General features: G+C 62.8%; 38 protein-coding genes (1 of these 38 cut by a window edge). 18 read left to right on the top strand and 20 right to left on the bottom strand.

Features of this window, described 5'->3' with window-relative positions:
- Positions 1–1,230: 1,230 nt before the first annotated feature.
- Both ACV7NL_RS01555 and ACV7NL_RS01550 read left to right on the top strand, forming a co-directional pair.
- Positions 1,231–4,329: a hypothetical protein gene (locus tag ACV7NL_RS01555; protein ID WP_463354739.1), complete on the top strand. Its 3,099-nt coding sequence runs from the start codon at positions 1,231–1,233 to the stop codon at positions 4,327–4,329.
- Between the two features lie 5 nt (positions 4,330–4,334).
- Entirely contained in the window at positions 4,335–6,902 is a 2,568-nt protein-coding gene (locus tag ACV7NL_RS01550; RefSeq protein WP_463354738.1) for a hypothetical protein, read from the top strand.
- Between the two features lie 434 nt (positions 6,903–7,336).
- On the opposite strand, the gene ACV7NL_RS01545 is transcribed toward ACV7NL_RS01550, so the two are convergent.
- From ACV7NL_RS01545 to ACV7NL_RS01535, 3 genes are all read right to left on the bottom strand, one after another.
- Positions 7,337–8,023, bottom strand: a complete 687-nt coding sequence (locus tag ACV7NL_RS01545; RefSeq protein ID WP_463354737.1) for a recombinase family protein — start codon at positions 8,021–8,023, stop codon at positions 7,337–7,339.
- Between the two features lie 381 nt (positions 8,024–8,404).
- The gene (locus ACV7NL_RS01540; protein ID WP_463354736.1) at positions 8,405–9,913 is read right to left on the bottom strand and encodes an ATP-binding protein; all 1,509 of its coding nucleotides are present in this window, start codon (positions 9,911–9,913) and stop codon (positions 8,405–8,407) included.
- A gap of 1 nt (position 9,914) precedes the next feature.
- Complete coding sequence (locus ACV7NL_RS01535) at positions 9,915–11,207, bottom strand: DNA cytosine methyltransferase (RefSeq protein WP_463354735.1); 1,293 nt, start codon at positions 11,205–11,207, stop codon at positions 9,915–9,917.
- Positions 11,208–11,393: 186 nt separating this feature from the next.
- Between ACV7NL_RS01535 and ACV7NL_RS01530 the strand changes: the two genes are divergently transcribed.
- The 4 genes from ACV7NL_RS01530 to ACV7NL_RS01515 are packed head-to-tail and all read left to right on the top strand — an operon-like array spanning position 11,394 to position 19,024.
- Positions 11,394–13,178, top strand: a complete 1,785-nt coding sequence (locus ACV7NL_RS01530) for a DUF262 domain-containing protein (RefSeq protein WP_463354734.1) — start codon at positions 11,394–11,396, stop codon at positions 13,176–13,178.
- The gene (locus ACV7NL_RS01525; protein WP_463354733.1) at positions 13,159–15,984 is read left to right on the top strand and encodes a Z1 domain-containing protein; all 2,826 of its coding nucleotides are present in this window, start codon (positions 13,159–13,161) and stop codon (positions 15,982–15,984) included. Before ACV7NL_RS01530 ends, ACV7NL_RS01525 begins: the two co-directional genes overlap by 20 nt.
- A gap of 2 nt (positions 15,985–15,986) precedes the next feature.
- The gene (locus ACV7NL_RS01520) at positions 15,987–17,033 is read left to right on the top strand and encodes a PD-(D/E)XK motif protein (protein ID WP_463354732.1); all 1,047 of its coding nucleotides are present in this window, start codon (positions 15,987–15,989) and stop codon (positions 17,031–17,033) included.
- A gap of 50 nt (positions 17,034–17,083) precedes the next feature.
- Positions 17,084–19,024: a DNA/RNA helicase domain-containing protein gene (locus ACV7NL_RS01515; RefSeq protein ID WP_463354731.1), complete on the top strand. Its 1,941-nt coding sequence runs from the start codon at positions 17,084–17,086 to the stop codon at positions 19,022–19,024.
- Positions 19,025–19,225: 201 nt separating this feature from the next.
- Here ACV7NL_RS01515 and ACV7NL_RS01510 read toward each other — a convergent pair whose 3' ends face one another.
- From ACV7NL_RS01510 to ACV7NL_RS01470, 9 genes are all read right to left on the bottom strand, one after another.
- Positions 19,226–20,407, bottom strand: coding sequence for an RNA-directed DNA polymerase (locus ACV7NL_RS01510; protein WP_463354730.1), 1,182 nt, complete (start codon positions 20,405–20,407; stop codon positions 19,226–19,228).
- An 890-nt stretch (positions 20,408–21,297) separates the two neighbouring features.
- Positions 21,298–22,521: a tyrosine-type recombinase/integrase gene (locus tag ACV7NL_RS01505; RefSeq protein ID WP_463354729.1), complete on the bottom strand. Its 1,224-nt coding sequence runs from the start codon at positions 22,519–22,521 to the stop codon at positions 21,298–21,300.
- A gap of 552 nt (positions 22,522–23,073) precedes the next feature.
- Positions 23,074–25,629: a family 16 glycosylhydrolase gene (locus ACV7NL_RS01500; RefSeq protein WP_463354728.1), complete on the bottom strand. Its 2,556-nt coding sequence runs from the start codon at positions 25,627–25,629 to the stop codon at positions 23,074–23,076.
- 673 nt (positions 25,630–26,302) lie between these two features.
- On the bottom strand, positions 26,303–28,264 hold the full coding sequence (locus tag ACV7NL_RS01495) for a glycoside hydrolase family 16 protein (protein WP_463354727.1): 1,962 nt from the start codon (positions 28,262–28,264) through the stop codon (positions 26,303–26,305).
- An 885-nt stretch (positions 28,265–29,149) separates the two neighbouring features.
- The gene (locus tag ACV7NL_RS01490) at positions 29,150–30,541 is read right to left on the bottom strand and encodes an Ig-like domain-containing protein (RefSeq protein WP_463354726.1); all 1,392 of its coding nucleotides are present in this window, start codon (positions 30,539–30,541) and stop codon (positions 29,150–29,152) included.
- A gap of 357 nt (positions 30,542–30,898) precedes the next feature.
- Positions 30,899–31,513 (bottom strand): sugar transferase, encoded by a 615-nt coding sequence (locus ACV7NL_RS01485; RefSeq protein WP_244478340.1) that lies wholly within the window; start codon positions 31,511–31,513, stop codon positions 30,899–30,901.
- Between the two features lie 394 nt (positions 31,514–31,907).
- A complete protein-coding gene (locus ACV7NL_RS01480; protein ID WP_463354725.1) occupies positions 31,908–32,597 on the bottom strand; it encodes an alpha/beta hydrolase in 690 nt (229 codons plus the stop codon).
- 43 nt (positions 32,598–32,640) lie between these two features.
- Positions 32,641–33,054, bottom strand: coding sequence for a YybH family protein (locus ACV7NL_RS01475; RefSeq protein ID WP_463354724.1), 414 nt, complete (start codon positions 33,052–33,054; stop codon positions 32,641–32,643).
- Between the two features lie 33 nt (positions 33,055–33,087).
- Positions 33,088–33,531: an OsmC family protein gene (locus ACV7NL_RS01470; RefSeq protein WP_463354723.1), complete on the bottom strand. Its 444-nt coding sequence runs from the start codon at positions 33,529–33,531 to the stop codon at positions 33,088–33,090.
- 346 nt (positions 33,532–33,877) lie between these two features.
- Here ACV7NL_RS01470 and ACV7NL_RS01465 point away from each other — a divergent pair, with 346 nt between their 5' ends.
- Entirely contained in the window at positions 33,878–34,306 is a 429-nt protein-coding gene (locus ACV7NL_RS01465) for a PAS domain-containing protein (RefSeq protein ID WP_443136734.1), read from the top strand.
- 150 nt (positions 34,307–34,456) lie between these two features.
- Positions 34,457–35,707 carry a formyl-CoA transferase gene (gene frc / locus ACV7NL_RS01460; RefSeq protein ID WP_056182032.1) on the top strand — a complete coding sequence of 417 codons (1,251 nt, stop codon included), beginning with the start codon at positions 34,457–34,459 and terminating at the stop codon, positions 35,705–35,707.
- Positions 35,708–35,907: 200 nt separating this feature from the next.
- Here frc (ACV7NL_RS01460) and ACV7NL_RS01455 read toward each other — a convergent pair whose 3' ends face one another.
- The 3 genes from ACV7NL_RS01455 to oxlT all read right to left on the bottom strand — a co-directional run bounded on the left by ACV7NL_RS01455 (position 35,908) and on the right by oxlT (position 38,358).
- Entirely contained in the window at positions 35,908–36,402 is a 495-nt protein-coding gene (locus ACV7NL_RS01455) for a DUF2867 domain-containing protein (RefSeq protein WP_463354722.1), read from the bottom strand.
- Positions 36,403–36,589: 187 nt separating this feature from the next.
- On the bottom strand, positions 36,590–36,913 hold the full coding sequence (locus ACV7NL_RS01450; protein WP_463354721.1) for a hypothetical protein: 324 nt from the start codon (positions 36,911–36,913) through the stop codon (positions 36,590–36,592).
- Between the two features lie 128 nt (positions 36,914–37,041).
- On the bottom strand, positions 37,042–38,358 hold the full coding sequence (oxlT, locus tag ACV7NL_RS01445) for an oxalate/formate MFS antiporter (RefSeq protein ID WP_056182039.1): 1,317 nt from the start codon (positions 38,356–38,358) through the stop codon (positions 37,042–37,044).
- Between the two features lie 684 nt (positions 38,359–39,042).
- Between oxlT and ACV7NL_RS01440 the strand changes: the two genes are divergently transcribed.
- The 3 genes from ACV7NL_RS01440 (at position 39,043) to ACV7NL_RS01430 (ending at position 41,993) form a co-directional block, all read left to right on the top strand.
- On the top strand, positions 39,043–39,480 hold the full coding sequence (locus ACV7NL_RS01440) for a CBS domain-containing protein (RefSeq protein ID WP_463354720.1): 438 nt from the start codon (positions 39,043–39,045) through the stop codon (positions 39,478–39,480).
- A gap of 316 nt (positions 39,481–39,796) precedes the next feature.
- Positions 39,797–40,078 (top strand): hypothetical protein, encoded by a 282-nt coding sequence (locus ACV7NL_RS01435; RefSeq protein WP_056182045.1) that lies wholly within the window; start codon positions 39,797–39,799, stop codon positions 40,076–40,078.
- Between the two features lie 268 nt (positions 40,079–40,346).
- Positions 40,347–41,993, top strand: a complete 1,647-nt coding sequence (locus ACV7NL_RS01430) for a hypothetical protein (RefSeq protein ID WP_463354719.1) — start codon at positions 40,347–40,349, stop codon at positions 41,991–41,993.
- A gap of 164 nt (positions 41,994–42,157) precedes the next feature.
- On the opposite strand, the gene frc (ACV7NL_RS01425) is transcribed toward ACV7NL_RS01430, so the two are convergent.
- Together frc (ACV7NL_RS01425) and oxc are read right to left on the bottom strand one after the other, a co-directional pair.
- On the bottom strand, positions 42,158–43,432 hold the full coding sequence (frc, locus tag ACV7NL_RS01425) for a formyl-CoA transferase (RefSeq protein WP_247634788.1): 1,275 nt from the start codon (positions 43,430–43,432) through the stop codon (positions 42,158–42,160).
- Between the two features lie 214 nt (positions 43,433–43,646).
- Positions 43,647–45,428, bottom strand: a complete 1,782-nt coding sequence (gene oxc / locus ACV7NL_RS01420; RefSeq protein ID WP_244478342.1) for an oxalyl-CoA decarboxylase — start codon at positions 45,426–45,428, stop codon at positions 43,647–43,649.
- 657 nt (positions 45,429–46,085) lie between these two features.
- Here oxc and ACV7NL_RS01415 point away from each other — a divergent pair.
- Positions 46,086–46,778: a GntR family transcriptional regulator gene (locus tag ACV7NL_RS01415; RefSeq protein WP_056182051.1), complete on the top strand. Its 693-nt coding sequence runs from the start codon at positions 46,086–46,088 to the stop codon at positions 46,776–46,778.
- Between the two features lie 15 nt (positions 46,779–46,793).
- On the opposite strand, the gene ACV7NL_RS01410 is transcribed toward ACV7NL_RS01415, so the two are convergent.
- On the bottom strand, positions 46,794–47,834 hold the full coding sequence (locus tag ACV7NL_RS01410; RefSeq protein ID WP_463354718.1) for a sensor histidine kinase: 1,041 nt from the start codon (positions 47,832–47,834) through the stop codon (positions 46,794–46,796).
- Positions 47,821–49,422, bottom strand: a complete 1,602-nt coding sequence (locus ACV7NL_RS01405) for an ATPase domain-containing protein (protein ID WP_463354717.1) — start codon at positions 49,420–49,422, stop codon at positions 47,821–47,823. The genes ACV7NL_RS01410 and ACV7NL_RS01405 overlap by 14 nt, the downstream gene beginning before the upstream one ends.
- Positions 49,423–49,743: 321 nt before the next feature.
- Here ACV7NL_RS01405 and ACV7NL_RS01400 point away from each other — a divergent pair, with 321 nt between their 5' ends.
- From ACV7NL_RS01400 to ACV7NL_RS01380, 5 genes are all read left to right on the top strand, one after another.
- Positions 49,744–50,838: an OpgC family protein gene (locus tag ACV7NL_RS01400; protein ID WP_463354716.1), complete on the top strand. Its 1,095-nt coding sequence runs from the start codon at positions 49,744–49,746 to the stop codon at positions 50,836–50,838.
- Positions 50,802–51,797, top strand: coding sequence for an SGNH/GDSL hydrolase family protein (locus ACV7NL_RS01395; RefSeq protein ID WP_463354715.1), 996 nt, complete (start codon positions 50,802–50,804; stop codon positions 51,795–51,797). The genes ACV7NL_RS01400 and ACV7NL_RS01395 overlap by 37 nt, the downstream gene beginning before the upstream one ends.
- 82 nt (positions 51,798–51,879) lie before the next feature.
- Complete coding sequence (locus tag ACV7NL_RS01390) at positions 51,880–53,238, top strand: lipopolysaccharide biosynthesis protein (protein WP_463354714.1); 1,359 nt, start codon at positions 51,880–51,882, stop codon at positions 53,236–53,238.
- Complete coding sequence (locus ACV7NL_RS01385) at positions 53,235–54,404, top strand: GNAT family N-acetyltransferase (RefSeq protein ID WP_463354713.1); 1,170 nt, start codon at positions 53,235–53,237, stop codon at positions 54,402–54,404. Before ACV7NL_RS01390 ends, ACV7NL_RS01385 begins: the two co-directional genes overlap by 4 nt.
- A gap of 87 nt (positions 54,405–54,491) precedes the next feature.
- Complete coding sequence (locus ACV7NL_RS01380) at positions 54,492–54,911, top strand: FKBP-type peptidyl-prolyl cis-trans isomerase (protein WP_056182064.1); 420 nt, start codon at positions 54,492–54,494, stop codon at positions 54,909–54,911.
- Positions 54,912–54,976: 65 nt separating this feature from the next.
- On the opposite strand, the gene ACV7NL_RS01375 is transcribed toward ACV7NL_RS01380, so the two are convergent.
- Positions 54,977–55,972, bottom strand: coding sequence for a PAS domain-containing protein (locus ACV7NL_RS01375; protein ID WP_056182071.1), 996 nt, complete (start codon positions 55,970–55,972; stop codon positions 54,977–54,979).
- A gap of 1,146 nt (positions 55,973–57,118) precedes the next feature.
- Between ACV7NL_RS01375 and ACV7NL_RS01370 the strand changes: the two genes are divergently transcribed.
- Positions 57,119–57,671, top strand: the 5' end (the start) of a protein-coding gene (locus ACV7NL_RS01370; RefSeq protein WP_463354712.1) for an NAD-glutamate dehydrogenase. 4,313 nt of this gene lie beyond the right edge of the window; 553 of the gene's 4,866 nt are visible here — the first part of the coding sequence; its start codon is at positions 57,119–57,121; its stop codon lies beyond the right edge, outside the window.

The raw sequence follows: 57,671 nt of genomic DNA, 5'->3' as shown, positions 1-57,671 counted from the left end.
CGCGGAAAGCTGAGCGGCGTATCGCGCTCGATACTCCTCCGTCCCAGCCGTTCGGAACCACGATCTCCCCGGCGCCAAGGCCATGATTTTCGGAACCGCATGCTGGCCCCGTGGGGTTCCAACCGAGATCCCAATCCTCACATGGCCGGGCGGCATGAGATCGAACCATGATCCTGTGTAGCAAGTAGCAGCCATGTTTTCCTCTCAAGAAAAGTGATTGAGAGAAGACTTTCATCTATTCGTTTGGCTGTCACTACCAGTTGTTTCCTCGCGTGCGCGTACGCGCGGGCACGGGAATCGTATTTTGGCGTGTGCAGGTGTTATACATCAAGGGGTTGGCTCACATTACCTACCACGATAAGGCCCTGCGCTTGATTTGATGGACGGATATTCGGGGACGGTTTTCCGCAGTGAGATTCTATGTTGCGAAGACCCCAATCAGAGCAGGGGTCTTGGCTGGTGAGGCCCGCTCCATCTAATGCTCTTGCCGCGATATGGATGAGTTCGAGACCGAGTACATGCCGCCAAGGCGAATGTTCAAGGCGAAGTTACGATCAAGTATTTTCGATTTCATCAGTTGCTGTGCCTGCGGCAACGGAACGAGCGAAACTGATCTAGTCGCGGGGTTCATCGCGCTGCTGAGCCCTCGATACGATCAAAAGGATCAAACTAGCGGTGAAGGCACAGAGCTGACAGAGCATACAAGATGTGAAGGCTCCCGGCTTATCCAGCGAGTTCTTCGATCCCTTGCGTTCCCAACTCTCCTAGGGCCGGAGCAGCCGGGATCCTGAAGCGTATGGCTGTCATGAAGGCCGATGAGTCGATGCTAAAATCCTCTCTCGACATCTTCGCGGCAAAACTCGTCATGGCGCTATCGGGAGCACTGCGGCCCCCCCATTCCTCACGGCGGCCGTGTGATAATGCCACGTTCCTGAGTTCGGGACTCATGCAGCAGAGCGATGCGTTCATGCTTTCGATTATGCCGCTCGGGAGAGGGCTAACAGAGGGTTCGAGGAACACGGCTCATGATCAGTTTTTCTACCGGTTCAGCGCCGATGATTGGAGTGTGGTAGCCGACCTCGATGGATTTCATGACTGTCTCTACGTCCGCACGATCGCATTTGGGTATCCTCTGCAAACCTAGAAGTTTGTGGAACAACCTTGACGGTCGACATCCCCCCAACGGCGACCTACCGTCTTGAACGGAGAGTTCGGACGTAAGAGGGACCGGTGGGTAAGATTGAGATCGATCTGGATTGGGCGGGATCTGTCGACGGAAAGTCGAACGGCGTCAACGTAGAGATCGGTATCCGACAGGATGCTATGCGACAGGTCATGCGTAAGCTCGCGGCGATGCCGGGCTGGGAGGAGCCCGAACAGGACGACCGCTTCCAGTCCCGGCCCCGCGCGCTCGATGTTATGCCCAACCGCCGCCACGAGGCCATCCTAGTGAGCGCACGGCGAGGGGACGGCAAGACGACCTTCCTGATCGATATCCTGCGTCTCATCGAAAAAGGCGCATCGGCCTACAAACCGTTTGTGGCCGAAGGCAGGGCGGACGAAAAGCTCGCGGCCCTCTACAGCCTCGGGATCGTTGACCCGACCCTCATCGAGACGAAGCAGAATATCGTCGTCATTGTCATCGAGAAAATCAAGGTCGCGGTGGATCATGTGCACCGCCGCAACGAGGCCGCGAAGAAGGGCGCGTACGATGATTTCAAGACGGCACTGCGCGAGTTGGCCGCCGGCCTTACTCTTCTTGACGGCATCGGAAACGACGCGCTTTACGGCAAGGACTGGGCGGACGCCGACTACGTGCTCGATCGCGGGTTGGACAAAGCGCGCAGTGCCGGAGGATTCGAGCGGGCGTTCCACCACTTCGTCAGGGAAGCCTGCTCGTTCATCGGGGTGGACGCCTTCGTCCTTGCTATCGACGACGTGGACACATCCTTCGATAAAGGCTGGCCGGTCCTCGAGGCGCTCCGAAAGTACTTCGCGACGCCGCACCTAAAGGTGATCCTCGCTGGCGACCTCAGGCTCTACAATTTGCTAGTGCGCCAGCAGCAATGGAAGCAGATTACGAAGGATTTCTTGGACGTCGAGCAGAAGGTTTTCGGAATCGAGCAGGAGGTGGGCGGATCAGGCTCGTACGCCGATCAACTCGTGAAGATGGTAGACGTACTGCAGGACCAGTACCTCGTAAAAATCGTACGCCCGGAGAACCGGATAGAACTTGCTCCACTGCTGCATCTGGCGAACCAGAGCAGTGAAATGGAATTTCATGCCTCGCGGTCGGTGACGCAGGGGCCGGCGAGAGAGCGCGATACCTCCAGACGCTTCGCAGAGCGGCTCCTCGGTATTCGATCGAGCGCCGATCAGGAACTGATCCGCGCGACCGTGCTCCGACTTCCGATACGGAGCGGTCTGCAAGTAATGGCAGGCGCCTGGGACCTAGTCTCCACGAAGGAGACGCCTTCTGGTGGCGAGTTTGAACGAGCCAGAGCCGCCGCATTGGACATGCTGAGACAGGTTGCGTCGACGTCCCTAATGAGCCTCGATCTGGACGAGTACGGTCTTATGGATCCGAACTCGGGCCGGGTGCTGGGAGCATTGAGCGAGTGGATGGCCTCAAAGGCTGATCTCTGGCTAGCGATGTCACGCTGCCATCCAGGCGGCGTCGATGAGAAAATCGATTTCGTTAGCATTCGGATCGCGGCTCAGTTCGTCGAACTGTTTCTCCACCAGCCTCACGCTATGGTCGATTACTGGCTTCGGATCTCGACGATCCGCGAGAAGCTGGATCGAGGTGAAGTCGTTTGGAGCCGTCAGAAAGCATCGGATCGGTCTCCCGAAAGCGGGACGCGAGACCTTCACGCTTTGCTAGAGCACGTCAATGCCGGGATGGCGGAACGGGCAACCCAGTTCGTCAGCCGGCTGGCTGCCTGGGAAGCCGGCCGGGGCCGTCAGGTTGATCGCCGCATACGGCTGAGTAGCGCCATCGTATTCGCTAAAAACACGATGCCCGGCGATGCTGCAGCTCTACAACTGTACGGAGTGGCGAAAGCGGAGGTCATCAGAGCTGTTTTGAAGAAGGCTTTTCGCGCAGGTGCGACAGACCAAGAGAGTCGGCTCTTGAATGCGCTTCCGCCCCCGCTGGTAGGCTTTCACCAAGCTCTGAAAAAAGCCAAAGGAGGCTATCCGACGCAACTCCTTTCTGAAACTGGATCCAAATCGATCCTCGCCAACTCTCTTGAAAGCCTCGAGGCCGGCCTCACCGAGGATGCACGCTTCGTCGCCATGCTGCCGGCTTTTCATATCGTCAGTGGCCAAGGAGCAGAGAATGGAGCCTTCTCTGTCCTCCGTCTCATCGCTTTCATTTCCGAGATGATCGGTTCAAGACAGCCGAGTATCTCTGAGGATACCGTCAAGAGCATCATGAACACGCTCGTGAGCCGTGGAGGCTATCCTACGACGACGTTCTCCGGAGGTGATAGTTCGATTGATGAGCAAACGTCCGACGAGGGTGCCTTGTCTGAGACGGCCGCGAAACCTGCCTCTTCCCCTGGCGGCAAACCTGACGCAAGCTCGATCCCGCTCGCCCAGTTGCTCGCAGAATGGCTTAGAAGCCTTGAGATCGAGCAGAGGCCCATAACGGTCGCTCCCGTCACGCTCTCTCGCATGTGGACGAGGTTTACCTATGCGTTCGACGCGATTTCGAACGACCTCAAGCTTGGCGAAACACGCTATTTGGGAGTGCTGACTCACCGATCCATCACGGCCTTTCTACATGCCGTGGGGCTGGAGGCGGTGCGCGCTTCGGGCCTCTCGCCGGAAGCTCAGGCGATGAATAACCCAGTTAAGAACAGCGCACCGCTTCTTGAGGTATTGAAGACGCTTAAAAACAATCCGAGCGTGAAGGATGACCAGAACGTCCGCCTCTTTGAGGCACTTTTTTCGTGCCCGTTGTGGGGGTATTACCTTGCTAGCAGCGAAGATGAATTCGCCAAACGCGGTGCGCGCCGGAGTGCAGATAAGGAGGTATTTGAGCTCTACAGATTGGCCGTTTTGGCGGCGACGAAACAGATCCCCAATTTCGAAATTGAGTTTCTAATTGGAGGCAGTAAGGTAAGGCTAGAAGGCCTGCAATTGCTTCTAAACTCAGTCCCTATTCAGGCTTCGTCGGTTAGCCCAAGATCGTCCCAGTCAAAAGTTTCAGAAGCTGGGGAAAGAATGATGTCTCTATCTGAGGATTTTCAGGCTGAAAGAAGGCCTTTAAGGGTAACAACAAGGAAAAGTACTGTCACCCTCAGCCCCAAAAAGTCCACTTAATCCGCATGGCAGCTCTCATCTACCGCCGCGGTTTCAGCGACAGCTACGGTTTAACCATGCTTGGCCGCGGGCGGGTTCCGTCTATTCAGGAGACGCGGCGGCGGATCTTCATCGCCGAACGGCGGTCCGATGTTGGGCGGCCAGACCACTTCTACAAGGGCTACCTCGAGCATCGCCTCGGCGATGCCCAACACGTCGGCGACCTACCCTGGATCGTGCTCGGAAGCCTCGCCGAGCGTTATTTAGAGCGGCGAGGTGGGCACGTGGCCGTGCGCTACGAACTTTTCGGGGAGTGGCACGAACTTCTGCCGTTCCTCTCTCCGCTAGCCGTCATCGTCGCATTCCTTGTGAACGAGGAGCGCGGGCCCACCCCGGGCGTGGACCCGCGCCTGTTCCTTGCAAGAGAGATTGGTGAAACGGCCCTCATCGGGGCCGCGGATCCCGGCCTCGACGACCTTGTCAGCCGCGAGGGCCTGAACGAGTTGCACATGCACCTCAACGGCTCCACGGAACTCGACGTGCTTTGGCCGGAAGCCTGCAGCGCGCCGGTCGCGTTCTACGCCGAGCTTAAGGAGGCCCAAGGCAAGAGCCCAGAGCCGTCTCTAGAACTTTACGAGCAACTGGAGCCAGGGCTGGGGCCCTATGGCGTCTACCAACGGCTTCGCGCCGCCCGGCGCGTGCGCAGGCACCTCGTCGCGGAGCTTGCCCCCGACCTCGGAGGAAAGGCGGAGAAGAACCCACTAGCGACAGGGCTCGAAGCCTTGCTGCGAGCGGCAGAGTTCGGCCTCTCGGACGGCGACTGGCCCCACCCGCTGGGCAGTCCGCTGAGCATGCATCCGGCCCAAGTACTGTTCGGCGGGCCGCCGCACCGGCAGATCATCGAAGAAGCGGCCTTCCTCTACGTCTGCCTCACCGCCCTTCGGCGCGACCCAGGGCACCAGGCGATCGGGGTAGGGCTCTACTTTAACCTCCTCGTGCTCACCCAACTGGCGCGACTTGCGGTCCAGCAGGTCGACGAAATCGGCTTCGATCAATTTCAGAAGTACACGATGCTCGGCACTCGGGAACGGATCGAGCGCCGCTACCTTGCCCGTTTCCGCCAGTTGAATGGCCGGGAGCCGTTCGACACGCTTCGGCACCTGGAAGGCCGTTTTGCGCCCAAAGCAACCGTAACCAAGACCCAGGCCCTCATCGCCGATATCGTAGATGGCTATCTTGAATTCCGGGGCTGCCGGTTCGATCGGCAGGAGCGCGACCTGCGAGGCCCGCCGCCGCCCTGCCTCTTCGGCCGTCCTTGCGGGACCACCCCATGCGGCGCGTCGGGGCGTGCGAATGCAGAGTTCGCCCTCGTCGCCCACTTCATCAAGCGTCGTCCGATCGATGCCAACGACCGCAGCCGGCGCTGCCGCGATAGCGACCTGCGAATCGGGCTCAACGAGCAGGCCCGCGTTCTGGAGATGCTCCGGAAGGGCAGTGCTACGGTGAGAGCTCTGCTCCAGGGGATCGACGGAGCTTCCAACGAGTTGCACGCTCCGCCCGAACCGTTCGCGCCCGCCTTCCGCCTCGCACGTCGCTCGGGCATCCCCCATGCTACCTTCCACGTCGGAGAGGACTTTCGGCACCTGTTGTCTGGCATCAGATCGGTTATGGAGGCGCTCGTTTTTCTGGACCTTCGCTCCGGTGATCGTATCGGCCACGCGACGGCTCTTGGCATCGATCCAGCTCTCTGGCTGTCTAGGACAGCCCCGCGCGCGGTTCTGAGCCGTATTGACGTTCTGGACGACGCAGTCTTCGCCTTCCGCTCGCTAGCCGCGGTTGGGGGGTATGCCCAGGATATGCTCCGTCTTGAGCGCCTGATCGCTGAGCACTCTGAGTTCCTCTACGGGCAGGAGCAAAGCCCAGATCTTCTTCATCGGGCCTGGGAGCTGCGCCGCCTAGATGTGATCGAAGTGCGGACGGTGGAACGAAGCCTGTTGAGAAGCGGCCAGGTGCTTACGAGTGAGGCCGTTGCTCGAGAAGCACGGTTCCTGTCTGAAACTGCCGTGGACGAGCAGCGCTCATCCGAGCTTCACCTGATCGCGGACATGGTCGCCCGGTCTGGGACCGCCTACGAAATCTTCAGCCGGCGGCACGCCCTCGATCCAAAGCTGGCGAACGAGCGCGTCGACGTTGAGGCGGCGCAGATCTCGCAAAAAGCTCTTACAGCCTTGCAGGACTACGCTCTCGGTTTCATCAACGAACGCGGGGTGGTCCTAGAGACGCTGCCGACAAGCAACCTGCGGATCAGCTTCTATGACAGCATGGCCGAGCATCACCTTTACCGCTGGCTGGGCTTGTGCGAGCCGACGATCACGAACCGGCCCACCGTTTGCGTCGGGAGCGACGACCCCGGAATCTTCGCAACAAACCTCCGCAACGAGTACGCGGTGATTGGGAGCGTCCTGCGCCAAAGGTTCAAGCTGACTGCGTCCGAGGCAGCGAGTCGATTGGAGCAACTGAACGCGAATGGCCGCGTTCACCGCTTTCCTCCTAGCGATCGGCTGCTGGTGCGGAGCAGACGCATTGAAGATTAAGGCTCGGGACTCGACGAGGACGTTCTCGCCCCCGACTGAGTACGCCATAGCTAGCTATCCACGCCCCTCCGCTGCTCCATTCGCAGCTTGTTGCGGCAGGACCTGTAGGCGACGCGTAAGTGGCCGCACATTGCAGCCCTAGACAGGGCCGCCGCAGGTAGTCGTGCGACACTGCGCGATCGCCGCCATCACGTTCGGCGCAGCGAGCTTCAGGTGAACTGCGCAATAGGCGGGAGCGGCAGCACGAAAGATGTTGGCTAGCGACGTGGCGCAAGTTGTTGCATGGAAGGTCAAGGTATTTGGGTTCAGACGCTCATTCGTCCGGCAACCTTGCGCATTGACGTCTTCAAAACGTACACGACTCAGTGCGAATTGCCTCACGTTTGCAATCGCTTGGCAACCGGCCCCCTGATGCGTTCGCCCGTGTCAGTGTATTAACACGATTCTGGCCGCGGCGTGGGTGTACTGCGTGCCATTAGGTTCTTCACTGTCGAGGCATGCCAGTCCCCGCCGCGCGCCGTTCGCACTCCCCGGTCATTAAGGGCTCCAGCGATGGCCTGGAGAGTAATCCGACCGCTCGCAATGATCTCGCGAACAACAGGCGTCACGTTGGCCGCAAAGCTGTCCGCAGTTCGGGCATTAGTGGCGGCTCCGCGCTTATAAGCTTCAGCGAGGTTCATGACGTTGCCTAGAACAGCGCCAGCCGCTTTCTTCCGCTGGAGTGCGTCGCGCGTCCGGCTGGCGATCAGTGAGCGCTCCTTCTGCGCAAGAGCGGCGTAAATGTGAAGCAGGAAGGGGTCCGTATCGACCCCGAGTTCCGTTACTATGAAGGGCACCCGTTGGGCCATGAGCCCAGAAATAAAGGCTACGTCCCTCGAAATCCTATCAAGTTTACTCACCAGGACGGGGCAGCGCAGCCGCTTCGCCTTGGATAGCGCTGCTGCAAGTTGAGGACGCCGATCGAGGGCGTCGAAACCCTTCCCGCTTTCCTGCTCGCTGTACCATGTCACGACATCGTAGCTTAAGGCAGCTGCGAACTGCTGAATGGCAGCACGCTGTGCATCGAGCCCAAGGTTTTGCTTTTTGGTGGAGGTCCGCAGGTACCCAACTGCTGCCATCATGGCCGCCGCCTGCCTTTTACAAAGAGTGGAGGGTGGTAGAGAGTTTGTAAATTTGAACCTGGGTGCAAAATGCCTGCTCGGCAATCCCAGAAATCCTTCAACTCATCAGATCGCGAATGTGCGTGCCAAGGATCTGCGGCTCGAATGAATGTGCGATCCGAGTATTCTGCATCTGAGATTGAACTACGACCTCGAGCCTTTTATTGGACCCTCAGGTTTCCTCAGCGAGGAGGCCAAATTTGATAGTAGAAAGATGGATCGCAAGTGACTGGGCGCAATTACTCACAGCGGAGGAGCGACGTGCTGTTGCTACGATAAGACGAAGTGACATCTTTTCTGCATGAAGGGCGGTAAAATTTGTAAGGGACGCGCTAACATGCATCAGCGGTCAGCCAGGCCCATGAGGAGCAATTCGTTGAGTGAGCTGCGAATTCTGCCGGAATAGCGCACGCCGTCGTCCTGTGCGATCGCCTCAGCAATAGCGAGGCCGACAGCGAGCCTGATCACGCCCTCATTTATTGTACCGGTTTCCTCGAGGAAGTTGCTCGAGAAGGGATGCCGCATGGACAGGCGGACCACCAGGTGGCGCTTGCCTGGAACTGAGCCAGATGCTGCGGCCACTTCGAGCCAGTTCTCTTCGCTGCCGCCCTGATCGAGCGAGACATCAACCTCCCATTGGTCACCGCCCAAGGTCATCGTCAAGCGGCGTGAGCTTTCATCGCCGGCCGGAGCAGCTTGAACGCCGATCCGCGCCTCGTTGCGCGGCCGTGCCAGACGCGCAAGACTTGTTGGCTCTGTCTTCAGGAGCAGCGGCCCACCTTCCGCGGCAGCGCGGTCTTGCTCGCCCGAACGCCAGTTCTGAGCCTGATCAAGGAACGGAACGGCATCGCTCGCGAGTTGAGCTTTGACCTTTTCGATCAGTTCTTCCTCGCTCTCGTCCCAACGAATGCCATCCTTGGTGTGGCTGACTGAGAAGCCGATAAGCGTGAGTTCCCCGAACAGCCGCTGGAAGACGAACGAATTGGACGAGCCGAATAGTTCGCGGGGCCGATAGGGCTCATCTGCGCTGCCCTCAATCACACGACCACGACGCAGCAGTGCGAACCCCGCGCGCGTGGTAGAACCTTTAGACCGAAGTGCGACCCAGCCTTCGACACGCTTGCCGCCGGTGAGGCTCAATTTGATCGGCGTCCGCCATTCGCGGGGTTGCCCGGCGGGGTCCCGCCAGTACGGCGCAACCAGAACCTCAGGCTGTTCAAAGCTTAAGGGCTCACCATTGAGCGTGATTACCACGTCACCTCGTGCGATAAAGCTGCGATAGAGGCTCGACAAATGATCCCTGATTTTGCTCATCGTCCGGCTCTTCGGCGCGCGCCGTATGCTGGACAGAACGAGCTCGGTGAAATGGCTGTCTCGGGGCGCCGCTGTGCTTACCACCACCAACTCTTCGATTGTGTTGGCCACGATCGAGGCAATGTCGAATGATACAGTACGCTCGACCGTCTCGCCGAGCCCTGAAGTCCGCACTACCCAGCGGGGCGCCAGCCAGGCCGCCGCGCTCTTCATCCCCATCCCGAATTCAGACAGGCCGCTGGCGTCAGGGGGGGCTTCTGCGGGTCGGAACGCCCGGCCATAAGCCTCGCGTGAGATTCCGGCTGCGTTGTCGCGCACGACAATCACTCCGCGTTCGGTATCGATGTCGATGTCGATCGAGAGTTTCCAGCCCTTACCCTCTAACTTACGCAACGCGGTCCGATTGCCCTCATAAGATTGGATAGCGTTGTCGACGAACTCGGCGAGCGCGTACCACGGTTTGTAGTTCAGGTGAGGCAGCACCGTCAGCAGGCTGACGCCGGGGCGAATACTCACCCGCTGAAGGTCATCAATCATTTTAGCCATTCACAACAAGGGAGAGACGGGGCGCCTCGCCCACTAATTGGCGGGCTACGAGCTCGACGACACGAGCGTTGACTGCGTTGCCAAGCGCGCGGGTCGTGGCGGTAAAGGTACGTGGCAGCGTTCCGAGGCTGCCCATGTCTTGCAGCCGAGCGCATTCATGTGCAGTCATGTAGCGACGTTCCCAGCCTATGATCGGTACCTGCGATGTGCTCGAGGCGATTAGCGCAGGCGCGGTACGCGGCGACTTGGCACGGATCCCCGACCCTCGCATCTGGATCACACTTTCCCAGACATTCTCCACGTCGGCGTCAAAGTTCCACTCGAACTTTTGATAGCTATGATCATATCCCGCGAGTCGTTTCACCCACGGATCGATCCAACTCCTATGCTCGGAATAGAGTTGACGATTGAGGTCGATGAACACCTTCTTCCAGCCGGGGAAGGCGCTCGTGCCCCGCGCATAAGGCGGAAGCGCCGCCTCAAGCGCATCGTCAGCCAAACCTACAAGCGACGCACCAAAGCTTCCGCGGCCGCGCCGAGCGACGTCCGCGGCCGCCATAGGCGGCGTGGTCAGATAGGGATAGGTTGCACCGAACTCCGCCGCCCAGATAGGGAAATATGGTTTCTTAGCGCCTTTAGGATACATGCGGACGAAGTCGGCCCACACCTCAATCGCTTGCTCGATCTTAGTTGATATCCGCGAGCCCGGCTCGGCGGCGCGCAACACCGACCGGATGCTGGTGAGCTCGTTTGATGGTTCGGGCCAACTGAATGCTACTCCTGGATCACGCGCAGCGACGATAAAGAGCCTCTCGCGCATCTGGGGGATGCCAAAGCGGTGCGGCGAAAGAACCATCTTCTGCACCAGCGGATACCCTGCGTGGCGCAACTCCTGGTCAAGCCAGCGCCAAGTTCGTCCGTCGTCATGACGTTCAAAATTGGCAACATTCTCGAGAATTACATAACTTGGACGGCAAGTCCGTAACCACTCGATAACTACGCTTGCAAGATCGCCATTGCGCTCACAGGCCAGGCCTGTCTGCGGTCCGGCCTTTGAGAAAGGCTGACAAGGGAAACCACCGCAAAGAATGTCGAATTTCGGTAGGCTTTTTGGATCGATCGCGCGGATGTCGCCATGCGGCTCGATTCCGAAATTCGCCTTGTATATATCACGCAACTCCGGATTGACTTCAGAGGCGAGCACGCATTCGTGCCCGAGCCTCTTTAGGCCCAGGTGAAACCCGCCAAGCCCAGCAAATAGGTCCACAAACCTGAGCTTGCGCAATCACCTTTTCCTTCCTGTACGCGACACGGACACTCTGAGCCGCTCGCTAGCATCTTCTCCGATCCACGTCAGCCAAGCTAGGGACATTTTCGTCCGCCTGCAGGCGAAAAGAGGTTGCACTCAGATATCGCGCGCGGCACCTGTAGCCCCGTGCCATCACGCTGAAGTCGGGGAACGGGGGAATTTTTGGACGAGATTGAATATGGCGACATCGCGCGGTTGCTGAGCAACCTCTCGCAACGCCCCCAATTGCCCACGACAGTCACGGCGCAACCGCCGAGCGAGTTCGCCCCCGAGGATGTGGCGTTCGACGACAATAGCTGGCTCGCGAGAGTCGTTGACGTTCAGGGTTGGCTAAAGCTTGAGGACATGCTCATCTCCAGCGATGATGAGTCGAGGGTAGCCGAGACGCTCTTCAGCCAGTTGGCGCCGAACGCTGATCAAGCGCTTTACCTTATCGTTGATAGCGTCATCCGGATCACCGAAATTGGCGTCCAGGCGCTAGAGGAACGACTCTCAAAGGCCGACGAGCGCAGCCTTCACCTGGCGGAAGCCATGGAGGAGGGGGCGACCTTAGTGGCTGCAACCGCGACCTGGGAAGAGGAGTGGGAGGAACCCGAGGCGAGCGAGCCGCGCAACATCAACGCGGCCGTCGACACTTGGCCAATCAGCGAATTTGTGGGGCATGCAGAGATTGATGAACTCGACCTCGATCCACCCTACCAGCGCGAATATATTTGGTCGAACCCCGACGCGCAGAAGCTTATCGAGTCTGTTCTGTGTGGGATCCCGTTGCCCTCAATCATCCTGGCCAGCATAGCTGAGAGTGATAAGCTGCAGATTGTTGACGGAAAGCAGAGGCTCACCTCTCTACTGCGCTTCGTCGGTGCGCATCCCAAAGCAATAGCTTTCGCTAAAGCAAAGAAAGACCGCGAGCTTTTGCGGACTAATTTCCGCAAGTTCGCGAAGAAACATGCGCTTACTCCTGAAGACATCCGCAAGCATTATTTACCTTTTAAGGCTCGAACTTATAATAGCTCTGATCCGCTGCGGCCGGTTTCGGGAAAATACTACGATGAGATTAAAGATGTCGAGATCCGTATCGGCGGGAAAAGATCCACGGTGCGTAAACTGTTCGAGTCCAGCGCTTCCCCTTATCGCATACCAATTCTAAAATACGAAAATACAGATATTAGGGATATTCATAAGGTATTTACTATATACAATAGGCAGGGGATAAAGCTCAATGCCGAAGAGCTTCGCAATGCGGTATATAATCACCTGAAGATTGTTCAGCTGTTGCTATTCATTGGTGGTGATCGTGACGACCCGATGATGGCGCCGTATGCGGTTAACGCCGGCGTCAACCCGAAATTCGCACATCGTGTCATCAACGACATGGGCTTCAGCATCGCTCGTTTCAGGCGAACTAAAGTACTGCTTTGGATGATCGCGACGCTGCTACATCCAACCGGCGCGGCTGGACAACTGCGTGCTCCCTCAACCGCAGCGCACATCGATGGCTTCCTCGACTCGATCGAGAGCCGACCACGGCTCAAATCGGTACACGTACTCACCGGGCTAGCCACGGCGCTCGTCGCCGCAATAGAATTGCACACTCGCGCGGGCAAAGCATGGCATCCGCAATTTCGGAGCAAAAAGGAGAAGGATAATTGGGAGGAACTTGGCGCCGTTGCAAGCATCGGAGCATGCTTGATGCTGGTAATTCTCGAGAAACAGCAATTACTTCTCGACAATCAGGTTGCGGTCCGCAAGCTCACCAGTGAGCGCAAGCCGCCAACCAGCACGCAAAACAAGACCCAGTGGAAGCATATTGCGGGCTCGCTGCTCGCGATCCTCGAAACCCTCGGGGTAACACAGCAGGAGGCTGATAAGGCGCTTACCGAGAAGTTCGGAACGTCTGCGATCGGGATCCTCGCCGAACTGCGAGATGTTCCAACTGATGGCTAAAACCTTACCTTCCGGCTCTGTCACTGTTGTGCCAATTCGCGCTGTTGCGCCGGCTTCCGCCGCTCAGATCGATGGCTGGTGGGAGGGGTACCGTTCACAGGCATCCCGCCAGTTCTCCGAGGCTGCACTGGCGGTCCTTGAGGCTGACGCGCGGTACATTGTTGACCGCGCTTTGCCGCAAGAAGGCGACGGCGCGGCTTGGCCTGATGATGGCGTTCGTACAGGAATAGTGATTGGCTCAGTTCAGTCCGGCAAGACCGCGAGCATGCTTGGAGTGGCAAGCATGGCGCTCGACCGCGGTGTCGACATCATCATCCTACTCGCCGGCACTCGGGTCGGATTGTGGCTGCAGACTTATCAGCGCGTGCTCGACCAACTTGATGGTACCTCCCTCGACACCGCTTATGAGCGCGACGACTTTCGCCTGCTGCTACCGCAGCCGGAGGCCGTTCTGAAGGCTGAGCGTCTTGGGCCAACCAACTACCTGAAATCTTCTAAGGCAATCCTAGCAGTCAATGACGGCCTGCCCATCATTATTGTGGTCCCTAAACTCGACGAACACCTCAATCATCTGGCACGCATGTTGAACTCGGTGCTGCCGGATGACACACTCGATAGCCGCGACCGTCCAACAACGATGCTGGTCCTCGACGACGAGGCCGACGATGCATCGGTGCTCGACAGCGCCACCTCGGAAAAGATCACGCCACGCTTCATCGCGGCGCTCTGGAGCGGTAGCCATCGTCAATCGGCGAGCCGTCACACTAAGTTGCTGGCTAGCTATGTCGCCTACACTGCAACGCCTCAAGCTAACTATCTTCAGGAATCGCACAATCCGCTCGCACCACGGCACTTCAGCGCTGCGCTGCGCGTCCCCGGAGCGACAGGCGCGCTCGAGCCACGCCAACTGACCTACCAAGAGCCAAAGGGGCTACCTGGGTTCTATTGCGGCGGCGATCTCTACTATGAGGCACTTGCGGCCTTGCCAGGCACGCTCGCGGTCACGACGCCTTTTCCTATACAGGCCTTACAAGAGCCGGCATCTGACTTTGCTGAGCGGGTCGCCCGGACGCGTTGGGACATGATCTCGGATGCGATGCGGCACTATCTTGTCGCCGGTGCTGCACGCTTGCTGCTCGATGGTCGGCGCTTCTCGAGCGTGCCTGACGCGGTCTTCGATGACCTTGAGACTCTCAAGGCTGCGATGCCGCACCCACACACGATGATGTTCCATCCTTCCGCCCGTAAGGACCAACATTTTCTTGCGGCAGAGGATATCGTTCGGTGGTCACTTAGCCTGCCAGGTCAGGAAGCGACAGCTGAAATTCTTGAGGATGAAAGCGGTAAGCCGATCTTGCAGCTCAATCCCGAAGGCTTGGCTCGGCGTTTAGTCATAGAACAGGACATGTGGCGCGCTTGCCTCGCCAGCTTTGAGCAGACACGTCTTGTGCTGGCGGGCCTTCCGCATGGTGTCTTCCCACAACTGGGTGAGAGTCGGTGGCCTGAGATACAGCAGATTCTTGAGGAAGAGGTCTTTCCCCATGTTAAACTGCGTGTCATCAACAGCGATCCGAACGCTGACGACCGACCGAATTTCGAGGCGACCCGCGACAATACTGGCTGGCGCGCGCCGAATGACGTCTTCACGATCTTCGTTGCCGGTAACATCCTCTCACGCGGTCTGACCGTAGAGGGGCTCACGACCAGCTTATTCCTGCGCAGCAGCAATGAGCCCGCGGCCGACACCCAGATGCAGATGCAACGATGGTTCGGCTATCGCGGGACGCACCTACCCTTCTGTCGTGTCTTCCTCCACAGCGATCAGCTTGCGCTGTTCAAACAGTATAATGAGCATGACAAGACGTTAAAATCTATCGTGCTGAGCCGCATGGCGATGCCCGATGGAGGTGCTGACGCGAGCACGCTAGTGCTCGAGGGCGAGAGTTTTGTTGCAACAGGTAAGGTCGAGACGCGCAAGGTCCCGCTCAGTCCAGGGCCCAGCCCGCAAATCCGGCTCGTCGAGCGCGCTGATCCCAAGTTTGCGGATAACAATATCAACATCGTCCGCGAGTTACTTGGAAGCGGCTCCTGGATCGGAATTGATCCTACGCGCAATCTCGGTCTTATCCGCGAGGACACGGTTGGCCCCCTTGAACTGGCCGATCTGCTCGATCGGCTGCGCTACACGCGCCATGATCCGACCCTCGATGACGAAATGAGCCGGCGATGGGTGAGCCTCCAGCACGCGCTTGGCTTATCCGAGCCTTTGTTTCGGCCACCAGGCATCGCAGCCAAACCTTATGCGATCCGGCCGCAAGGCTGCCCCTATGCGATAGCTGCATATCTGCGCTTATGGAGTTCCTTGTCCGATGGGCTTCATGCGCCGGGCTTCCATGCCACCGACAAGCCGGATGTGCGCTGGTCTCAAATCGACGCTCGGGTTAAGCCGCGTTTCTATTTGGCAATCCGGTCGGGGCCAGGCTCGGCCACAGACAAGGTCCTGCGCGAGGCCGGTATCGGCTCTATGGAGCGCGGCATCGGCGCTCTCGATCAGCTCAACACCCTATGGGGCAGTCGCGGTTATGGAGCGGGCAGCTATCTGGGAGATCAACTTATCGACTATCATTACCATGAGAACACTCCGGTTCCCCGGCTGCAGGGCGGACAGAGTTGGCGGCCGCGGGGCCATCCCGGGCTCGTGCTCATCCATGTGATTCAGGATGATCAGGGTGGCGAGGATATGGTGACGCTGGGTCTCGGGCTGCCACATGGTGGGCCGGATCACATTGCGGCGCTCAGGCGCTAACAATGCGAAGCTTCGAGGCTCTTCGGGACGAACTTTCCACGCTCGCGGTGCCGGCCGGTGAGGCTCGCCAACTCGTTTGGGTCGTGCCGGGGCAATTAGGCGCGGCAATGACCGCCACCGGCGCGTTCGAGATCTTTCTGCTGGGACCGCCGCTGCAGGCTGCGTTGCCGCTCGTCGCGAACAACCTACTTCACGATCGCTGGGAGCCGCGGAATGGCGGGACGCCATTCGAGGCAAGCCGAGTGCTGCTTGGGCCCGCAGCGCATTTCGCGGCCATGGCGGCGCTCATTGCCACCGAACTCGGTCGGCTGGACCTATCGAGCAGCGATGCACTCCAGCGCTCCTTTAACGAGGTGGAGCCAATCATCGAACTCGCAATCCGTCGGGGCGCGCTGTCGAGCGAGACGATCCTCGGACTGATTGCGGAACTCCACACCCTGCGAGCGGTGCTAATCGCCGTGGATCCAGGTCAGCGCGGTAGGGCCTTGCTCGGTTGGCGTGGGTGGGCGCCTGGCCGCGACTTCGTGCTGGGCAGGCACGGTATTGAGGTCAAGGCGACTGTTGGCGCTGCCTCGCGCCACGCGTTCAGTGGACTCCATCAACTCGAGCCGCAGCCGTTGGGCGATGGCAGCCTCGAGACGGTACATCTGCTCAGCTTTGGCCTCCAGATCGTACTGACCGGGGGGCTTAGCCTGCCGGAGTTGATTGACGACTTACTATCACTTCTTGGGGACGGCAGCGGTGTGCGGACTGCCGAGCAGACCCAATTTCTAAGCCTGGTCGCGCTATATGGTGGTGCAAGCGCGCCGAGTTATGATCATGACATGATGTGCGGGCTGAACACATATCAGCAGCGGTACGCCATCACCTTCGCTCGGCTCTACGACGTCTCTGATCCGAGGATGCTTCTACTCCGTCGTGATGATGTCGCGCAGACCTTTGTGGTCCCTAACAGCCTGTCCTTCGAGTTGACGATTCCCGCGATCGTCTCCGCATATAATCCGGCCGAAGATTGGCAGACGGAGATCGCAGCGCTGGCGCGCGCATGAACGGGCCTGTCGAGCCTGATATGCCCTCTCGTGCCTTTTGGCGTGGCACGGTGGCCGAACTGCTGAGAGCCGACCCGATAGCGGTCATCGGTAAACTGGCGATACGTCATGTCGGCTTTCACGCCGCGGCCGAGGCCGAGCAGATGCGCGCCTGGGAGCGCGAGTTGGATATATTACGCGACGCTCTTAGTGGGCGCGGCGAGAAAGCCGAGCAGTGGGGTGTGCTGCTCGAGGCGCCGCTCCTCCGGCTCGGCAAGCGCCTTGACGCGGTGCTGCTAATACCCGGCGTCGCTGCAATCATCGAGTTCAAGATTGGCGCGTCGCGGCACAATATCGTCGACCGTGAGCAGGTGGAGCGATACGCGCTTCTGCTGCGGGATTTTCACCTGGTCAGCCAGTCCCTGCTTATCGCGCCTATCCTCTGTGCAGAGCGCGCGAGCGACACGCCTGGCGCTTCGATCTTGTGCGACGGTGTCATGCGCACACTGTTAACCGGCGCGCATGGCCTGCGCGGCGTGATCGACGAATTAGCGTCGCTTGTGCCCTCCGCTCAAGTCATCGACGTTGCCGCTTTTGACATGTCGCCTTACCGTCCGACGCCGACCATTATCGAAGCTGCGCGCGCGCTGTACGCCGGGCATCAGATCGCCGAGGTTGGGCGGGGCGACGCGGAAGATGCGATACTTCAGTCAGCTGCATCCACGCTTCAAGCGCTGGCGCGCGAGGCCGAGCGCGACCGCTTGCATCTCATCTGCTTCGTGACCGGCGCGCCAGGCGCGGGCAAGACGCTGCTTGGCCTCGACGCTGCGCTTCGCAGCCGCGATTCCGGCCAGCTAGCGGCGCTGCTGTCAGGCAACCGGCCACTCGTCCATGTCCTCACGGAGGCGCTCGCCGCCGACCACGCAATGCGTCATGGCGGGCGCATGACAAATGCGCGCCATAAGGCAGGCGCTGCCATCCAAGGACTGCTCGGCTTCCTAAAGGAGCATACCGATGGGCCGCCGCCGCCCGAGCATGTCATTATATTTGATGAGGCGCAGCGCGCTTGGGACGAGAAGGTCGGCCAGGAGTTAATGGGCCGGCCACGGTCAGAGCCGGCCTTGTTCCTCGACATCCTCCGCCGGCTCGACTGGAGTTGCCTGATCTGCCTAGTCGGGCCCGGTCAGGAGATCAATCGCGGTGAGGGCGGCTTGGCGCTTTGGGGCAAGGCGCTCGACGATGCCCATCAAAGGGGCGATGGTTGGTCGATTGTCGCCGCGCCTCAGGCGCTCGCTGGTGGCGCTGACATCGCGGGCCCGGGCCTACGCGCGGATGCACGGCTCAACTCGGCGCGCCCCGAGCCTAGGCTTCATCTATCCAACGCGCTCAGAAGCTATCGCAGTCCGCTCCAAGGGCGGTGGGTCGCGGCGCTGCTCGCGAATGACATTGATGCTGCTGCCGCAATCGCCGAAAGAATGGACATGCCGCCGGCCTTCCTATGTCGTGACCTTGCGACCGCGAAGGCCTGGCTGCGCGAGCGCCGCCGAGGTGGCCGCTCAGTTGGTCTGCTGGCCAGTTCAGGCGCGGTGCGACTGCTCGGCGACGGTTTGCCTCCAACCCCACGCTCTAACGAACTAGCGCCGATCGCCCACTGGTTCCTCAAGCCCTGGTGGGACTTTCGCAGTTCCGGCGCACTCGAAGTGCCAATGAGCGAGTTTGGTTGCCAAGGCCTCGAGCTTGACTATGCCAGCCTCTCCTGGGGCGGTGACTTGATCTGGCGGAATGAGGGATGGACGCCGAGACGCATGAGTGCGCCACGCTGGGTCTTGGTCAAGGATGAAGAGCGTCGCCGCTTCCGGTTGAATGCCTATCGCGTACTTCTTACCCGCGCCCGGGCAGGGATGATTCTCCATGTCCCACTTGGGAGCGCAGACGATCCGACCCGTGATCGTGGCGAGATGGATCAGGTTGCCATGTCGCTGCTGCGTGCTGGAGCATCGGAGAGATTCTAGTTTGAACGCTCACCCTGTTTTATCGCGCTAGAGAATTGGCGACCGCCGCCATCTAGTCATGCAATTCCACGGCGGCTACTGACACAATTTGAAGGACACATCCAGCGTGATTGAGCGACATATGGACGAGTTATCCTTCGATCTCGTCGAGGTGCCAAGTATCAAAATTTTTTAGCGGAGCGGTCCTTACTCACTGGAATCTCAATGTCTGTTGCTCGCGCTGTTGACATATGCGTAGTCAATGATTTTCTGCGCAACCATGATTAGCCGTTCGGCCTCCGCTGGTCCATGGATCCAGTTCGGGAATGAGCAGTTTCGTCGCCGCAGCGTAGCCTCGACTTCTAACGGTTGAAGCCTATCTGCCTGAAGATCACTTAGTAGCGCATTTTGAAAAGCGGAAAAGTACCTCTCTCTGTTTGCTTGAGAGAGCACCGCGGTGGGCTTACCCCCGAGCGTGATCAACTTATAACCCAGAAACTCGAAGCCTTGATCAAGGTTTGCTCGCTCATATTTTCCCAGCCCGAGGCTGCCAGCCCGATGGTTTAATAAAGCCTGTCGCAAGGCTTTTGCGCTCTCGTCAACTTCCAACTCAGTGCGGCCAAGGACGACGAAGTCGTCCCTGAACCCGATCAAGTGGCACCCTGGAGTGATTACTTGACCCAGATCCGAAAGAAGAATGCTGGCCACCAAGTTGGAGACGACGGAACCCTGCGGCAGGCCGGTTGGCTGCTCGGACCGGGAAATATGATGAGCATTACTCATACGGTAAGCGAAACGTCTATGATCCGCTAACTCGAGACCACTGGCCAGAATTACGTGACGAGTGACCTCCCTCGGCAGGGGAAGAATTTCTTCAACTCTCCCGTCTACGAAGCTCTCAAAACAGTTTTTGATATCCAGGCATGCGGCATGACAGAAGCCTTCTCGGCTAAGCCTGAGTATCTCGCCGACCGCTCGATCTCCACCCCGACCTCGGTGCTCGTACTGCCAGCTTGGCGGACTAAAAGTAGACCGTAGCACGGCGTCAGTGATGATCTGTCTTGCGGTCTGCTCAACACCAAAGTCGAAGATGGTACGCATGGCTCCCGACGGCTTCGGCTGTTGCCGATATGCAGTGGGCTCGCCTGATGCGACGCGGCAATCAATACGATCGGCAATGGCAAGAATAGCTGCCGGGCGGTGTTTTCTGGCCATGCGATGCCAGGCGCGGCTTGCGGCCACGAGCTTCGCGTCTTTGGAACGGAAATAGGTATTCTGGATATTCCGCGCTGTCCGAATGCGTCCGGCATCAGAGGCGTCGCGAAGAGCTTTGAGCATACTCTTTACAGCCCGCTCCGCACGACGAACGCTCTTATTAACTTCGTTAATTTCGAAGGCCGCCATTGCATCACCCAATCATTTTGCACCTGGGTGCAAATCACTTCCTATTCAAATCGCGGCAAGCCACGCCACTTTGCTCGTTAGATCGTAGCCACGCTCTCACAGCATCTGCGCGATAGACGATGCGGCGACCAAGCAATGTTCTGGGTGGGCCGACACGCTCTAAGTGCCATCGATCGAGGGTTCGGACGTGTATGCCGAGTTCCGCAGCGAGAGCCTCGCGGCCAACGTAATCGGAGAAAATATCCGAAGCACGTTCATGCATTTTGGTACTCCCGCTGAGCAATCAGGTCTTCCCGAGGACATGCCAGAGCTTAGGAGAGCAATGATGTTATCTGAAGTAAATTGGTGAGAGATTTAAGCCTCTTCGTCTCCTAAATTGCGGTACCCACGGCGGATGGATTCCTGCTTGGCATTGTACTCAATCGCTGGATTGCTCTCATCCTCACCCGAACGGATTTTCGGCATCTGTCGATTATAGAGATCAGTTAGGCGTCGGATTGTGTTCTCAAGTTCTTGCTGCGTTAGATCGGCGACCGGGAGCAGCTTGAGAAGCGCGGCTCGGACAGAGTTCGACGTCGCCCCGTCTTCCTGAGAAGAGCCGCTTCGTAGTTGCGCGATCTGCAAGAGAAGCCGCAGGTCCTTCCGTGAAGGCTTTGGGCCCCTAGCAGCGTCATCGATTATCCGGGGCGCGATAGCGACACCGATGAGAAACTCCTGACAAACATCCGTAGCCCACTCAGGTGGAGGCAACCCCTTGGCTCTACCGTAAGCTGCCCAGTGACCGATTCCCCACGCTGCATAGAGGATTGCCTCACGTAGGTCTGCAGACTGGGCACCTTTTTGCACCCTCCCGTAGGTGGTGAAATCTCGGGTTTTGCTACGCCGCTCGCTCAAGCTCTTTCCTCGTCAGCACTGGACTCTGACCCTAGCGTTGCTGGGGAGGAAAGGCTCAGAAGTGTACCTACCCGGTCCGTAGCTGCTTTGAGAGAATCATCGAGTAGATGTGCATACCGCTGCGTTGTTTGCGACTGTGTATGGCCTAGCAGGGCTCCAATGACCGGAAGTGAGTAACCCGATGAGGCTAGGTAGCTTGCGTACGTGTGTCGAAGATCGTGCAATCGAAAGTCGCGCAGGTTCGCTCTCTGTTGAACGATCGACCAGGCCTTTTTCAGTTCTACTATGTGCCCGGTTTTTGACCTGCTGGGGAAGAGAAACTGGCTCTGATCTGGATGAATCAGTCGTGCACTCGCCATTTCGCAAAGCAGTTTCAATGCGGGGCCGGACAAAGGCACGCGATGCTCACGTTTTTGTTTCACATTACCCCTAGGTTTTATCCAAATGCCCCGTTTCAGGTCGACCATTTGCCACGTCGCGGAAAGTACCTCCATGCGGCGGGCGCCCGTAAGAAGCAGCAGCCGAAAAGCGTTAGCTGCCGACCGGCTCGGATGCTCGTCCAGTGCGGCGGCAAGGCGCAGCAGTTCGTCAGGGTTCAGGTACCTTGTACGGTGGGCTTCCGGATTTCGCTCAATCCCCAAAACGGGATTGTCGGGGCGCAGGTCCCACTTGATCGCTAGTGAGAAGAGCTTGGATAGGAGGGCGACGACTCGGTTTGCCCGGATGGGTGCCACGCTGGACACATCCCTATGCAAACTATCAATATCGGAGTGTCGGACGACTCGGACCTTTATTCCCCCCAGCCGAGGCTTGATGACTTGATCGATCATCGATCGGTCATTCCGCTGTGAACATGGGCGCTTTTTAGGAAGGTGCCTTTCGACATAAAGGTCACACAAGTCTGTCACTGTCGGAGCAAGCTGATGCTCGCGGCGGTCGCCCATCGGATCGGCACCGAGATCAATCTCCCGTTTTAAGGTCTCCGCTCGCGCACGTGCGGCAGTAGCCGACCACTCGGGGTAGCCGCCAATCGTAAATCGGCGTTCGCGGCCGTCTACCCGGTAGTTGATGACGAAGGCTTTCGCTCCCTTGGCGGTCACGCGAACGCCAAAGCCCTTCAATTCTGCATCATAGGTGATGCGGTTCCCTTGCTCGGGAAGGGGCAGTGACTTCACCAGTGTTTCAGTGAGCCGAGCCGACGCTTTGGTCTGTGTCCGCAATGTGTCCGCGCAATTGTGTGTGCTGAGAGCACATCAGCATACCTGTATAATCACCGCTGACAAGCGTAAGGTGTTCATATAAATAGGAAAAACGCCTAAGCAGCTGATTTATAATGGAAGCAGAAAAATGACTCTTAATCAGCGGGTCCAAGGTTCGAACCCTTGTGCACCCACCAAATCTCCTCAGACGGCCGAAGCTCTGGACCTACGTCCGGAGCTTTCGTGTTTTCTGGATCTTACGAACATCATGACGACGGCTCGTCCAATCGGGGCCGGTCTCGGCTGGCGCCACGGTCGCCGGATCCTGCCTGCGCTGCGGTTCCACCGCTTCGCATTCAGCCTGTCGGTCATGTGTGCGGAGGTGGTCCTGGCGCGCTCTGCACCGATACGAGGCGTGAGATTCGGCGGAGAAGGCGCCTGTCGATCGCTTGCTTCGGGCAGGCGAGACGCTGCCGAGCCGTGGATGCGGAACGCGGTCGGTGTCGTTCAGCCCGGCAGCCACACGCCTGCCGGGCTGATGCAAATCAGCGCTTCAATCGAGCCAGCTGGATCTTACAGCAGGTCGTCGTTGGCCCACGCCCGAACGTAGTCGACGTTCATCTGGGCGGTCGGCATGGAGGCGTCGTACTTGCCCGGCCAACTGCCGGTGTCGCCGACGGCCAAGTTGACCAGCATGTACATCGGCTCATTCATATCGCGTGGTGTCGTCATCTCGGCGACTTTCGCCCCGTCGATATACCACTTGAGCGTGTCCTTCTGCCAGTCGACCCCGAAGGTGTGGAAGCCTTCCGTCAGATCCTCGGTCTGTACGGGGAAGCTCGTCAGGGTGTGACCGCCGATCTTGGAATGGGCTGACACGTAGGCGGTGTCCGTGTCGTGGCCCAGAAGCTCCATGACGTCGAGTTCGGTCCGTCCATTGTTGGCCGCGTTCAGCAGCCAGAAAGCCGGCCACATGCCCTGGCCCGCCGGCAGCTCGGCACGCATCTCGAAATAGCCGTAGGTCTGGGCGAACGACTTGGCCGTGGTGAGCACGCCCGAGGTGTAGGCCAGGCCCAGCGGATTGCCGTCGTGATCCGGGGCCGCCGTGATGCTGAGGACGCCGTCCGAGATCGAGAACGGGTCCGTGCCAACGGATTTGTCCGTGTAGTACTGCGCCTCCTTGTTGGCCCCCAGGGTCCGATCCTGGCTGCCGATGCCGTACGTCGTCTTCCACACCGTGCCTTTGCCGTTGGCCGAGGCACTGAGGGTGTTGAACTCTTCCGCGAAACTCAGCTTCATGCCCGGATGCGACGGGTCCGCCGGCAAGGCGAAGTCGCCGGCCTTGAGGTTCGTGAGCGCCACGTTCTGCAAGGTCAGCGTCTCGCCGCCGCCGAGCGCGATGACGGTGTCCGAACTGACCTGCTTGGCTGCCAGCTTCAGCTCGGAGAAGCTGTGCAGGTTGACCCCCTCCATGCGGACCTTGTCGACGCCGGAGGTGAAGTCGGTGATGATGTCGCTGCCCTCGCCCTTGGCGATGACGAAGACATCCGCCCCGCCGCGGCCGGTCAGGATGTCGTTGCCGGCCTTGCCGTTGAGGGTCTGGGCGCCGCCATCGCCGGTGATCATGTTGTTGAGGCCGTTGCCGGTGCCGCTCTTGGCGTTGCTGAAGATCAGGTTCTCGACATTGGCGGAAAGCGTGTAATCCCGCCAGGCGACGACGACCGTGTCGACGCCGCCGCCGGGCGCCTCGACGACCTGATCGCTCGATTGCCAGATGTGATAGGTGTCGTCGCCGGTGCCGCCGGTCAGGACAGCACCACCCTTGTCCCAGCCCCAGATGTCGTCGTGCCCGGCCGTGCCGCTCAGGGCCTTGACGGCATTGTTGGCCTTGATCGTGTGGGTCGGCGTGGCACTTGCGCGGGCTGCCTCGCCCGTCTCAGCCGAGGGCGCAGCCAGCACGGGCGGAGCCACGACCACGGGCGGCTTCGACAGCACGGGGGGAGCAGCGACCACGGGCGTCTCCGCGGAGGCTTCGAAGACGAAGTCGCCGGACTTCAGCGTGCCATTGGCATGGGCGGCGGTGAAGCGGCCGACGGCCGCGCCGTGCTCGCGGATCTCGTAGGTGTGCAGCGTTCCCTGACGGGCGATCTCGACCACGTTGGCATCGGCGGCAAAGCCGCGGAACACCAGCGTGTCCCCGCCGGCGGCGCCGGCCCCCTGAAAGTCGGTGATCCGGTCGAGGGCCGTGCCCGTCAGGCCGGCCGTCCCGGCCAGATCCGCCTTGCTGAAGACGAAGCGGTCGGCTCCGGCCCCGCCCGTCAGCAGGTCGACGCCGAGCCCACCGGTGATGATGTCGTTGCCGGCGCCGCCGTTGATGGTGTCGTTGCCCGACGCCCCGATGATGATGTCGTCACCGTCCTGGCCGGCGATGAGCTGCGCCCGCGTCCCGCGCGAGGAGAGGTCGATCCGATCCGCACCCGCGGTGCCGGCGGTGTACTGGGCCGCCAGGGGTGCGATCGGGCCGCTGCTCAAACTGGCCGGTGCGGTTGCGGAAACCACCGGCGCGAGCGTGCTCGACGCCGCCGGCGTGATCAGCGCTTCCGGCGAAGGCTTGACCACGGACGCCTCCGACGCCTCGAACACGAAGTCGCCTGACTTGAGCGCCTCTCCGGCATGGACGGCGGTGAAACGGCCGACGGCGACGCCGTTCTCCCGAATTTCGTAGGTGTGCAGCGTGCCCTGCCGGGCGATTTCGACCACGTTGGCATTGGCGGCAAAGCCGCGGAAGACCACCATGTCGCCGCCCGCGGCGCCGGCGCCCTCGAAGTCGGTGATCCGGTCGAGGGCGGCGCCCGTCAGGGTGGCCGTACCGGCGAGATCCGCCTTGCTGAACACGAAGCGGTCGGCCCCGGCGCCGCCCGTCAGGGTGTCGACGCCGAGCCCGCCGGTCATGATGTCGTTTCCGGCGCCACCGTTGATTGTATCGTTGCCCGATGCCCCGATGATGATGTCGTCACCATCCTGGCCGGCAATCAGTTGTGCGCGCGTCCCGCGCGACGAGAGGTCGATCCGATCCGCACCCGCTTTGCCTGCGGTGTACTGAGCCGATAACAATGCCGTGTCCGCCATGGGTCGCTTACTTTCTCGCGATCGATGACGGACGATGCGAGCAGCCAAGTTAATGCAGGGCAAATACTGCCGGTTGTTCCCCAACTTAGCGTAGTGAGGTACTTGTTTCGTTAAAGATCAGTACCGCGACACAGACAAATTGATCTAAACATTGAGTTCAAAGGCCCCGGATGGAGCGAGTGCGGGAGCTGGTCGCGGCCTGCATCTGGCCAAGCGCCCGGACGTGCCGTCAATGGGCAGGGAGGGTGGCGGATATCGGTTCGCGGTCCGGCGCAGGCGACGGCGTTATGTCGAGGGCGGTTGCGCGGGCCTGCCGCACGATCCAGACCCCTCCATCCGGAGTTCCGACGTCAGGTGGACGTCGCCCCCTCACCGGACGAGGTCGCTCCCGGGAGGCAGTGCGCCGTGGCCAAAAGCGCGAGACGCGCCGTGCCCTGGCTTCCACCAAAATCGTTTTCATGGGAGTGGCGGGCTAAAACCTTCCTCGCCGGAAGGAAGATCCGCCACCGGACCGGATGCTGCTGTCGGTCGACCCGACTGTGCCAGCAGCATCCGGTGTTTTTCTGTCAGCCCTGCTTGATCTGAAGTCCCGAAGACCCGGGCCTCTGCAGGCCGCGGCGTCGACGAAGCCGCCGGATCTCAGGGCCGGAGGTAAGGCACCAACAGACGCGGGTCAGTGGATGGCATCGTTGGCCCACGCGTGGACATAGTCGACGTTCAGCTGCGTGGTCGGCATGGAGGCGTCGTACTTGCCAGGCCAGCTGCCGGTGTCACCCACCGCCAGGTTGACCAGCATGTACATCGGCTTGTGCATGTCACGCGGGGTCGCCATCTCGGCCACCTTCGCGCCGTCGATGTACCATTCCAGCGTGTCCTTCTGCCAATCGACGCCGAAGGTGTGGAAGCCCTCGGTGAGGTCGTCCGTCTTAACGGGGAAGCTCGTCAGAGTGTGACCGCCGATCGAGGAATGCGCCGTGGCGTAGGCGGTGTCCTTGTCGTGGCCCAGGAACTCCAGAACGTCGAGTTCGGCCGGCCACGTCCCGTCGGCGTTCAGCAGCCAGAAGGCGGGCCACATGCCCTGGCCCGCCGGCAGCTCGGCGCGCATTTCGAAGTAGCCATAGGTCTGGGCGAACGACTTGGCCGTGGTGAGCACGCCCGAGGTGTAGGCCAGGCCCAGCGGGTTGCCGTCGTGATCCGGAGCCGCCGTGATGCTGAGGACGCCGTTCGAGATCGAGAACGGGTTCAAGCCGACGGATTTGTCCGTGTAGTACTGCGCCTCGTTGTTGGACCCCAGGGTCCGATCCTGGCTGCCGATGCCGAGCGAGCTCTTCCACACGGTACCGTTGCCCGTCGCCGAAGCGCTCAGGCCGTTGAACTCCTCGGCGAAGCTCAACGTCATGCCCGGATGCGACGGGTCCGCCGGCAGGGCGAAATCCTTCGCCTTGAGGTTTGTGACGGAAAAATTGTCCAGCGTCAGCGTCTCGCCGCCACCCAACGCGATGACCGTGTCCGAACCGACCTGACTGGCCGCCATCTTCAGCTCGGCGAAGCTGTGCAGGTTGACCCCCTCCATGCGGACCTTGTCCACGCCGGAGGCGAAGTCGGTGATGATGTCGCTGCCCTCGCCCTTGGCGATGACGAAGATATCGGCCCCGCCGCGGCCGGTCAGGATGTCGTTGCCGGCCTTGCCGTTGAGGGTCTGGGCGCCGCCATCGCCGGTGATCATGTTGTTGAGGCCGTTGCCGGTGCCGCTCTTGGCGTTGCTGAAGCTCAGGTTCTCGACATTGTCGGGCAGGATGTAGTCGCGCCAGGCAATGATGACCGTGTCGACGCCGCCGCCGGGCGCCTCGACGACCTGATCGCTCGACTGCCAGATGTGGTAGGTGTCGTCGCCGGTGCCGCCGGTCAGGACCGCACCACCCTTGTCCCAGCCCCAGATGTCGTCGTGACCGGCCGTGCCGCTCAGGGCCTTGACGGCGTTGTTGGCCTTGATCGTGTGGGTCGGTGTGGCACTCGCGCGGGCCGACTCGCCCGTCTCAGCCGGCGGCGCGACCACCACGGGGGGCTTGGGCTCGACCGGAGGGGCAACCACCACCGGCGGCAGCGGCACGGGCGGCAGCGGAATGGTCGTCGATGCAGAGGCGCCGACAACGTCGACGGATACCATCAGGTCGCCGGCATGAACGACGTTCAAGCGGCCCACGGCGGTCCCGTTCTCCTGAATTTCGTAGGTGTGCAGCGCGCCGCGGCTGCTGATCTCGACTACGCTGGCATCGGCGGCGAAGCCCTCAAACACCAGGGTGTCCCCTCCGGCGACGCCGGCTCCCTGGAAGTCGACGACCCGATCGAGGGCTGCGCCCATCAGGTTGGCCGTGCCGGCGAGATCCGCCTTGCTGAACACGAAGCGGTCCGCTCCGGCCCCGCCCGTCAGGGTGTCGGCGCCGAGGCCACCACGAATCGTGTCCTGACCGGCGCCCCCATTGATCTTGTCGTTGCCCGTCCCCCCGATGAGGACGTCATTGCCGTTGCCGCCCGCGATCAGCTGGGTCTGCGTGCCGCGAGAAGAGAGATCGATCCGGTCCGCGTTCGCAGTCCCTGCGGTGTATTGCGCTTTCGACTGGGTTGTACTTGCCATCCGTCACTCACATTTTGCTTCCGACGGAGGGAACCTAGAGCACTATGGACAAGTTTATGCAACCCCTGGGCCGGTAATTGCCTCAGTGCGTCCAGATTTCGCAGGCAATCGCGCTTGTATCCGACCGCGAGCCCCGCTTCTTTGAAGCTACAAAGATCGATGCTACCAGAATTTTATGCCTTGTTGTTTTTTGGCAACGCGAAATATATTGGCCGATTTGGCAAAGTGCTGAATTCCTAGAGATACAGTCCTATAAGAATACAGTCTGATCTTGAAAATATTCTTACAGATCCCGGTCAAGCCCCTTGCATCGCCCGCTCCCGATGATGCCGGCAACCCGATGCCGGAGATTGGCCCAGGGACGATCGCGGCGATGGTTTGCCTGGACCGGAATACAACCCTGGTGAGTCCTTTCGAGACCGATACGTCCCGCCGTACGGCCAGCGAGGTCCCCGTCATCGGCGGCGTTGGGACGACGTCTACACGATCGGGATTCAGAATACCAAGATCGTCGATACGGCCGGTGCGAGCACTGCCACCGTCATCGACTTAGGCGGCCGCGACATGCTGGGGGCGACATCGAGACCCTCAGTATTCAGGGCATCAGCATCGGCAAGGCGGACGCACAAACCTTTGGCGGACGCCTCGACAATGCCGGGCTCAGCCGAGCCCTTGCTTAGAGGCCGACCGAAGGCCTTCTCCTTCGAACGCAGGTCCGAACCAGTGCTGCCGGAGCCGGGACCTCGCGGCCGGTCATCTCAGTCAAACTGTGTGGCCGGGGAGCCGGTGGGGCCGGTTCGACATGAGGGCGCAGGCTGCTCGTGTCCGGTCGGTGGAGTTGGGACCCTTCAGGAAGGGCGCTCGGACCGGACCCCTTCCTGGCGTTCAGGCGAAGGCGTAATCGCTCGAGGTCAGTACCTGACCCAGCGCACCGCCCGCGCTCACCAGGATCTGCCCCTCCGACACGCCTGCTCCGTCCTGCACCTCGTACACCCGCGCATTGCCTGAAGCACCGACCAGTTCCAGCGTCGAGCCCGCGGCAAAGCCCGTGAAGCGGATCACATCGCCCCCAGCCTGGCCCGCACCCTGGAAGTCCACGATCAGGTCGGTGGCACCCGTCAGGGAAAGATCGCCAAGGGCGATGTGGAAGGTGTCGTTGCCCGCACCGCCACCCAGGCGGTCGGCGCCCATGCCGCCCGTGATGCTGTCGTTGCCGGCACCGCCCGTGACGATGTCGTTGCCCGCACCGCCGTTGAGCGCGTCGTTGCCGGCGCCACCCCGAAGCGTGTCGTTCCCCTCCAGACCCGCGATCTGCACGCGCGTGGTGGCGGAGGCGTAGTCCAGCGTATCGGCCCCCGCCGTGCCGCGCACATAGCTGCCGGCCGCGGTTTGCCCGACGAGGACGCTGACGGTGGCCGTATCGCTGAGCCCGGTCCCGTCCTCGACCTGGTAGGTGAAGCTGGCCTGACCCGTGAAGCCGGCTTTCGGGGTAAAGACGACTTGGCCGTTGCCGAGGCTCACCGAGCCGTTGGCGGCGTCGCCGACCGCCGTGAGGGTGAGCGTGTCGCCATCGGCGTCGGTGTCGTTGCTCAGGAGTTGCGCGATCGGAATGACCAGAGGCTGGCCGGCACCGGTGGCGCCGCTGTCGTTGCTGGCTTCGGGCGCGTCCGCCACCGGCGTGACCGTGAGAACGATGGGGGCGTAAGTGAGAGGGCCGCCGTTGGGACCGGATATGAGGTCAAAGGTATCGGTACCGTTGAAGTCCGGATCCGGCTGATAGTAGATGAGCTGGTTGCGGCCGTTTTTCGGATCGTCTTCTTGATAGACCACGCCGTGTTCGGGCTGATCGTAGCTGGTCCCTCCGCCATTGGCGATGATGTAGCTGGCGACGAAGACGCGCGTGTCCTCCGAAACCGTGATCGACCGTGGCTCCGGAGCGGGCTCCCCGTAAAGGATCTGCACCGTGCCGGTGCTAGTGAGACCCTCCTGATCGGCAACCGTGTAGACGAAGGTGGCCACGCCCTCAGCACGGATGGACGGATTGCCGACGGAAAAATAGATGGCATCGGTATTGGGGTCGCTTAAGGAAGCCCAGTCTCCCGTGCCGGTGCCGGGCTTTGGCTCGATCGCCACCAGCGTCAGAGGGCCACCCTCAGGATCTCTGTCGTTTTGGGTGAGATCCGAGAAGCTGAAGAACTGCTGAAAATCATCGTAGTAGGGACGGACATTGAGGATATCGTCCTGGGTCACAGGTGCAAGATTTCCGCCTGCTGCCATGATCGGCCTCCCTAATTGTTCAAGTATTTTATGACGCGCTTGGATACTGCGCAATTGGGATTGTTAACAATCCGAAGACCGAGGCCGGCAGCTGATTCTGTTCGCGGACGTCTCACGCGCCGGCGCGCCGCGAAAAGCCGTTCCCGATCCCGTCTTCATCCGAGAACCACGCCCGATCCAAGACGGGCGCTTCGCGATAGATGCAGCCACGGCATGGGTTCGTCCATGCCGCGATCGGGATTCCCGGGTTCAGGTCCAGGTGCGGGTGCAGTGCAGGCAAGGCACCCCGGCGAATCGGACCGGGTCCCATCCGATCGAATTCCCGACCTTGCGAAGCGACGCCTGCGCTGCCGGATGTCAGCGGCTGCCGCGCTGCGTCAGCACGGTCGGGACGGTCCGCAACAGGATGGCCATGTCGCGTGAGAAGCTCCAGCGGGTGGCGTAGTCGAGGTCCAGGGCGACCCGCTCGGCGTACGAGCAATCGCTGCGCCCCGACACCTGCCACAGGCCGGTCACTCCAGGCGTGACCGAAAAGCAGGCCGCAAACGCCGCGCCGTAGCGCTCGATTTCGCTGGAAACGATCGGGCGGGGGCCAACCAGGCTCATCTCGCCGCGCAAGACGTTCACCAACTGGGGCAGCTCATCCAGGCTGGTCTTGCGCAGGATCGAGCCGAGCTTCGTGATCCGTGGATCATGAGTGAGCTTGTGCGTCGCCTCCCATTCGCGCCGCGCGGCGGGGTTCGCCGCCAGATGCGCGCGCAGCACGGCATCGCCGTCCGTGATCATGGACCGGAACTTGAGGCAGCCGAAGTGGCGGCCATCGCGTCCAATCCGCATGTGGCGGAAGATCGGCGCCTTGCGGTCGCTCGCCCAGACAAGCAGGCCGAGCATCAGCAGCAGCGGGAGGAGCAGAAAGAGCGCGATGGCGGCAACGGAAATATCCAATCCACGTTTGCCCAACACTTCCAGCATGGACGGAGCGTCCGCGTGTGAATTTGCCATCACAAGCGTTCGCGCAGCGCGATCCGATGTGTTCTTCCAAGGGCCAAACGGCATCGTCGCGGTGCTCAAGATTAGGATTAACTCCGTCCTAACGTCGAGCTGGCGAAAAGGGTTCATACTTATATTTGCGGCGCCAGTCCTGCACTGATGTTGATCTGCTCGCGTAGAGCGGGGCGTGATCTGCGGGCGACCTGTCCTGGCGTGGCTCCTGTTCGGATCGGCGCGCAGAAAGCGAGCGCCGTGTGCCGTCGGACCGCATCGTCGACGTTGTCGATCAGGCTGCAGCAGGTCCTCCGGGTCGTGCCTGCGCAAAGAAGCGAGGGGCCGGCGAGACTCCGGGCATTCGTCCGGCGCGTTCGGGCCTTCAGGAGGTTGTACCCTCGAGGAGGACCCTGATCCCTTCGGACACCACGGATGGATCGTAGGCGTGCGGCCCATCGTACTCGACCGCCATCACCTCATAGCCGGCCTCTCGCAACTGGGCGACGTGGACCCGGGCGCTGCGAGCGATCGGAATCTGCTCGTCGCGGGTGCCGTGCGACAGGAAGATCCGCGGCGCCCCCGATTGCAGGTGGACGGAGAGGAAGCCCGCCGAGGAGACGAGGAGGTGGGTGACCACGTGGCCGTTGGCGAGGCCGAGGGAGAGCGTGTAGCTGCCGCCATCCGAATGGCCCGCGAAGATGAGGTGCGTCGGGTCGAGGAGATAGCGCGCGCTCACCTCGGCGAGCGCCTGATCGAGCCGCTCGCGGTCGGGACCATGCCCGCCGATCACCAGATCCCAGGTCGGGAACAGCGACTGGGGCGCCAGAAGCAGGAAGCCGCGTGCCGTTGCGTGGTCCTCCAGCATCGGCAGGATCTTCTCGGCACTGCCGCCGCCTCCGTGGAACAGCACCACCAGGGGCGTCGGCCGGCGCGGCACGATCCCGTCCGGCACCACCAGCATCGCGTCGCGTTCGGCAAACAATTCCAGGGCATGGCGCCCCGGAGGCAGGGGCGGCTTCGTCGGAAGCCGATGGGCGAAGGTGAGCCGCCCGGCGAGCTGGGGATCGATCATGCGAACCTCTGTGGCGGATGGGTGGGGCGGCGCCGAGGGCCTGCTAGTCCGCCTTGTCCACCGGAAGCGGTTTGATTTTCAGCTGGTCGATCGACCAGAGCCATCCGCCGCTGGCCTGACGCCGGGCCGTCTCGGTCGAGATCGTGCCGTTGGGCAGGCGCGCAAAGGTCATGGCAAGGTCACCGTTGCAGATCGCCGGCAGGGCCTCGGCCGCCGGAAAGTCCGACTTGCGGGCGAGCAGGTCGGCATAGAACTTCCGGATCTCGGCATGCCCGGTCGCCACCACCCGGCCGGCGGCCAGCACGGCATCCGGTTCGTAGAGCGCCACCAGGCCCTCCACGTCACCCGCATTGGCGCGTTCGTTGAAGAGGCGGGCCAGATCTTCCGGGGCTTGCGCAGTCAATGCAGGTGCGGCTGACGCCGGGGCCGTGTCGGTGGTGCGATCTGAATGGGTCATGGCAGATCCTTCCGTAACGGAGGTGGTGGACTCTCAGGACAGCAGCGTGCCGGCCGCATCGCGGACAGCCACCGCGACGGGTATGCCGGCCTGGACGCTCTCGGAGACGGTGCAAAAGCGCTGGAACTGCTCCAGCACCCGGTCGATGCGCGGCACGGCGTCGGCCGTCGCCCCGAGGGTGATGGCGATCGTAATCCCAGTGATGCGGAGGCGGTTCTCCGCATTGCGCGTGACCTCGCAATGGGCCTCGGCCCGAATCCCGCCCGCATCCTGCTTGTACTTGCCGAGCGCGAATACGAGGCTGGCACACAGGCAGTTGGTTACGGCGCTCACCAGCAACTGCTCGGGAAAGGGACCCTCGCCCTTGCCGATCGGCACGGCCTCGTCGACGATCAAGTGCGGCAGGATGCTGCCAAAATCGACCGCGAATTTGTAGCCTTCGATCTGCGTGATCGTGATGCTCGGGCCCGGTCCCATCGCGTGTCTCCCTCAGACGATCATTTTCTGTCGGCACCGATCCGAGAACGTTCCGGCCCAGCTCCTTGCTCCGACCCCTTGCAGGGGCAGTCACGGCCGGCCTCATGGCCCTGGAGTGAAACCCACCAGCGGTGCGGAACGCCTCGGTTGACACCCTCTAATCGTTGGCATACCAAATACCAACGACGGAAGCAGAGAAAAAGCAAGTCGTCGAAACAGCAAGTCCTCGCAACGCCAACGTCTGGGTTCCGGCCCGGCGGAGAACAGAGGAGTGTCCGATGCCGAAATCCCCGAGCCTTTCGATCCGACGATGCGGAGTGCGAGGCCGCCGGAAGACGGCATGACCATGGCGCAGGACGTCGATTTCGCGGCGCTGGTGGCGGCGGCGGGGGACGCGGTGGTGGTGTCCGATCCTGCGGGGGCGATCACCGTCTGGAATCCGGCCGCAACGCGCATCTTCGGGTACGCGGCGGAGGAGGCGATCGGCCAGTCCCTCGATCTCATCACTCCGGAGCGACAGCGCAAGCGCCACTGGGACGGGTACGCCAAAACCATGGCGACGGGGGTGACCAAGTATGGCGCCGACGTCCTGCGGGTTCCGGCGATCCACAAGGACGGGCGCGCGCTCTCCATCGCCTTCACGGTCGGGCTGATCCACGGTCCCGACCAGAACGTCACCGGAATCGCCGCGATCATCCGCGACGAGACCGAACGCTGGAACGACGAGCGCACCCTGCGCCGGCGCCTCGCAGACCTTGAATCCCGCGTCGCTTGAAGGCGGCGCGCCGGATCGGACCAGGACGACTCTGAAGACGCGTCTTCACCGGTCGTGTTGGCCAAACCAGAACCCGGATCGACCGGGCAGAATGTCGGATAACGGCTTCCAACCAAGTCTATCGGTTTAAGCGACAGGGAGAACGCCACGATGAGCAAGCCGCTCGAGGGTACCAAGATCATCGATTTCACCCACGTCCAGGCTGGCCCGGCCTGCACGCAACTCCTGGCCTGGTTCGGCGCCGACGTGATCAAGGTCGAGCGCCCCGGTGCAGGCGACGTGACGCGCACGCAGCTTCGCCATGTCGAGGATGCCGATGCGCTCTACTTCACGATGCTCAACTCCAATAAGCGTTCGCTGACGCTCGACACCAAGACCCCCGAGGGCAAGGAGGTTCTCGAGAACCTTATCAAGCAGTCCGACGTGATGGTCGAGAATTTTGGTCCGGGTGCGCTGGACCGTATGGGCTTCTCCTGGGCCCGCATCCAGGAACTCAACCCGGGCATGATTCTCGCCTCGGTGAAGGGCTTCTCGGACGGCCACCATTACGAGGATCTGAAGGTCTACGAGAACGTCGCCCAGTGTGCGGGCGGTGCCGCTTCGACCACCGGCTTCTGGGACGGCCCGCCCACCGTGTCAGCCGCCGCCCTCGGGGACTCGAACACCGGCATGCATCTGGCCATCGGCATCCTTACGGCGCTTCATCAGAAGAACAAGACCGGCAAGGGCCAGAAGGTCGCTGTGTCGATGCAGGATTCGGTGCTCAACCTGTGCCGCGTGAAACTGCGCGACCAGCAGCGTCTCGATGCCCTCGGCTACCTTGAGGAATACCCTCAGTATCCGCACGGCGAGTTCACGGATGTGGTGCCGCGCGGCGGCAATGCCGGCGGCGGCGGCCAGCCGGGCTGGGTGCTCAAGTGCAAGGGCTGGGAGACCGACCCGAACGCCTACATCTACTTCACCATCCAGGGCCATGCCTGGGCGCCGATCTGCAAGGCGATCGGCAAGGAAGAGTGGATCGACGATCCGGCCTACAACACGGCCCGGGCTCGCCAGGACAAGATCATGGACATCTTCGGTACCATCGAGGCGTGGCTGGCCGACAAGACCAAGTTCGAGGCCGTCGACATCCTGCGCAAATTCGACATCCCGTGCTCGCCGGTGCTGTCGATGAAGGAACTCTCGGTCGATCCGTCCCTGCGCGCCAGTGGCACCATCGTCGAGGTCCCGCACCCGAAGCTCGGCTCGTACCTGACGGTGGGAAGCCCGATCAAGTTCTCGGATATGCCGGTCGAGGTGAAGGCCTCGCCGCTGCTGGGCGAGCACACCGACGAGGTCCTGCTCGACCTTGGCTACACGCAGCAGCAGATCGAGCACCTGCACCAGGCTCGGGCCGTCTGAGGCGAAATCCGCCGCAACATCACAAGAATTGATACAACGGCGCGCCGCGAGGCGCGCCGTTCTTCGTTCGTGCCCGGACGATCTGCGGTCTGTTCGCCCGCCGGGGGCGGTCTGCTACCCTGCGAGGAGGCGGCCTGCTGATGTCGCCAGGGATCGAACCGCACGGTGGCGGTCAGCGCGACGGTCTGCGCCACCTGACGTTATGGGACCGCAGAATTCGCCACGCTGCCCCGCAGGATTCGCTGCAGGAGCCTGAGATCGTGACGGACGATCCGCCGATGCGCCGGTGCAACCGGCAGCATGTAGAGGCGCCCGAAGGCATTGTGGGTGACGACGGAGGCCGTGATCGTCAGTCGGCGGCCCTCGATGGCGATGCAGATCATGACGTCGAGGTGCCGATCCCGCTCGGTCAGGATCAGCACGTCGGGTTCAGCATGTTCGACGAGGAAGAAATCCAGCCGCTCCCCGGCCCTGACCTGCTTCGGGTTCGCTCGGCCGTATCCGCCGATGCGCTTGACGCCGAACAACGCGGACATCGCATCGCGGAGACGGAACGCCAGCCGCATGAGGGGGCGGGGGGCGCCCGTCATGAGATTCCACGCCTCAAGCGGGGTGACCGCGACAGGAAGCAGGATCGACTGCACATCGTGGAACTCGAGATCCGCGACCGGCCGCAGGGTTCGGGCAAGGCTCATGGTGGCCAACGTCCTGTCTCGACCTGAGGACAAACGCGGCCTTTACCATACGCGCTCGGCACGCTGCGGACAGGCCGCTCGGCGCATGCCTCGAACGGCCATCCAGGCTGTGGACGCCCAGAACCCGGCGTCGATGGGGCGACCGGATCGGTCCTGGCGATCAGGCTGACGGGTCACCCGGCACGCATCAGGCGCGCGTCGTCGTCAGATCCTCCGACGTACTTTCCGTCCGGATCAGGCCTGGATGGATCAGGCCGGTGTCGGCTGCGGGCCGCGCAGGGAGCGCCGTGCCCGCCACGGCCTCGAAGGGCAGCCAGCCGCTGAACGGTTCGATCGCGCTCGTCTCGACGGAGCGATACCAGCGCCAGACCTGATGGGCGGCGCTCGGAGCATACCAGCGTCCGGGCCGTCCCTCCGCCAGGATCGGCCCGAGCGTCAGATGATTGAGCCAGATCCGATCGATCGTCTGCGGCGCGGTGTGCATCGGGCGCCAGGGAGCGAGCGGCTGCATCGGACATCTCCTCCTGAGGTATGGCGTTGCCTGCTCGAGACCGAGGCTTTGCCTGGGGGCCGCAACGGACGCGGGGGCCTGGACTGATGGTCCGGCCCCCGCGCTCTGCTGTCATTCGGTCCGAAGAGTCAGGCGACCGCGATCCGCGAGGCCGGCTTGGTCTCGTCGGAGACGGCCAGGGCCTGAGCCACCACCCGCTTGCGCCAGGGCTTCAGCACCGCAATGGCGAGCAGCGAGGCGAGGATGTTGGCGCCGGCGGCCACCAGGAATACGCCGTCCCAGCTGTTGGTCGCCTGCTGCAGGTAGTTCGCGACGGGCACCAGGAGGGCGGCGGTGCCCTTCGCGGTGTAGAGCAGCCCCGCATTGGTGGCGGCGAACTTCGTGCCGAAGGTATCCGTGCAGGTCGAGGGGAAGAGGGAGTAGATCTCGCCCCAGGCAAAGAACACGAAGCCGGAGAGCAGCACGAACCACAGCGGATCATGGCCCCAGAGATAGAGCATGTAGATGCCGAAGCCTTCCATCGCGAAGGCGACGAACATGGTGTTCTCACGGCCGATCTTGTCCGAGACCCAGCCGAAGAACGGACGGGTCAGACCGTTGAGTACGCGGTCGATGGTGGCCGCGAAGGTGATCGCCACCATGGTAATGCCCATGATCGTGACCGGAACCTTGTCGACGCCGATGTCGGAGGCGATGGGCTTGAGGTTGGCGGTGATCATCAGGCCGCCGGCGCCCACGATGACGAACATGAAGTACATCAGCCAGAAGATCGGCTGGCGGGCAACTTCACCGGGCGTGTAATTGCGCCGGGTCTGAATGATGTTGGCGTTGGCGACGACCTCCGGGACCTGACCCTTCTTCGGCGAGGTGAAGAAGAAGGCCAGCGCGCAGACGACGAGACCCTGGCCGATTCCGAAGTTGAAGAACGCGGCCTGGAAGCCGTGATCGGCGATCATCCACTGGATCGGTGCCACGGTCAGGGCCGAGCCCGCGCCGAATCCGGCGGCGATGATGCCGGCGGCGAGACCGCGCTTGTCCGGGAACCACTTCAGGGCAGAGCCCACGCAGGTGCCGTAGACGGCGCCTGCGCCGATGCCGGCAACGACCTGACCGAGATAGAACATGTTCAAGCTGCTGGCGTAGGAATTGATGACCCAGCCGATGCCGCAGAGCAGGCCGCCGAACAGCACCACCACGCGCGGGCCGTACTTGTCGACGAACCAGCCCTCGACCGGAACCAGCCAGGTCTCGAACAGCACGAACAAGGTGAAGGCCCATTGGATCGCGGCGCGATCGAAGCCGAATTTCTTCTGGATATCCGGGACGAAGAAGGTCCAGCCGTATTGCAGGTTGGCGATCATCACCATGCAGATGACGCCGATTACGAGCTGTCCCCATCGATAACTGTCGGATACGCGCTCAGGTGCAGTTTCCGCCCTCGACATGGCTTTCCTCCATCATTTTTTGAAACGAGATACGCGGTCGGCTCGAGGGCCGATCCTGGGCGCAAAGGCCACCCGCCGCCGAACTTGGTGCCGACTGGTATGTGGAATACCAGCCTCGCTCGCGCCGATGCAGTCGTCAAGGGTCTTTGGTCAAGAAATCGATTTCGCAACGCAGCAACAGGGATTAAAATCGGAAGTGCCTTCATAACAAAGCGTGGGTTTTGGCGTCGGCAGAGCCAATCGATTTCTCAACCTGTGCGTTCGAGGGGGACGGGCTCAATCGCTTAGCCATTCCACCGACTTTGCGCCTGACACCGGAGCGCCTCCGCGACGGACAGCACCCTCGCGCTCCCGGGGTCGGAAGCTGCGCGATAATGCACCTTCTCGTATCCAGACGGTCGTGTCTGCCAGCCAAGTTCATAAAAAATCGCGGGGTGGCCCGTTCCAGGCGAAGACTGGCCTCCCAGATCGATTATTTTTGCGATGCAGCACGAAATCGTCGAAATACCGAGGTGATTCGCAAAACGCAGCTTGCGAACGCCTGATCAGGCCGAAGCGTCGAAGGCGACAAAGGGGAGATTCTGTTGCTGATTTTTGCATAATATTGCAGCGCGCGCGTTGACGGCTGAAATTCTGTATACCAGTGTTCATCCGAGAAGACGTAGAGATCTGGGGAGGGGAGGCATGACGGAATTACGTCAGACACCGATCAGTCCTGACTCCCGTGTTCGTGCCATCCGCATGGATCGTTCCGTTCGCGAAGCGATCCAAACCTTGTCTTTACCCGATGTCGACGCCCTGATCGTCGTGGATGGGCGTTGCGAGAACACCGGGTCCTTCATGGGTCTACTGACGGAGCGCGATATCTTTCAGGCCATGGCGGATCAGGGTCTTGAGGTCCTGGATAGTCTGGTGTGGATGCTGACGGCGCCAGACGTTGTGTCCGTCGATATCCGGACGCCCCCAGCTGATCGTCTACACGTCTTCTGCACCCACAAGACCAACCATATCGCGATCATGGACGGGTTCGCCCTCCACTCTGTCCAGAGCATCTGGGATTGCGTTGCGGCGGTGCCTCCAAGCGATAAAGCGAACGCCGAGGTGAGCGCCGAGGTCGCGTGACCGAACTTGCGCCGTGATGAGCCGTTGGAATGTGGGAAGATGTCGGAAAGGACACCGATGCATGGGTTGTGACAGGATTCGTCTTCAACTTATCGGACCGCGAGATGTAGATTCGGTGAGGCAAGGTTTGTGCTGCACAAAAGCTTTTGCGGTGCGGTCGTCTTGACCCTGATCTCGTTTGAACACAGATTTTTCTAAACCCTCGTCCGGCGGATGAGGCACAACAAAGCTGGCTCTTGGCGCCGGCGCCGACGAGCATAGAGGGCGCACCCGGTGACGCCTCGATCCTCGGTCGGTTCATGAAGGAGGGACTTCCATGCGGTTTCTGGCCATCCTCGACTGCCCCGTGATCTTCAGTGGCGAGAACAGCTACGGGATGACCAGCATCGATATGTGCCCATCGACTGGAATTACAGGTGGCCTGATCAGCCGCCACGTGAAGGTGATCGATGGCCGTCTGATCGCAGTCTGCATCTGGACCAGCGAGTTTTGCTGCCGCGTCTACTTCGACACCGCTTGGTATCAGAAGGCTAGCGAACTCTGGGGCGATCAGTATCAGCTCCGGCTGGAAGCGATCGAGGAGCCACAGGCGGCCTGACGGCTCTCATCTTCGAGGTCTCAGCCGGGACGTCAGGGCAAGGGTCTCTTGGGGGGCGGAAGGTTTTGGCATGCTGACCCGTGCCCTGGAGGACCCGCCGCCGGCCACGCGCGATGATGTCTGCGGACCCTGGAACCCGGGTCTCGAGTCAGGCCTACCCCGCACGATCCTGCCCCTGGCGACGGTGTTTCGAAGCGAAAACGTCGAGACGTCACTCGCGGACGCCTTCGAGATGAGCGATGTCAGCGGTCTGCCACTGACTCAACTCGTGGTCTTCCGGGCCGAACGGCTGGTGATCCATGAGGTTCTGATCCGCGTCATGGCGGATCTCTTCGTGCCGATGGGGCAGACCTACGGCGACCTTGGCGTGAACTTCCGCGCCATGGTCTCCACCATCCTCCAAGACGGCCTCGCCGCTCACGCTCCGCAGATCGCCACCCGCCTCGCGGCGCTTCGTGCGGAGGCTGCGGCGCTTCTCCAGATCGAAGTCGCCGCGATGCTGGGCGAGGGCTTGCCGTCCGCGCCGCCGATCCGCCCATCGCCGTCCTGGTTGACTTTCTGGACCAGCGCCTTCCGGCAAAACGATTCTGCGCTAGCGCGCCCGCCGCGTGCAGGCTTGGACCCGGAGCGGAGGGCGGAGCTTCATCTCGAGGCGTGGCAGCAACGCGCCGCCGAGGCCGCCGATCCTATGGCGATCGCAGCCTGCGCAGCGCTTCGCTCCGTCGTCGCCAGCGTGATCGGCCGTCGCGGCTTCCTGCTCCGCGACCGGACGCTGCTTTGCAAGCTCGCCGGCATTCTCTTCGCGAACAGCTATGGCAGCCGTGCGCTTGGCGAGATGATCGAGCCCTGGATGCAGACTGTGATCGACCGGGAGGGCTATGGGCGGCTCAGGCCGCAGGACGGCCCCGTCATCCTGAACGTGAAGGGGTCCTCCGCCTCCGGCAAAAGTACGGTCCGGCCGCATCAGCGCGCATTGGTGGAATCCCTGGGGCTCGATTGGGCGGATTTTGCGCTGATCACTCCGGATGTCTGGCGAAAGTATCTGCTCGACTACGACAGCCTCGGCCCGGCCTGGCGCTATGCAGGCCCACTCACCGGGCACGAGGTCGAGATCGTCGACCGGAAACTCGACGGCTACATGGCGCGCAAGGCGGAGGCAGGTCGGATCTCCCACCTTCTGATCGATCGCTTCCGCTTCGACAGCTTCGCGGTGAATCCCGGGACCGAGATGGGGAGCCAACTCCTCACCCGGTTCGGGCACCAGGTCTACATGCAGTTCATGGTCACGCCGCCCGACGCCACGGTGGAGCGGGCCTGGAAGCGGGGCCAGCAGTTCGGCCGCTACAAAGCGGTCGAGGATCTGCTCGCGCACAATGTGGAGGCCTATACGGGCATGCCGCGGTTGTTCTTCACCTGGGTGCTGCGGCGAGACAAGGAAGTTCACTTCGAGTTTCTGGACAACAGCGTGCCGGACGGCCAACGGCCACGAACCGTCGCCTTTGGGGTGGGCGGCGTCATGAACATCCTCGACGTGCGGGTCCTGCTCGATATCGATCGCTATCGGGCGATCAACATCCAGGCGCGCGATCCCGACGCGGTGTATGTCGGCGTACCGCCCCGGGACAGGCTCGGTGACATGCGCTTCCTGCGCGACTGCCTTCGCAGGATGACCACGATCCGGTTTGCCGAACAGACCACCGGCCGCGTTCTTGCTCGCCTCGACCGCGGCCGCGTGACTGGTCTGGCAGCTGCGCTGGCGGAGGCGGACCCGATCGTCCACCGCGTACTCACGGAGCTGGGTGTGATCCGGATGGACGCGACCTTGGGGGATGCCGCCGAAGTGCTGATCCCGAGCCAAGCGCGTACGCTTGGCGCCTGGGGCGAGCGAGCCCGCCAACTGGCTTCCGCAGGATAACACGTCCGCCTCGGGTCGCACTCCGATCGTCGGCGCCGGAAAGGGCCGCTGGGCATCCCTCGGTTCGATCGTCCTCAAAAGAAGCACGGCTTCGACGGATCGAAGCCGTGCCAAGTTGGGAGGAGAGACCGGGTGGAGAGGAGAGACCGGGTTGGGGGACGTGCCTACTCGGCAGCGATCTGTTGCATCGTGCCGATGGCGCCGGATTCTGAGATCTTGAGACGCTCGGCCTCGGAGTAGCCGAGGACCTGGGTCAGGATTTCATCGGTGTGTTCGCCCAACAGCGGCGACCGGGTGATTTCGGTCTCGCTCGCCGATAACCGGATGGGATTTCCGACCGTGAGGTACTTGCCCCGCGTCGGGTGATCGACTTCCACGACGGTCCCGGACTTTCGCAGGGACTCGTCCTCCGCAATCTCCTTCATCGACAGGATCGGCCCGCAGGGCACGTGCAGCGCGTTGAGGATCTCCATCGCCTCGAACTTGGTCTTGGACATCGTCCAGGATTCGATGCGGGTGAAGATCTCGTTGAGGTGCGGCAGCCGCGCCTTCGGTGTGGCGTAGTCCGGATGCGTCGCCCAGGCGGGTTCACCAATGACGTCGCAGATTTTTGGCCAGACTGCCCCTTGGGTGATGAAGTAGATGTAGGCGTTGGGGTCGGTCTCCCAGCCCTTGCACTTCAGAATCCGGCCGGGCTGGCCGCCGCCGGAATCGTTGCCGGCCCGCGGCACCGAGTCCCCGAACGGAATGCCCTCGCCGAACTGGCTGTATTCCGGCAAGGGGCCGCGTTCCAGGCGCTGCTGATCCCGCAACTTGACCCGGCAGAGGTTCAGCACGCCGTCCTGCATGGCGCAGTCGACCCGCTGGCCGAGGCCAGTCTGGGTTCGGTGGTACAGGGCGGTGACGATGCCGAGCGCCAGATGCAGCCCGGTGCCGGAATCGCCGATCTGCGCGCCGGTCACCATCGGGATGTCGGTGCGAAAGCCCGTGGTCGAGGCGGCACCCCCGACGCATTGCGCAACGTTCTCGTAGACCTTGCAGTTTTCGTAGGCGCCGGGGCCGAAGCCCTTCACCGAGGCCAGGATCATGCGCGGGTTGGCAGCGTGGATCGCCTCCCAGGTCAGGCCCATCCGGGCGAGCGCCCCGGGGGCGAAGTTCTCGACCAGGACGTCGCATTCATCGATGAGGCGCCACAGCACCTCGATGCCCTTGGGATGCTTGGTGTCGAGCGTGATCGAGCGCTTGTTGTGGTTCAGCATCGTGAAATACAGGCTGTCCACATCCGGGATGTCCTGCAATTGCTGACGCGTGGCATCGCCGACGCCCGGGCGCTCGACCTTGATCACGTCGGCGCCGAACCAGGCCAGCAACTGGGTGCAGGTCGGTCCCGACTGGACATGGGTGAAGTCGAGGATTTTGACGCCTTCGAGGGCTTTCATGGCACGGGCTCACCTTCGCGGGAGACTTCAGCTTCAAGGGAGACTTCGGCACGGGGATTCGAGCGCTGACCTTCGAGGCGATCGACGAGAGAGGCCGAAGGGCCTCCGGCGCCGCTTGGCCGAACTCTCTGGCATCGAGCGGGCAGCCGTCCCGGGGGAGCCGGCCCGCTCGATGGTCCCCGGAGACCACGTCGATCTCCGGAGGCCTGGAGGTTCAGACGGTCTTCTTGCGAACCACTGTGCTCGTCGGGTTCAGGCTCCCGATGTTGCCGCTCTCGGTCCCGGCGCTGGGGTCGATCACCGCGTTGATCAGGGTGGGCTTGCCCGAATCCATCGCGGCGTTGACGGCTTGGGAGAGCTCGTCCGGGGTCGTGACGTGGACGCCGACACCGCCGAAGGCCTCCATCATCTTGTCGTAGCGCGAGTCCTTCACGAACACCGTAGTGCCAGGGTCGCGGCCGGTGGGATCCGTATCGGTACCCCGATAGATGCCGTTGTTGTTGAAGACCACGATGCACACCGGCAGATCGTACCGGCAGATCGTCTCGACCTCCATCCCGGAGAACCCGAAGGCGCTGTCACCCTCGACCGCCAGGACCGGCTTGCCGGTCTCGACGGCGGCCGCCACCGCAAAGCCCATTCCGATGCCCATGATGCCCCAGGTGCCGACATCGAGGCGCTTGCGCGGCTGGTACATGTCGATGATGCCGCGAGCGAGGTCGAGGGTGTTGGCGCCTTCGTTGACGAGGATCGCGTCGGGACGTTCCTTGATGATGGTGCGGAGTGCGCCGAGCGCCCCGTGAAAGTCCATCGGAGCCGAGTTCTTCTTCAGCTTCGAGGCCATCTTGGCGAGGTTTTCTTCTTTCTTGGTCCGGATGGCGTCGGTCCAGGCCGCAGGGGGGGCCTGCCAGTTCTGGCCCATGCCCTCGAGGAGAGCAGTGACGCAGGAGCCGATGTCGCCGACCACCGGGGCGACGATCTCGACGTTCGAGTCCATTTCCTTGGGCTCGATGTCGATCTGAATGAACTTCTTCGAGCCGGGGGCACCCCAGGTCTTGCCCTTGCCGTGCGACAGCAGCCAGTTCAGTCGTGCGCCGACCAGCAGGACGACGTCGGCCTCCTTCAGCACGAGGGAGCGAGCCGCACCGGCCGACTGGGCGTGGGTGTCGGGCAGCAGGCCCTTGGCCATGCTCATTGGGACGTAGGGGATACCGCTGCGCTCGACGAGGTTGCGAATCTCCTCGTCGGCCTGCGCGTAGGCCGCGCCCTTGCCGAGAACGATCAGCGGCCGCTTGGCGCCCTTGAGCACGTCCAGTGCACGGGCGATGGCGCTCGGGGCGGGCAGTTGCGCAGGAGCGGCGTCGATCACCTTCACCAGGGACTTGGTGCCGGCCTCCGCATCCATCACCTGGGAGAACAGCTTGGCGGGAAGGTCGAGGTAGACGCCGCCCGGACGGCCCGAGACGGCGGCCCGGATGGCACGGGCGACGGCAATGCCGATATCGGCGGCGTGCAGGACGCGGAAGGCGGCCTTGCACAGGGGCTTGGCGATGGCGAGCTGGTCCATCTCCTCGTAATCGCCCTGCTGCAGGTCGACGATCTCGCGCTCGGAGGAGCCGGAGATGAGGATCATCGGAAAGCAGTTGGTGGTGGCATTGGCCAGCGCCGTCAGGCCGTTGAGGAAGCCGGGCGCCGATACCGTCAGGCAGATGCCGGGCTTCTTGGTGAGGAAGCCCGCGATCGCGGCGGCGTTTCCGGCATGCTGCTCGTGGCGGAAGGAGATGACGCGCATGCCCGCGGCCTGCGCAAGGCGGCCGAGATCGGTGATCGGGATGCCGGGCACGCCGTAGATATTGGTGATGCCGTTCAACTTCAGAGCGTCGATGACGAGGTGGAAGCCGTCGATCTGCTCGCCCGCATGATCGGACGTGACACCGACGCCGGTTGCGACGTCGTGGACGGCCTGAGCGGTCTCGGAGCCAGCGGTTCTATCCATGATGGTTTCCTCCGGTTCGGGCGCTTATTTTTTCGATGACGCGCCGTTCTTGATCGTAATTCAGAGTAACGCGGTGTTGACGGACGAGCTCTTAGACAGAGATCCTGATCGTTTCTGAAAGAAGGATCGGTCGTCGGTCCGGTGTCCCGGTGGCGTATCTTCCGGGCTCGAGGATTTCGTTGTGAACGATCCGTGGAAATCGGTCCAATTCAGTTTCAAGATGTAAAACTGTTCGGGGGCCGGTGCTCACATAGAGAGATTGCGCTACGATCACTGTGTCGGGTGCGGTGCATTCACTTCTGACAACGTCATTGTCAGTTCAAGAATGGTGGCATACCAAATACCAGGTGTCAAATTGGATCTGAGCCATGTGAGGGGATTCCGAGCGTTTGGCCCTTCACGACGGCCCTCCGGCTGCCCCTGAGTCGAAATTGCTCGCTCTGCACGTGAACGGGTACGAATCGCGAAGGGCAGCTCCAGCGTGCGGCGTCACACTTCAGTGAGCGGCTGAAGCTATGTTGTTGCCGCAGGGGGGATATTCAAATCTTGTCCCGGCTGAAACGCCTTGGTTTCCTTGTGTTCCGGCAGCGGGTTCGGCATGTTTCGGGCAAAATTGACGTGGCGTCTGCGTCCTTGTCATTGTTCCAGGTGTTAAAGATGGTTGAGTCGACGACATTCCAGATCAAGCCGCTGGCGGCGACGTCAAGCTTGCGTGCCTTGGCCTACGATGCGCTGAAAGAAGCCATCACCAACATGAACATTTATAGCCAACGCGAGGAGGTCAGGCTGGATGAGCGCAAGCTCTCTCAGGATCTGGGCGTCAGTCGCACCCCCGTCCGCGAAGCCTTGACCGTGCTGGAGCAGGAGGGCTTCGTTCGGTTCGAAGCCAGACGTGGCGTCTTCGTCATCAAGAAGTCGAAGAAAGAGATCGTCGCCATGATCCAGGCTTGGTCGGCGCTGGAGAGCATGGCCGCCCGCCTCGCCTGTGAGCATGCCACCGACGAGCAGTTGCATTGCTTGCGGGAGCACTTTCCCGAATTCTACGAGGGACGTCCAACCGACCATATGGACGAGTACTCGGACGCCAACATCCGCTTCCATCAGAAGATCATCTCGCTCGGCGGATGCCATGTCATCCAGGACATCACCAGCAACCTTCTGATGCACGTGCGCGGCATCCGGAACACCGCCCTCCGCCAGGGCGATCGGGCCGCGAACTCGATCAAGGAGCATGTCGAGATCATTCAGGCACTCGAGGCGCGAGATGCCGAGCGGGCCGAGCGGTTGGTCCGCGAGCATGGCCTGGGTCTGGCCCGTCATGTCGAAAAATATGGCGACTATCTCGACTGAGCCCTGCGCACGCACTCAGTAGGTTGGGACCAGCCGCTCCTCGGGCAGCGGGGCTTCCATGTGAAACCGCAGGCCGGTCGGCGCATAGTCGATTGTCACGGTGGCGTTGCACTGCTGAGCCAGCACCCGCTGAAGCAGGGTGGAGCCGAAGCCTTTCCGTTTCGGGGCCTCGACGGCGGGACCGCCGGATTCCGTCCATGTGAGTTGCAAGCGGCGGCCCGCCTCGGCGGCGGTGACGTTCCAGACGATGGAGATCCGACCGCCGGGCTGCGACAGGGCCCCGTGCTTGGCCGCGTTGGTCGTCAGCTCGTGAAAGGCCATGCCGGTGGGAACGGCCAAATCAGCCGCAAGCTCGATCACCGGCCCTTCGAGACGGATGCGCTGCCCGTCGGCATCGTTGTAGGGACTAAGCTCGTTCTCGAGCAATTCGTGCAGGGGCGCCGTCTGCCAGTAATCCTCAGTGAGCAGGGTGTGTGTCTTGCCCAGCGAAACGATGCGGTTCGAGAAGGACTGGTAGAAGGTCTCGACATCGGTGGTCGAACGCGCGGTCGCGCCGAGCAGCCCCTGCACCGTCGCGAGGGTGTTCTTCACCCGGTGATGCAATTCGCGGATCAGCAGGGCCTGGCGCTCGTGCGTCTTCTGACGCTCGTCGAGATACGCCGCGACCTCCCATTGCCGACGCCTGGCGCGCAGGGCGGAGCGCACGGCGTTTGCGAGCACCGCGGGGTGGAACGGCCGCTCCAGGAGCGTGACGTTCCCGAGGAGACCGGTCAGGCGCTCATCCGGCGAAGCGCCGCGATGGTTCAGGACAATGAATGGAAAGTCGGACCAGGGGGGCTGGCGCTCGGACCAGTCGGCGATCGCCCGTCGGTCGGAACGCAGCAGGGCTTCCTCGGTGATGACCGCGCAGGCGGCCGTGTCGAGGTTCTCGACCAAGTCGGCCAAGCTGTCCTTGATCCGCGAAGCGACGCCGACTTCGGCCAGGATCGCCGTCGCGATCCGGGCGTCCCGTCCACCCGGTGCGAGGATCAGGGCGATGGGTTCAGGCTGCGCCATGAGGCCCGGTCACACCATGAGGCCCGGTCAAGTTATCAGGCCCGGTTCCGGCCTGTTGCCTGGACTCCTGGTCGATGATTCGGGGCGACGGGTCCGGCCGATCGTCGAGGAGATCGGCCCGGTCGCCTTCGAAAGTCGGGACGCCGGTCAGCACGCCGCGGAACTGCCTGAGCACCGATCCGACCCGCAGACCCTGGGCGTCGATCCGGAACTCGCGGATCGTATCCTCGTGCGGGCCGGTGCGCTTCTTGAGCACGGAGAGGGCGCGTCTGACGCGACCGCCCGCCTCGAAGAAGCGCAGCATCACGACCGTGTCGCTGACATAGGTGAGATCGACCGGGGCCTCCATCCGGCCCACCATGCCATGCTGCGCCAGCACGAGGATCGTCACAACCCCCTGCTGGTTCAGGTAGGTGGTCATCTCGTGCATCTGCAGCACGAGGTGCGGCTGCCCGCTCATCGCGTTCATGTACCCGGTCAGGCTGTCGATCACCACGACGCGGGCCTGATCCGTCTCCACGGCGTCCCGGATGCGCCCGGCGAAATCACCGGCCGATACGTCGGCGGGATCCATCTGTTCGATCCGGAGCAGTCCGGATTCGACGTGGGGGCCGATATCGAATCCGACGCCCAGGGCTCGACGCAGCAGAATGCCGGTGGTCTCGTCGAAGCTGATGATCAAGCCGTGCTCGCCAGCCTCGAGGGCTGCCATGAGGTAGCCGAGAGCCAGCGTGGACTTGCCGGCTCCCGAAGGCCCGATGATCAGGTTGGTGGTGCCCCTGTCGAGACCGCCGCCCAGTACCGCGTCGAGTTCCGGGACTCCGCAGGCGACGGCTCCAAAGGTGAAGGCGGTGTGGTGGTCGGCCGCAACGAGGCGGGGGAAGATGCGGACGCCGCCGCGCCGGAGCACGAAGTCGTGGTAGCCGCTCTCGTAGGGCGTGCCGCGCATCTTGATGACATGGAGCCGGCGGCGGCCCGCTCCGTAGGTCGGTGTCACCTGTTCCAGGCGCAGGACCGCATGGCTGATCGAGTGCAGATTGAGGTCGTCGTCCTCCGAGCTGAGGTCGTCGAGCATCAGCACGGTGGCATTGTTGAGCAGGAAGTAGCTCTTCAGCGCCAGGACCTGGCGACGATAGCGCAGGGAGCCCTGCGACAGCAGGCGGATCTCCGACAGGCTGTCGAACACCACCCGCACCGGGTTCACGCGCTCGATCTCCGCCAGCGCCATCCGAACCGTCTCGCCGAGCTCCAGGTCGGACGAGTGGATGAGGCTCTGCTGCTGCTCGGAATCCAAGCTGAGTTCGGGTGGCACGAGCTCGTAGATCTCGACGCCGTCCAGGGACCAGCCATGCCGCTCGGCCACCGACAGAAGTTCGCGCCGGCTCTCCGACAGCGTGATGTACAACCCGCGTTCGCCCCGCTTCAGGCCGTCGAGGAGAAACTGCAGCCCCAGCGTGGTCTTGCCGCTGCCCGGACGTCCCTCGATGAGGTGCGCGCGCTGGGCCGCGTAGCCGCCATGGAGGATCTCGTCGAGGCCGGGCACTCCGGTCGGGATCGGCGCGGCATCGCCGACGACGGGGGTCTGCATGGATGATTCCGGTTCGTGAGAAACGAGGTCCATCATAGGTGCGGGACCGCGCGACGTCCCCGGTATTTATACCACACCGGTCGGGCGATAAGGCCTGAACTCCCGGCCCTGGACCCGATCCAGCGAAGACACGCATCTCCTCATCGGCTGCGGCCGGACTGAGCGCGGTGCCCGAGCCGATCCGGGCCGACCGGCAGCCCGCGAAGGTTGCACTTTGCAGAACGTCGAGGGCACCTTATCAGGGCCGGCCCTTGCCGCGCGGCCGCGACCTCCAGTCCGCCTAGCACCTGTCCCTTCGAGCTGCCGGAGTGCCGAGCCCCGATGCGCGAACCGAACGCGGTGGATTTCTGGCGGGGCCTCGCCCTCATCACGATCTTCGTGAACCACATCCCCGGTAATACCTTCGAGCGGTACACCTATTCGCAATACGGCATCTCGGATGCTGCGGAGCTGTTCGTCTTCCTGGCCGGCTGGTCGATCGGGATCGCCACGCGCAACCGTGACGGCAGCCCCGAGCTGCGCCTGAAGAGCGTGCTGCGACTCCTGTCCCGCACCATCGAGGTGTATCGTGCCCAGATCACCACCATGGCCCTGGCGCTGGGCATGATCGCCGGTGCCGCCCTGTTTCTCGACAACCCGCTGCTGCTCGAATGGCACAATGCCGGCGGCTTCTTCGCCGACCCGATCCAGACCATGGTCGGTTTCGTGCTGCTCACCCACCAGCTCGGCTTCTTCAACATCCTGCCGCTCTACGTGGTGCTTCTCGGCATCGCCCCGATCTTCGTGCTGATCGGCCGGGTGAGCCGCGTCGCCGCTCTGGTCCTGTCCTTCGCCCTCTATGCCGCGAGCCTTGTCTTCGAGTGGAACCTGCCCTCCTGGCCGGGGGAGGGCGACTGGTTCTTCGATCCCCTGTGCTGGCAGCTCCTCCTGGTGCTCGGATTCACGATGCAGGATTGGAGTCGGACATCCCCCTGGCTGAAGCGCTGGTCGCGGCGACTGCTTCCGCTCGGCTTGGTGATCGTCGTGACGGGGATCGTCCTGTCGGTGCTGGAACTGCGGCCGGATCCGCTTCTCGTGCCTGACCCGCGCCTCGTCTTCACCTTCGACAAAACCTACCTGTCGCCGGCCCGTGTCGTGCACTTCCTCGGCGTGCTCCTCGCGTTCCAGGCAGTCTACGCCGTCCTGGCGCCCCGGCTCGGCTGGGTCACGAACTTCCTTGCGAGCCTTGGACGCAACTCCCTCGCGGTCTTCTCCATCGGCTCGCTGCTGAGTCTGGCCGCGCAACTTGTCAGGTTCTGGACCGGAGGCGGTGTCGTCGTTGACGTTTTCGTCGTAGGGTCCGGCCTGTTCGCACTAGGTTTCACCGCATGGTTCGTCGAATGGCGCTCCCGCAAACCGCGGCTCTCCTCGCCCTGAGCCTCTCGCTCCTCTGGTACGGGAGCGGAGAGAGCGCCTACGCGCAGGAGCCGGCGGCCCATCAGGACCCCGTGGTCAAGCAGGACTCCGTGGTCAAGCAGGATCCCGTGGTCAAGGCGGTGCCGCCTGCGCCCACCGTCGTTTCGCCGCCGAGCGTCGTCGTGGCCGGTCAGGGCGCGGATGCGGAAGCCGTCGACGTGGCGCTTTCGCCGGAATGCCGGGTGCCGGGCTCCAAGCTCTACACCCTGGCCCGGCTCGGCGCGGTCAAGGACGCGCTCAAAGAGAATCGTCCGGTGCGGGTGCTCGCCATCGGGGCCTCGACGATGGGACTCGGAGCCTCCGCTACGTACCCGGTCAAGCTGGAGACGGCGCTCGAGCGCTCCCTGACGAATGTCGACGTGGTGGTGGAGAGCCGGGGCCTGCAGGGCGAGATCGCCTCCGGAGCCGGCGAGCGCCTGCGCAGCATGGTGGCCGAGGTGGAGCCCGATCTCGTGATCTGGCAGGTCGGATCGCACGATGCCCTCGCGCGGGTGGATCTGGAGGCCTTCGGCAGCGCTCTTGATGAGACCGTCCAGTGGATCAAGGGCCACGCGATCGATGTCGTGCTGGTCAGTCCGGTCTACACCGCCAGCCTCGCGAAGGACGATTACTACACAAGCCTCGTGCGCAAGGTGCAGGAGGTGGCCCAGCGGGAGGGCGTGCCGCTGGTTCAGCGCTACGAGGCCATGCGCTACCTCGCCCGCAGCAACGACAAGGGAGAGGGGCACCTGCTCGGCACCCAGTTTCGCCTCAACGAACTGGGTTTGCGCTGCATGGCCGAGCACGTCACCCGCGCCATCACGCTCTCGCTGCTCCAGCCGGACCCCGTCTCCACCGGCACGGCCGGGCGCCCGGCCCTGACCCTGGCGCCTCCGAACGACGCGGTTGGTGCAAAGCCGACCCCGTCCGCCGGCCCCTGAACGCAATGCTTTAACCGCCCGGCTTAACCGCGCCGCAAGGCCGGATGGCCTAGACCCGAACGCATCGGGCGGGGGCCATTCGGTGAGCATAGCGACGGACAGGATCGGAGCCGCCAGCCTGTGGAGCACCCTCACGCGCCTACGAACCGGCGCAGGCGGTGCGGCGATCCAAGTCTTCGCGATCCGCATCGGGGCGGCCGGCTTCGCCTATATCGGACAGGTCCTGATGGCCCGCCTGATGGGCGGTACGGAGTACGGGATCTTTGCGGCGATCTGGGTCTGGATCGCGATCCTGGGGCACTCGGCCACCCTCGGGCTTTCGCAGGGCGCTTGCCGCTTCATCCCGGGCGACCAGGCGCGCGGCGACCTCGCGGCGGTCCGGGCCTATCTCCTCGGCGGCGCGATGGTCACCCTGGCCAGCGCCATCGCCGTGGCGATCGGCGGACTCGCCCTGGTCTGGCTGGAGGGATCGCTGCTCGACGGGCCCTACGCCGCGCCGATTCTGGTCGCCGCTCTCGTTCTGCCGCTCTTCGCCCTCCAGGATTACTGCGAGGGTGTCGCTCGTGGCCAGAACTGGGCGGTGCTGGCCATCGCACCGCCCTACCTGCTGCGCCAGGGCCTGATCATGGCCGCGATGCTTGCGGCGGTGGCGCTCGGCGCCCCGGCGGAAGCCCGCATCGCCGTTCTATGCACCCTGGTGGCGACGGGCGTCGCCGTGTCGATCCAGGCCGTTCTGCTGCTGCTTCGCCTGCGGGCGATCCTGCCTCCGGGGCCACGCCGCTACGCCTGGCGAAACTGGTTCCGCGCCTGTCTGCCGATCGCCGCAAGCGATCTCGCCAGCGCAGCCTCCAGCTTCATCGACGTGGTGGTGTTGAGCCTGCTCGTGCCGCCGGCTACGGTCGGATTGTACTTCGCGGCGACCCGCATCCAGCAATTCGTCGTCTTCGTGCATTTCGCCGCTACTGCCGCCACGGCACAGCGCTTCACGGCAGCGCATGCCGCCGGTGATCGGGAGCGGCTCTCCACCCTGGTGTCGTTGCAGGCGCGGCTGACCCTGGCGGCCACCGCCCTGATCGGCATCGCCGTCGTGGTGGCCGCTCCCCTGCTGCTCGGACTGTTCGGACCCGAGTTTCGGGATAGCCTGCCGATCCTGGCGGTTCTGGTCGCCGGCAGCGTCGCCGCCAGTTCCTTCGGTCCGGGCGAGGATCTGCTCAACATGCTCGGTGGCGAGCGCCTCGCCGCCGGCATCGCCCTAGCAATGCTGATCCTGGCCGGCGGCCTCTGCCTCGCGCTGGTCCCGGTGCTCGGTGTCGCGGGGGCGGCGTTCGCGATGGCGATCGCCACCGTGGTGCGAGCCGTCGCGATGGCCCGGGCGGCCTATGCCGTGCATGGGCTGTTCACGCCGGTCCGGATCGCTCACTTCGGAAGGCTTGCCCAATGACCGCCGCTGTCGCGCGCCCGCCTGCAGCGTCGGCCTATCCCTGTCAGGCCTATTCCTGCGCCGTCACCACCCTGGACGCCCTCGGGCAGGACGCCGCGGCCTGGGACGATCTCTCGTCCCGGTCGGGGGATGCCCATCCGTTCTACAGTCGCCACGTGATGCTGGCCCATCGGGCGAGCGGCCTCGCCGCACCGGATCTCCGGGTGGTCGTCGTGCGATTCGGCGATCGGCTGGAGGCCGTGCTGCCGTTTCGCCGATCCTACGACATCTGCGGCCTCGGGCGCTGCGTGTCGCTGCCCTACCTCTCGCCGTTCATCACCGCCACGGCGCCCCTGGTCGCCGATGGGCCGGAGCGACCCGCCATCCTGGCGACCCTGGTCGCGGGTCTGGCGGGCGCATCCGCTGGACGCCCGTGGCGCTGGCCCCTTCTCTCGGTCGAGACCAGCCTCGGTCGCGATCTGCTAACTGCGATGGAGCTTGCGGGCTGGGATGTCGGAGAGGTGGCGCGGTTCTGGCGCCCCGTCCTGCAGCGGCGCCCCGATCATGCGGCGTTCCTGGCCGGGCATCCGCATCCGTCCCGGCTGAAGGACCTGCGCCGCCGCCAGCGGCGCATCGCCGAGGGAGGGGCCGTGAGCCTCGAGACCGAGACCCGCGGTCCGGGGCTCGCGCGGGCTGTGGAGGTGTTCCTGACCGTGGAAGCCGCCGGGTGGAAGGGCGCCGCCGGGAGCGCCATGGCGTGCCAGGCCGCCCACGCGACCTTCGCCCGCGCCGTGTTCGGAGCGGGCGAAGGTCCGGTCGGCATCCGGGCCGACACCCTGCGTCAGGCTGGAACGCCGCTGGCCGTCAGCCTCGCCCTGGTCTCGGGGGGAACCGCCTACCTCCTGAAGACCGCCTACGACGAGACCGCCCGCGCCTACGCGCCGGGTCTCGTGCTGGAGGCCGAGATCGTGCGGGCCCTGCACGCGGAGGCCTTTGCCAACCGGCTCGATTCGGCGACCCTGGCCGGTTCCGCCCTGGAGAGCCTCTACCGGGAGCGCGACGCGGTCGCGGAGATCATCGCCGTGCCGGATGCGGGGCGCGGCCTGATCTCGCTGGAGCGGCGCCTCCGCCTAGCCCGCTTCGAGGGCGAGGCGCGTCACGAGGTGCGGCGCCTGCTGAGGCGCTGAGGCGCCGAGGGTTTTCGCGCCGGGGATTGTACCGGCATCCCGAGTCCGTGCTACTGCGCCGCCTCGGCATGCCAGACAGGACTATCCATGCGCCGTCCCCTCTACGCCCTCACCGGAGCCTTGATCCTCGCCATGACTGCATCCGCTTCCGCCGAGACCGTCACCACCCCTTCGGGCCTCCAGTACCGTGACGAGGTCGTGGGCACCGGCCCCGAGCCGAAGGCCGGCCAGAAGGTCAGCGTCCACTACACCGGCTGGCTCGATGAGGGCGGCAAGCCCGGCAAGAAGTTCGATTCCTCGCGGGATCGCGGCACCCCGTTCAGCTTCACCCTCGGGGCCGGACAGGTCATCGCCGGCTGGGATACGGGCGTCGCCACGATGAAGGTCGGCGGCAAGCGCACGCTGATCATCCCGCCGGACCAGGGCTACGGCCCGCGCGGCGCCGGCGGCGTGATCCCGCCCAACGCCACCCTAATCTTCGACGTGGAGCTGCTCGGCGCCCGCTGAGGCGGGTTTCCGACCGACGCGTATTCACGAGGGTCGCGTGGAGGTCACGCGATCTTCGGTCCGTCTCAGGCGTTCGAGACCGGACGGTATACCAGCCCGACCTCGCCGGGCTGGCGCGACACGAACGTGATCCCGGCCGCCTCGAGGGCCAGCCGGATGGCGGTCCGGGTTCGCGGCCGCAGGGCACCGCCGTCGCTTTCCTCGAATCGCTTGATGCTGGAGCCCGAGACTTCGGCCGCCGCGGCGAGATCCGGGATCGACCAGTTCAGCATCGCCCGGGCGCTGCGGATCAGCGGGCCCGAGATCTCTTCCAGCGGGATGCCGTTGGGCTGGCTCATCACGCTGGCCGAGCTTGTCATGTCGATGACGAGACCGATCCACTCTCGGACCGAGTGGTCCGGGTTGAGGATCGGCACCGCCCGGGCGCTGACCCAGCGGAACAGCCCGTCGGCGCAGCGCAGCCGGTAATTGGCCTCGTAGGATTCGACGCGCCGGACGGCGTTGGCCCAGGCGGCGGCGGCCTGGGCGCGGTCGTCGGGATGGATCGCGGCGGACCAGCCGCCGGCCTGCCATTCCTGCGGGGTCTGCCCCGTCAGCGCGCACCAGCTCGTCGAGGGGAGGTAATGACCGTCGGCCGTCATCTCCCACACCACGGAGGCGACGGCCTCGACCAGTCCCTCGTACCGGGCCTGGTTGCGCAGGACCGACTGGGTCGCCTCGTGCCGGCAGGTGACGTCGAGCAGGATGCCATCGGCCCGGATCGGATAGGCGTCGTGTCCGAGGATCACGTGCCCCTTGAGCTCGACCCAGCGCACCGAGCGGTCGGACCGCACAACCCGGAACCCGCGATCGACCGGAATTCCGGTTCGCAAGGCGGCGGAGATCTCTTCGAAAATGTGCCGGTCGTCCGGATGGAACAGGTCACCCAGCGTATCCAGCTTGCCATTCAGCTGCGACAACCCGGTCAGGCGCGCGAATCCATCCGAGAAGGCCAGTTCACTCGATCGCAGATCGACAGACCAGAGCCCGATCTGCGTCAGATCCTCGGCCAACTGGAGCATGCGTCCGGGTGCAGCCGGAAAGGGCCGGCGCTGCTGACCTGTTAAAAGATGCGATTCTAGCCGAGTCATGCTCGCGGCGAACACGTGATCATCTCTCACGATAGCTTCGGGATCGGTACGACATGACCGTACCGCGCGGTTTTATGAGCGAAATTCTGAGGGAGGTCCATATCGCTCCTCGGGTCGACCAATAACGTGCACCGGGAATAGGTATTTTTCCGTGAAGACGCCCGGCGTGGATCGATCAGTCCATCTTCGCAGTCTTGTTCAGATCAACGCATGATCAGCATAGGTTTCTGCATTGATTGCGGGCTATGAACGCAGATGTTTCTCACCGCGCCGGACCGCCCGGAGTCGTGCGCATGGTCGTACCCACGCCCCACGCGGGTCGCTATCAGGGTTTGATCTGCCTCCTTTGCCCGTACCAGCCTCTCAACACGCGACCGGTCGACCAAATGACGTCAGGACTGCTCGGCGCCGCAATTCTAATCTGAGAAAATCCTGCGATTCCTTCGCAAGGGCCTCTCCCGCCAACTCGGCCGCCAACTAACATTTAGCAAATTTTGAATGCGACGTTGTACGACTGAGTTACGGCATGTGACTAGGAGCTCAAAGGACGAGAATTCGTGCCATTTCGCGTGCATGATAACCGGTGGTTGTTTTCAAAAAAAGTGATTATTCGTGTTTTTAGCCGCTTAATCTGACGACGATCTACCACCTGTCGGGGGTATTGTATTGAAATCGCAACTTTCAATCAGCGAGACCGAGTCGGCAGACTCATTGATCTTCGTGTGATTCCGGCGACCGAGTTGATTGTCACGCTCCGCCACCCGTCAGGGCAGGCTCCGGTGCTGCACCCTGCTCGTCTGTGGCGATCGATATGCATATTATGCAACCCAGCTTTGCATTATTGTGGGTCGATGCGGCGGCGTGACCGGAAAGCCTGACATCGATCATGGGTCGTAGCCTCCGGCGCGGTTTGCAGGGGGTGCAACGGGGGGCGCGCTCTGGCCACCCATCGGCACCGATGCTCAAGTGCGTCCGGGTTCGACGGGCCGCGACGGCCGGGTCGGGCTTCTTCGTCTCGACGCGCGCCGAGGCCCGCAAGCGCGGGCCGGCCGCACCGACGCAAGGACACGGAAGACCATGGCTCTGGAACGGAATGCCGCGCTCTCCAGCCCCCAGGCCCGGGGCGCCCGCACCGATCTCCTCGGGGCCGCGGCCGAGCGGGTCGCCGCGCAAGGCGGCCCCGGCGGCTTCGTCACCGACCTGTTCGGACGGGTGCCGCCCGAGGATCTCTCGCCCTATCCGGCGCAGGATCTCGCCGACCTCGCCCTGGCGGCGCGCGCGAATCTGGCGCGAGGCCGCCATCCCGGCGCGCCGGCGAACCTGTCCGTCAGCGACCGGATCGTCGTGCGCGAGGGCCGTGCCCGTGATCTCACGATCGTGGAGATCGTCAACGACAACCGCCCGTTCCTGCTCGATTCGGCCCTGGCCGAGCTGACCGAGCAGGGGCTTGCCCCGCACCTCGTCGCCCACCCGATCCTCGGTGTCGAGCGCGATGCGACCGGCGTCCTGATCCGGGTGGTCGGCGAGACCACCGCCGACACTCAGGCGGGGTTCGCCCGCGAGAGCTTCATCCACATCCACCTCGACCGGCTCGACGACGACGCGGCCCGCACCCGCCTCGTCGACGGCC

It is taken from the genome of Methylobacterium sp. Ger2507 (assembly GCF_055231875.1).
Note: the sequence above shows the minus strand (reverse complement) of the source record. Positions and strands in the feature narration are given on the sequence as shown.

Excerpts from the sequence above, each read along its gene's own strand:
- ACV7NL_RS01485 (WP_244478340.1), bottom strand. The coding sequence starts at position 31,513 with ATGCTGGAAGTGTTGGGCAAACGTGGATTGGATATTTCCGTTGCCGCC.
- ACV7NL_RS01405 (WP_463354717.1), bottom strand. The coding sequence starts at position 49,422 with ATGCAGACCCCCGTCGTCGGCGATGCCGCGCCGATCCCGACCGGAGTG.
- ACV7NL_RS01450 (WP_463354721.1), bottom strand. The coding sequence starts at position 36,913 with ATGCAGCCGCTCGCTCCCTGGCGCCCGATGCACACCGCGCCGCAGACG.
- frc (WP_247634788.1), bottom strand. The coding sequence starts at position 43,432 with ATGAAAGCCCTCGAAGGCGTCAAAATCCTCGACTTCACCCATGTCCAG.
- ACV7NL_RS01475 (WP_463354724.1), bottom strand. The coding sequence starts at position 33,054 with ATGACCCATTCAGATCGCACCACCGACACGGCCCCGGCGTCAGCCGCA.
- ACV7NL_RS01480 (WP_463354725.1), bottom strand. The coding sequence starts at position 32,597 with ATGATCGATCCCCAGCTCGCCGGGCGGCTCACCTTCGCCCATCGGCTT.
- ACV7NL_RS01410 (WP_463354718.1), bottom strand. The coding sequence starts at position 47,834 with ATGGCGCAGCCTGAACCCATCGCCCTGATCCTCGCACCGGGTGGACGG.
- ACV7NL_RS01525 (WP_463354733.1), top strand. The coding sequence starts at position 13,159 with ATGTTCCAACTGATGGCTAAAACCTTACCTTCCGGCTCTGTCACTGTT.
- ACV7NL_RS01470 (WP_463354723.1), bottom strand. The coding sequence starts at position 33,531 with ATGGGACCGGGCCCGAGCATCACGATCACGCAGATCGAAGGCTACAAA.
- ACV7NL_RS01440 (WP_463354720.1), top strand. The coding sequence starts at position 39,043 with ATGACGGAATTACGTCAGACACCGATCAGTCCTGACTCCCGTGTTCGT.
- ACV7NL_RS01550 (WP_463354738.1), top strand. The coding sequence starts at position 4,335 with ATGGCAGCTCTCATCTACCGCCGCGGTTTCAGCGACAGCTACGGTTTA.
- ACV7NL_RS01545 (WP_463354737.1), bottom strand. The coding sequence starts at position 8,023 with ATGATGGCAGCAGTTGGGTACCTGCGGACCTCCACCAAAAAGCAAAAC.
- ACV7NL_RS01400 (WP_463354716.1), top strand. The coding sequence starts at position 49,744 with ATGCGCGAACCGAACGCGGTGGATTTCTGGCGGGGCCTCGCCCTCATC.
- ACV7NL_RS01500 (WP_463354728.1), bottom strand. The coding sequence starts at position 25,629 with ATGGCGGACACGGCATTGTTATCGGCTCAGTACACCGCAGGCAAAGCG.
- ACV7NL_RS01520 (WP_463354732.1), top strand. The coding sequence starts at position 15,987 with ATGCGAAGCTTCGAGGCTCTTCGGGACGAACTTTCCACGCTCGCGGTG.
- ACV7NL_RS01395 (WP_463354715.1), top strand. The coding sequence starts at position 50,802 with ATGGCGCTCCCGCAAACCGCGGCTCTCCTCGCCCTGAGCCTCTCGCTC.
- ACV7NL_RS01455 (WP_463354722.1), bottom strand. The coding sequence starts at position 36,402 with ATGAGCCTTGCCCGAACCCTGCGGCCGGTCGCGGATCTCGAGTTCCAC.
- ACV7NL_RS01465 (WP_443136734.1), top strand. The coding sequence starts at position 33,878 with ATGGCGCAGGACGTCGATTTCGCGGCGCTGGTGGCGGCGGCGGGGGAC.
- oxlT (WP_056182039.1), bottom strand. The coding sequence starts at position 38,358 with ATGTCGAGGGCGGAAACTGCACCTGAGCGCGTATCCGACAGTTATCGA.
- ACV7NL_RS01375 (WP_056182071.1), bottom strand. The coding sequence starts at position 55,972 with ATGCTCCAGTTGGCCGAGGATCTGACGCAGATCGGGCTCTGGTCTGTC.
- ACV7NL_RS01510 (WP_463354730.1), bottom strand. The coding sequence starts at position 20,407 with ATGGCGGCCTTCGAAATTAACGAAGTTAATAAGAGCGTTCGTCGTGCG.
- ACV7NL_RS01495 (WP_463354727.1), bottom strand. The coding sequence starts at position 28,264 with ATGGCAAGTACAACCCAGTCGAAAGCGCAATACACCGCAGGGACTGCG.
- ACV7NL_RS01435 (WP_056182045.1), top strand. The coding sequence starts at position 39,797 with ATGCGGTTTCTGGCCATCCTCGACTGCCCCGTGATCTTCAGTGGCGAG.
- ACV7NL_RS01380 (WP_056182064.1), top strand. The coding sequence starts at position 54,492 with ATGCGCCGTCCCCTCTACGCCCTCACCGGAGCCTTGATCCTCGCCATG.
- ACV7NL_RS01540 (WP_463354736.1), bottom strand. The coding sequence starts at position 9,913 with ATGATTGATGACCTTCAGCGGGTGAGTATTCGCCCCGGCGTCAGCCTG.
- frc (WP_056182032.1), top strand. The coding sequence starts at position 34,457 with ATGAGCAAGCCGCTCGAGGGTACCAAGATCATCGATTTCACCCACGTC.
- oxc (WP_244478342.1), bottom strand. The coding sequence starts at position 45,428 with ATGGATAGAACCGCTGGCTCCGAGACCGCTCAGGCCGTCCACGACGTC.
- ACV7NL_RS01385 (WP_463354713.1), top strand. The coding sequence starts at position 53,235 with ATGACCGCCGCTGTCGCGCGCCCGCCTGCAGCGTCGGCCTATCCCTGT.
- ACV7NL_RS01490 (WP_463354726.1), bottom strand. The coding sequence starts at position 30,541 with ATGGCAGCAGGCGGAAATCTTGCACCTGTGACCCAGGACGATATCCTC.
- ACV7NL_RS01415 (WP_056182051.1), top strand. The coding sequence starts at position 46,086 with ATGGTTGAGTCGACGACATTCCAGATCAAGCCGCTGGCGGCGACGTCA.